This window comes from Kitasatospora nipponensis (genome assembly GCF_039528135.1).
Classification (GTDB): domain Bacteria; phylum Actinomycetota; class Actinomycetes; order Streptomycetales; family Streptomycetaceae; genus Kitasatospora; species Kitasatospora nipponensis.
Window position 1 is genome coordinate 57,672 of sequence record NZ_BAAALF010000008.1, and the last position, 44,073, is coordinate 101,744.

Annotated in this window: 41 protein-coding genes and 3 pseudogenes (1 of these 44 cut by a window edge); 27 read left to right on the plus strand and 17 right to left on the minus strand. The window is 72.7% G+C overall.

Annotated elements, in window-relative coordinates; translation table 11 throughout:
* Positions 1-1,699 carry the 5' portion of a bifunctional acetate--CoA ligase family protein/GNAT family N-acetyltransferase gene (locus ABD323_RS04325; RefSeq protein WP_344439354.1) on the minus strand. 1,028 nt of this gene lie to the left of the window's left edge, so the window shows 1,699 of its 2,727 coding nt (coding positions 1-1,699); it begins with the start codon at positions 1,697-1,699; its stop codon lies beyond the left edge, outside the window.
* Positions 1,700-1,996: 297 nt separating this feature from the next.
* Between ABD323_RS04325 and ABD323_RS04330 the strand changes: the two genes are divergently transcribed.
* A complete protein-coding gene (locus ABD323_RS04330) occupies positions 1,997-2,872 on the plus strand; it encodes a universal stress protein (RefSeq protein WP_344439356.1) in 876 nt (291 codons plus the stop codon).
* Between the two features lie 58 nt (positions 2,873-2,930).
* Here the strand turns inward: ABD323_RS04330 and ABD323_RS04335 are convergent, their stop codons facing one another.
* Both ABD323_RS04335 and ABD323_RS04340 read right to left on the minus strand, forming a co-directional pair.
* The gene (locus ABD323_RS04335) at positions 2,931-3,296 is read right to left on the minus strand and encodes an iron chaperone (protein WP_344439359.1); all 366 of its coding nucleotides are present in this window, start codon (positions 3,294-3,296) and stop codon (positions 2,931-2,933) included.
* A 137-nt stretch (positions 3,297-3,433) separates the two neighbouring features.
* Complete coding sequence (locus ABD323_RS04340) at positions 3,434-3,859, minus strand: hypothetical protein (protein ID WP_344439361.1); 426 nt, start codon at positions 3,857-3,859, stop codon at positions 3,434-3,436.
* Between the two features lie 336 nt (positions 3,860-4,195).
* Between ABD323_RS04340 and ABD323_RS04345 the strand changes: the two genes are divergently transcribed.
* A complete protein-coding gene (locus ABD323_RS04345) occupies positions 4,196-4,558 on the plus strand; it encodes a hypothetical protein (protein ID WP_344439364.1) in 363 nt (120 codons plus the stop codon).
* A gap of 52 nt (positions 4,559-4,610) precedes the next feature.
* Here the strand turns inward: ABD323_RS04345 and ku are convergent, their stop codons facing one another.
* Together ku and ABD323_RS04355 are read right to left on the minus strand one after the other, a co-directional pair.
* On the minus strand, positions 4,611-5,750 hold the full coding sequence (ku, locus tag ABD323_RS04350) for a non-homologous end joining protein Ku (RefSeq protein WP_344439366.1): 1,140 nt from the start codon (positions 5,748-5,750) through the stop codon (positions 4,611-4,613).
* Positions 5,751-5,841: 91 nt separating this feature from the next.
* Complete coding sequence (locus ABD323_RS04355) at positions 5,842-6,837, minus strand: hypothetical protein (RefSeq protein WP_344439368.1); 996 nt, start codon at positions 6,835-6,837, stop codon at positions 5,842-5,844.
* Between the two features lie 149 nt (positions 6,838-6,986).
* Here ABD323_RS04355 and ligD point away from each other — a divergent pair, with 149 nt between their 5' ends.
* The 3 genes from ligD to ABD323_RS04370 all read left to right on the plus strand — a co-directional run bounded on the left by ligD (position 6,987) and on the right by ABD323_RS04370 (position 9,350).
* Positions 6,987-7,979, plus strand: coding sequence for a non-homologous end-joining DNA ligase (gene ligD, locus ABD323_RS04360; RefSeq protein ID WP_344439370.1), 993 nt, complete (start codon positions 6,987-6,989; stop codon positions 7,977-7,979).
* Positions 7,980-8,197: 218 nt separating this feature from the next.
* Positions 8,198-8,836: a hypothetical protein gene (locus tag ABD323_RS04365; protein WP_344439373.1), complete on the plus strand. Its 639-nt coding sequence runs from the start codon at positions 8,198-8,200 to the stop codon at positions 8,834-8,836.
* A gap of 169 nt (positions 8,837-9,005) precedes the next feature.
* Positions 9,006-9,350 (plus strand): hypothetical protein, encoded by a 345-nt coding sequence (locus tag ABD323_RS04370; protein ID WP_344439375.1) that lies wholly within the window; start codon positions 9,006-9,008, stop codon positions 9,348-9,350.
* A gap of 113 nt (positions 9,351-9,463) precedes the next feature.
* Here ABD323_RS04370 and ABD323_RS04375 read toward each other — a convergent pair.
* A pseudogene (locus tag ABD323_RS04375) lies at positions 9,464-9,696 on the minus strand (hypothetical protein); the annotation flags it as partial.
* A 266-nt stretch (positions 9,697-9,962) separates the two neighbouring features.
* Here ABD323_RS04375 and ABD323_RS04380 point away from each other — a divergent pair.
* Complete coding sequence (locus ABD323_RS04380; RefSeq protein ID WP_344439377.1) at positions 9,963-10,547, plus strand: class I SAM-dependent methyltransferase; 585 nt, start codon at positions 9,963-9,965, stop codon at positions 10,545-10,547.
* Complete coding sequence (locus tag ABD323_RS04385; RefSeq protein WP_344439379.1) at positions 10,544-11,068, plus strand: NUDIX domain-containing protein; 525 nt, start codon at positions 10,544-10,546, stop codon at positions 11,066-11,068. The genes ABD323_RS04380 and ABD323_RS04385 overlap by 4 nt, the downstream gene beginning before the upstream one ends.
* 69 nt (positions 11,069-11,137) lie before the next feature.
* On the opposite strand, the gene ABD323_RS04390 is transcribed toward ABD323_RS04385, so the two are convergent.
* Entirely contained in the window at positions 11,138-12,388 is a 1,251-nt protein-coding gene (locus ABD323_RS04390) for an FAD-binding protein (protein WP_344439381.1), read from the minus strand.
* A gap of 243 nt (positions 12,389-12,631) precedes the next feature.
* On the opposite strand from ABD323_RS04390, the gene ABD323_RS04395 reads away from it, so the two are divergent.
* The gene (locus tag ABD323_RS04395; protein ID WP_344439384.1) at positions 12,632-13,552 is read left to right on the plus strand and encodes an NADP-dependent oxidoreductase; all 921 of its coding nucleotides are present in this window, start codon (positions 12,632-12,634) and stop codon (positions 13,550-13,552) included.
* 54 nt (positions 13,553-13,606) lie between these two features.
* Here the strand turns inward: ABD323_RS04395 and ABD323_RS04400 are convergent, their stop codons facing one another.
* Both ABD323_RS04400 and ABD323_RS04405 read right to left on the minus strand, forming a co-directional pair.
* The gene (locus ABD323_RS04400) at positions 13,607-14,458 is read right to left on the minus strand and encodes an aldo/keto reductase (RefSeq protein ID WP_344439386.1); all 852 of its coding nucleotides are present in this window, start codon (positions 14,456-14,458) and stop codon (positions 13,607-13,609) included.
* 54 nt (positions 14,459-14,512) lie between these two features.
* The gene (locus tag ABD323_RS04405) at positions 14,513-15,247 is read right to left on the minus strand and encodes an SDR family oxidoreductase (protein ID WP_344439388.1); all 735 of its coding nucleotides are present in this window, start codon (positions 15,245-15,247) and stop codon (positions 14,513-14,515) included.
* Positions 15,248-15,440: 193 nt separating this feature from the next.
* On the opposite strand from ABD323_RS04405, the gene ABD323_RS04410 reads away from it, so the two are divergent.
* Positions 15,441-16,334 (plus strand): helix-turn-helix transcriptional regulator, encoded by an 894-nt coding sequence (locus tag ABD323_RS04410; RefSeq protein ID WP_344439390.1) that lies wholly within the window; start codon positions 15,441-15,443, stop codon positions 16,332-16,334.
* A 14-nt stretch (positions 16,335-16,348) separates the two neighbouring features.
* Here ABD323_RS04410 and ABD323_RS04415 read toward each other — a convergent pair whose 3' ends face one another.
* The 5 genes from ABD323_RS04415 to ABD323_RS04435 form a co-directional block, all read right to left on the minus strand.
* Positions 16,349-17,392: a sugar ABC transporter substrate-binding protein gene (locus ABD323_RS04415; protein WP_425555855.1), complete on the minus strand. Its 1,044-nt coding sequence runs from the start codon at positions 17,390-17,392 to the stop codon at positions 16,349-16,351.
* Positions 17,389-18,138 carry a FadR/GntR family transcriptional regulator gene (locus ABD323_RS04420; protein WP_344439392.1) on the minus strand — a complete coding sequence of 250 codons (750 nt, stop codon included), beginning with the start codon at positions 18,136-18,138 and terminating at the stop codon, positions 17,389-17,391. The genes ABD323_RS04415 and ABD323_RS04420 overlap by 4 nt, the downstream gene beginning before the upstream one ends.
* A gap of 135 nt (positions 18,139-18,273) precedes the next feature.
* Positions 18,274-19,302 carry an ABC transporter permease gene (locus ABD323_RS04425; RefSeq protein ID WP_344439394.1) on the minus strand — a complete coding sequence of 343 codons (1,029 nt, stop codon included), beginning with the start codon at positions 19,300-19,302 and terminating at the stop codon, positions 18,274-18,276.
* Complete coding sequence (locus tag ABD323_RS04430) at positions 19,289-20,842, minus strand: sugar ABC transporter ATP-binding protein (protein ID WP_344439396.1); 1,554 nt, start codon at positions 20,840-20,842, stop codon at positions 19,289-19,291. The genes ABD323_RS04425 and ABD323_RS04430 overlap by 14 nt, the downstream gene beginning before the upstream one ends.
* A gap of 96 nt (positions 20,843-20,938) precedes the next feature.
* A complete protein-coding gene (locus tag ABD323_RS04435) occupies positions 20,939-21,988 on the minus strand; it encodes a sugar ABC transporter substrate-binding protein (RefSeq protein ID WP_344439398.1) in 1,050 nt (349 codons plus the stop codon).
* A 533-nt stretch (positions 21,989-22,521) separates the two neighbouring features.
* On the opposite strand from ABD323_RS04435, the gene ABD323_RS04440 reads away from it, so the two are divergent.
* The 14 genes and pseudogenes from ABD323_RS04440 to ABD323_RS04505 all read left to right on the plus strand — a co-directional run bounded on the left by ABD323_RS04440 (position 22,522) and on the right by ABD323_RS04505 (position 37,247).
* Positions 22,522-23,373, plus strand: a complete 852-nt coding sequence (locus ABD323_RS04440; protein ID WP_344439400.1) for a fumarylacetoacetate hydrolase family protein — start codon at positions 22,522-22,524, stop codon at positions 23,371-23,373.
* Entirely contained in the window at positions 23,370-24,752 is a 1,383-nt protein-coding gene (locus tag ABD323_RS04445) for an L-fuconate dehydratase (protein ID WP_344439402.1), read from the plus strand. The genes ABD323_RS04440 and ABD323_RS04445 overlap by 4 nt, the downstream gene beginning before the upstream one ends.
* Positions 24,749-25,531: an SDR family NAD(P)-dependent oxidoreductase gene (locus tag ABD323_RS04450; protein ID WP_344439404.1), complete on the plus strand. Its 783-nt coding sequence runs from the start codon at positions 24,749-24,751 to the stop codon at positions 25,529-25,531. Before ABD323_RS04445 ends, ABD323_RS04450 begins: the two co-directional genes overlap by 4 nt.
* Positions 25,528-26,514 carry an aldo/keto reductase gene (locus ABD323_RS04455; RefSeq protein ID WP_344439405.1) on the plus strand — a complete coding sequence of 329 codons (987 nt, stop codon included), beginning with the start codon at positions 25,528-25,530 and terminating at the stop codon, positions 26,512-26,514. Before ABD323_RS04450 ends, ABD323_RS04455 begins: the two co-directional genes overlap by 4 nt.
* The gene (locus ABD323_RS04460) at positions 26,514-27,254 is read left to right on the plus strand and encodes a (Fe-S)-binding protein (RefSeq protein ID WP_344439407.1); all 741 of its coding nucleotides are present in this window, start codon (positions 26,514-26,516) and stop codon (positions 27,252-27,254) included. The genes ABD323_RS04455 and ABD323_RS04460 overlap by 1 nt, the downstream gene beginning before the upstream one ends.
* A complete protein-coding gene (locus ABD323_RS04465) occupies positions 27,251-28,711 on the plus strand; it encodes a LutB/LldF family L-lactate oxidation iron-sulfur protein (RefSeq protein WP_344439409.1) in 1,461 nt (486 codons plus the stop codon). Before ABD323_RS04460 ends, ABD323_RS04465 begins: the two co-directional genes overlap by 4 nt.
* On the plus strand, positions 28,708-29,361 hold the full coding sequence (locus tag ABD323_RS04470) for a LutC/YkgG family protein (protein ID WP_344439411.1): 654 nt from the start codon (positions 28,708-28,710) through the stop codon (positions 29,359-29,361). Before ABD323_RS04465 ends, ABD323_RS04470 begins: the two co-directional genes overlap by 4 nt.
* Positions 29,358-29,669 (plus strand): L-rhamnose mutarotase, encoded by a 312-nt coding sequence (locus tag ABD323_RS04475; RefSeq protein ID WP_344439413.1) that lies wholly within the window; start codon positions 29,358-29,360, stop codon positions 29,667-29,669. Before ABD323_RS04470 ends, ABD323_RS04475 begins: the two co-directional genes overlap by 4 nt.
* Before the next feature lie 157 nt (positions 29,670-29,826).
* On the plus strand, positions 29,827-30,690 hold the full coding sequence (locus ABD323_RS04480; protein ID WP_344439415.1) for an amidohydrolase family protein: 864 nt from the start codon (positions 29,827-29,829) through the stop codon (positions 30,688-30,690).
* Between the two features lie 105 nt (positions 30,691-30,795).
* Positions 30,796-31,065: pseudogene (locus ABD323_RS04485) on the plus strand (hypothetical protein); the annotation flags it as partial.
* Positions 31,066-31,232: 167 nt separating this feature from the next.
* Positions 31,233-32,903 carry an FAD-binding oxidoreductase gene (locus ABD323_RS04490; protein WP_344439417.1) on the plus strand — a complete coding sequence of 557 codons (1,671 nt, stop codon included), beginning with the start codon at positions 31,233-31,235 and terminating at the stop codon, positions 32,901-32,903.
* A 135-nt stretch (positions 32,904-33,038) separates the two neighbouring features.
* Positions 33,039-33,710: a FadR/GntR family transcriptional regulator gene (locus tag ABD323_RS04495; protein ID WP_344439419.1), complete on the plus strand. Its 672-nt coding sequence runs from the start codon at positions 33,039-33,041 to the stop codon at positions 33,708-33,710.
* A gap of 526 nt (positions 33,711-34,236) precedes the next feature.
* Entirely contained in the window at positions 34,237-36,522 is a 2,286-nt protein-coding gene (locus tag ABD323_RS04500) for a hypothetical protein (RefSeq protein ID WP_344439421.1), read from the plus strand.
* A gap of 95 nt (positions 36,523-36,617) precedes the next feature.
* Positions 36,618-37,247: a hypothetical protein gene (locus ABD323_RS04505; RefSeq protein ID WP_344439423.1), complete on the plus strand. Its 630-nt coding sequence runs from the start codon at positions 36,618-36,620 to the stop codon at positions 37,245-37,247.
* 54 nt (positions 37,248-37,301) lie between these two features.
* Here the strand turns inward: ABD323_RS04505 and ABD323_RS04510 are convergent, their stop codons facing one another.
* Both ABD323_RS04510 and ABD323_RS04515 read right to left on the minus strand, forming a co-directional pair.
* Positions 37,302-37,685 carry a CBS domain-containing protein gene (locus tag ABD323_RS04510; RefSeq protein ID WP_344439425.1) on the minus strand — a complete coding sequence of 128 codons (384 nt, stop codon included), beginning with the start codon at positions 37,683-37,685 and terminating at the stop codon, positions 37,302-37,304.
* A 199-nt stretch (positions 37,686-37,884) separates the two neighbouring features.
* On the minus strand, positions 37,885-38,088 hold the full coding sequence (locus ABD323_RS04515) for a cold-shock protein (RefSeq protein WP_344439427.1): 204 nt from the start codon (positions 38,086-38,088) through the stop codon (positions 37,885-37,887).
* A 422-nt stretch (positions 38,089-38,510) separates the two neighbouring features.
* On the opposite strand from ABD323_RS04515, the gene ABD323_RS04520 reads away from it, so the two are divergent.
* Positions 38,511-38,738, plus strand: coding sequence for a hypothetical protein (locus ABD323_RS04520; RefSeq protein ID WP_344439429.1), 228 nt, complete (start codon positions 38,511-38,513; stop codon positions 38,736-38,738).
* 147 nt (positions 38,739-38,885) lie between these two features.
* Here the strand turns inward: ABD323_RS04520 and ABD323_RS04525 are convergent, their stop codons facing one another.
* Complete coding sequence (locus tag ABD323_RS04525; protein WP_344439431.1) at positions 38,886-39,686, minus strand: alpha/beta fold hydrolase; 801 nt, start codon at positions 39,684-39,686, stop codon at positions 38,886-38,888.
* Between the two features lie 171 nt (positions 39,687-39,857).
* Between ABD323_RS04525 and ABD323_RS04530 the strand changes: the two genes are divergently transcribed.
* The 3 genes and pseudogenes from ABD323_RS04530 to ABD323_RS04540 form a co-directional block, all read left to right on the plus strand.
* Positions 39,858-40,730: a helix-turn-helix domain-containing protein gene (locus ABD323_RS04530; protein ID WP_344439433.1), complete on the plus strand. Its 873-nt coding sequence runs from the start codon at positions 39,858-39,860 to the stop codon at positions 40,728-40,730.
* Positions 40,731-41,085: 355 nt separating this feature from the next.
* Positions 41,086-42,489, plus strand: a complete 1,404-nt coding sequence (locus tag ABD323_RS04535; RefSeq protein WP_344439435.1) for a putative Ig domain-containing protein — start codon at positions 41,086-41,088, stop codon at positions 42,487-42,489.
* Between the two features lie 782 nt (positions 42,490-43,271).
* Positions 43,272-44,073 (plus strand): annotated as a pseudogene (locus ABD323_RS04540) (glycosyl hydrolase); the annotation flags it as partial.

A 44,073-nucleotide genomic window follows, 5' to 3' on the forward strand; every position in this document is an offset into this window, starting at 1 on the left:
GCACGGCCTCGACGGCCCCGCTGCGCGCCAGCAGGTCCAGGCAGGCACGCAGCTCCTTGGGGCCGACCGCGGCGGTGGTGTCCACCGGATTGGTGGCCGTCGCTCCGGCGGGGAGCACCGCGAGCAGCTCGGCGACCAACGGCGCCGGCAGCGGGGGCAGTTCGAGGCCCACGTCGGCGCAGGCGTCGGCGGCGAGGACGCCGATGCCGCCGGCGTTGGAGAGGACGGCGACGGCGTTGCGCGTTCCCGGCAGGGGCTGGGCGTGCAACAGGGCGGCCGTCTCCACGAGCTCGCCGATGCCGCGGGTGGCGGTGATCCCGGCCTGGGTGAACAGCGCCTGCCGGGTGACGGTGGGCGTGGCCGCGCCCGCGGTGTGCGAGGCGGCGCCCCGGCGGCCGGCGGGGGAGCGGCCGGCGTCCACGGTCAGGACGGGCATCGTGCGCGAGACCCGGCGGGCGGTGCGGGAGAAGGCACGCGGACTGCCGAACGACTCCAGGTGCAGCAGGGCCAGATCGGTCCGACCGTCGCTCTCCCACCACTGCAGCAGGTCGTTGCCACTCACGTCGTACTTGTCGCCCAGCGAGACGAACGAGGAGACGCCGATGCCCAGCCGGTCCAGCTGCCCGAGCAGGGCGATGCCGACGCCACCGGACTGCACCGCGACCCCCGCCGTGCCCGGCCGTGGCTGCCGGGCGCCGAACTCGGCGTCGAGCCGGATGTCCGGGTCCGTCTGCGCGATGCCCAGGCAGTTCGGCCCCACCAGCCGCATGCTGTGCCGGCGGCAGCTGTCCAGCAGGTGCCGGGCCTGGTCACCGTCGAGGCCGGAGGTCAGGACGACCAGCGCGCGCACGCCCGCCAGGCCGCACTCCTCGGCGGCGCCCGCCACCGCGCCCGCCGGCACGGCGAGCACCGCCAGGTCCGGTACGTCCGGCAGCGCGGCGAGGGACGGGTAGGCGACCGAGCCGGCCACCTCCCGGGCGTGCGGGTTGACGGCCCACACCCGCCCGGCGAAGCCACCGCGGCGGATCTTGCCCAGCACGGCCTGCCCCACCGAGCCCGCCCGGCGCGAGGCGCCCACCACCGCCACCGCGCCCGGCCGCAGCAGGGGCCGCAGGCTCGCGACGTCCGCTCCACGTCCGCGGAGGTCCACGGCGCTGCGGTAGCGCTCGTCGGACTCGTCCAGTTCGACGCTCACCCGCACCTCGCCCTGGGCCAGGTGGCGCCGGACCCGCAACCCGAGATCGCTGAAGACCGTGTGGACGGAGCGGTTGCCGGCCAGGGTGTCGGCCTCCAGCGTGCGCACCCCCTGGGCGCGGGCCGCGTGCACCAGGTGCTCGATGAGCAGCGTGGCCACGCCGCGGTGCTGCCAGTCGTCGGCGACGGCCACGGCGAGCTCGGCCGCCTCGGGACGTCCCTGGACCGCGTCGCACTCCACCACGCCGATCAGCTCCCCGCCGACCAGCGCGCCGAGTGCGAGGAACCCGGGCCTCGGGGGTCCGCACAGGCGGTCGGCCGCCTGCTCGGGCGCCCGGCGGCTGGCACCGAAGAAGCGCAGCCGCCGGCTCTCCTCGGACATCCTCACCGCGTGCAGCTCCAGGGCGGCGGCCCGGTCGCCCGGGGCGAGCGGCCTGATCAGCGCGGTCGTGCCGTCGGCGAGCAGGGCCTCGACGGCGGGCGGGAGGGGCTGGCTGCTCGGCATGATCGCTCCCCGCGACACGCGGTCGCCACGGTGCGGCGGATCCGCTGCTCCCTCCACTCTGCGCGGGCCACCGGCCGGACCACAGGGCCGGACGTCCCCCTTCGGTGGGGCCGCGGGATCGCCGGGAGGTGGGCGGTCCGTGGGATCGCGGGGCGTGGGCGGTGGCGGGAGCGGTTGACGCCGGGAGCGGTTGACGGCGGGTGGCCGCGGCTCGACGATCGAAGGGGGAGGTGGTGCCGGTCGGCCGTCCTTGCCGGGCCGTCACGCCCAGCCGTCGAGTGACCTACGGAGCCTGTCATGGCACATCCCGTCATCGTCGGAGTCGACGACCCCGCCAGCGCCGGTGACGCCGTGGACTGGGCCGCCGACGAGGCCCAGCTCAGAGGGGTGCGGCTGCACCTCGTGCACGCCTGGCTCTGGGAACCGCACCAGGCGCCCGAATCGCTGGACGCGCAGGCGTTGAGGCGGGCGGGCGAGCGGGTGCTCTCCGTGATGGCGCAGCGGGCCGCCGACCGCCATCCGGGCCTGGAGATCAGTACCGGAGTGGTGGACTCGAGTGCGCGGGCCGCGCTCCTCGCCCTGAGCGGGGCGGCCGGCCCGCTCGTGATGGGTGCGCGCGGCTCGGGCGGCTTCCCCGGACTGCTCGTCGGATCGACGACCCTGCACGTCGCCGCGCACGCCGCCTCTCCCGTCGTGGTGGTCCGCGGGCTGGGAGGCGGGGCGATGGCCGTCGGCGGTGGCGGGCGGAGCGGCGTGGTGGTGGGGGTGGACGGGCGCGAACCGTCGCCGGGGCTGCTCACGTTCGCCTTCGAGACCGCGCGACGACGGAGCCTTCCGCTGACCGCCCTGCACACCTGGAGCTACCCGCTGGCCCTGGGCCCGGAACACGCGCTCCCCCCGGTCTACGAGGCGGGGAACGTCGAGGCGGAGGAGGACCGGCTGCTCGCCGGGGTCCTGTCCGACTGGCGTGAGAGGTATCCGGACGTTCCGACCAGCGGGCAACTCGTGCGCTCCGGGCCCGCCAAGCACCTGGTGGACCTGTCCCGGACCCACCGGCTCGTGGTCGTCGGTCGCCACGGCGAGCCGCACGGGCCCGTCGCCCGACTCGGCTCGGTCAGCCAGGCCGTCGTCCACCACGCGCACTGTCCGGTCGTGGTCGTCCCCGTCGGCTGACCGGCGGGTGCGTTCGCGCGAGGACGGCCGGTGCCGGCTTCCCGGCGGGCGGGCGGCGTCAGCAGATCGTGCCGGGCCGGGCCGCGGTGGCCTGGAGCAGATCCCGCAGGAGATCGAAGTCGACGCTCTCCGGTCTGCGGAACCGCAGGCAGCCCTTACCCATGTCGTGTCCGGCGAGCCGTTCCTCGAACGCCTCACGAACGTCACCGCGCATGAGGTAGAAGGAGATGTACTGCTTCTGGCCGGCGAACGCGATCTCGCAGGCGCCGTCCCGTTCGTACGCGGGCATCCCGTACCTCATGACCTCGTCGAAGCCCGCCAGCTCCTGCCGGCACAGCCGCCGCACCTCGGTCAACGCGGCCCGCTGTTCCGCAGGAAGCGCCGTCAGGTAGCCGTCGACGTCGCCGGCCTTGCTCTGCACCATTCCGCGAGGCTACGCAGGATTCCGAGCCGCTATCAACAGGTGATCCTCCGCCCGGGCGGTCGCGGTCGCGGTCGCGGGCGCTGCGGGCTGGGGAGCGCCGCGAGCGCCTACGCGACCGACGGTGCCGGCCGTGGCGGTCAGGTCGCGACGCGGCGGCCGGTCTGGGACGCGGTGAGGAAGGCGGTGACGGCGAGGGCGAGCAGGACCGCCTCCACGGCGACGCCGGCGATGCCCAGCGGTTCGGTCCAGTTGCCCCGGTCGTCGCCGTAGCCGGGCAGGCCCGGGCCGCGCGAGAGGACGAATCCCAGCAGCGGGCCGAACGCGACCCCGGCCGCGAGCAGCCAGCCGGCCACGCGTCCGCCCGCGGCGAGCAGCAGCAGGGCGGCCAGGACGCCGGCCGCCTCCAGCAGGTAGTAGCCGACCCCGACGTAGTGCGGGGTCTTGTCGCCGGGGAAGCCGCCCTGGTCCTGGACGTGGATCCAGGACACCGCCAGGCAGAGCGCCGCCGCCAGCAGCCGGGAGGTCGTCGAGGCGGCCGGAGCCGTTCGGGCACGGTTGGGCATGGGGGTCTCCAGGATCGCGGGTTTGCGGATCGCGGCCGCGCGGATCGGGGCGGCCGACTCGGAGCGGTGGCGCCGCGGAGCACGCCGACCGCGAGGCACCGGCCCGACGGCCGTGCCCCTGGCCGCACGAACGCGGTGCGGCCCTGCCATTCTTGACGTGACGTCAGGGACCGCACCAGGGCAGCCGGCTCAGAGAATGCTCTGAATGGCCACCGTCATTTCCGCCGCACGCGGGGCTCGGCCCCGGCCCGGCCCGGCATCGGCAGGAGCGCGTGCGGGTGTCCGGCATCGCGAGCCCGCCGTCGCCGGCCGTGGCCCTGGCCCTATCGTCGTCAGGTGACACCGAGACGACCGCGCAGGATTCACGTCGACGGGCTCGAGTACCGCTGGGTCATCCAGGTCCTCGATCCCGATCACGTCGCCGTACGCGCCTGGCGGGAGGGGCCGGGCCGGCGGCGCCAACTCGTCGTCTCCGTGGCGTTCAGCGACTTCTGGCTGTACTTCCGAGAGATCGCGGCCGCGGGCGAGAGGGCAGCCGAACTGTTCCCCCGCGAACCCGTCACGCCCGGCCTGACAGCGGCCCTCGTTCGCGCCGGCATCGCGGGTGGGTGGCAGCCGGAGGCGACGGGGGAGCCCGCGCGTTTCACCATGGTCGGCGACAGGACGGCGTTCGCCCTCGTCGCGCAGCCGCGTCGGTGAAGCCGGCAGCGCGACGCGGCGTCGGGCGGCCGGGACGTCACCACCCGCTCGCTCAGGCGCTGCGCAGGTGGCGGCGTCGGGTGGGGGTCGTGTGTTCGAGGGCGTCCTGGAGTTGGTCGCGGGTCATGGTGGAGCGGTGGGGGATGTCGAGGTCGGTGGCCCGTTTGTACAGCTCGGCCTTCGTGAGCGCGCCCAGGTCCTCCTTCGGGGTCCTGGCCTGGCTGGTGCTCTTGCGCGCGGCCGACGCCTTGGCCGGCTGCCGGGTGGAGGTGCTCTTCTTGGCACCGCCCTCCTTCGGGGCCCGGTGGGCGGAGGGGGTGCTGCGCGCTCGGGTAGCGCCGGCGTCCGCACGTCCTGTCGGCTGCCCTGCGGTGCCGCTCTCGGTCGCGGCGGCGGCCGGTGCGGGGGAGGTGCCGGCGCTCTGCAGGCTGCGCTCCAGGATCGACATCAGGTCGACGACGTTGCTGGCCTCCGCCGGCCCCTCGCTGACCGTGACCTCGCGCCCCTCCGCCTTGGCCTGGACGAGCTCGCGGACCCGCTCGCTGTAGGTGTCGCGCCACTGCTCGGGCTGCCAGTCGACGGCCAGCATGTCGATCAACTGCTCCGCCGCCGACAGCTCCCGCTCGGAGACCGACAGGTCGGCATCGGGCAGGTTGTCGACCTCCCGGCGCGGGTCACGCACCTCGTCCGCGAAGTGCATGGTGTGGGCGCTGAGGATCCCGCCCTCGGACTTCACCGCGGTCAGGTACTGCTTGCCGCGCATCGAGAACAGCGCCAGCCCCGCCCGGTTCGCCTTCTCCATGGCCCGCTGGAGCAGCGCGTAGACCTTGGCGTACTCCTTGCCCTTGGGGCCGATGTAGTAGGTGGTGTCGAAGTAGATCGGCTCCACCTGGTCGAGGTCGACGAAACCGGTGATCTCGATCGTCTTCGAACGCCCGGGGGAGATCTTCTCCAGTTCGTCGGGCTCGACGATGACGTACTCCCCCTCGGCCAGCTCGAAGCCCTTGACGATGTCGCCGAAGGCGACCTCCTCGCCGGTGCGCTCGTTCACCCGCTTGTTGCGGACCCGGTCCGCGGTGCCCCGCTCGATCTGCCGGAAGCTGACGCCGTGGGACTCGGTCGCCGAGTACAGGGCGATGGGTACCGTGACCAGCCCGAAGCTCAGCACGCCCGTCCAGATCGGTCTGGCCACCGCCGTCACCTCCACCATCCGGGACATCCCTTTTCACCCAATATGCACCCTCGGGCGCGGCGAGGGGCGGGCCGCTGCGGCGTTCGGGCCCCTACGGGTGCCGCACTGCCGCCCGCGTCACCCCGGTCAGGTGCGCGTCGGCCTCCTCGGCGCGGCGTCGAGCCTGCTCCGCCCGCCGGCGCAGCCCCGACAGCCCCGTACGGGCCGCCCGCTCGGCCTGCCTCGCGCCACGCTCGGCGAAGCGGGCCGCCTCCCACGCCGCCTTCGCCCGCTCGGCCTCCCGCGCCATCACCCTCACCCGTTCGGCCAGCGACTCCACCTCACCCTCGGCCTCCGCGGCGGCACGCCGAGCGAGGGCCGCCGCGGAGGCGAGCCGGTCGCGCTGTGCCCGGAGCTGCTCCAGGTGTCGCGCTCGCTGCTCGGCGGCGCCCTCGTGATCGGGCGCCGCCCCGGTCCCCGTCTCCCTCCTCGTCCTCGACCCCGTCTCCGCCCCCGTCCCCGTCTCCGTCTTCGTCTCCGGCGGGGCCGGCCGGGACGCCGACGATCCGCCGGCGGATGCGGGCCCGGGGCCGGGGACGGCGTGCAGCAGCGGGGCGAGGTCGGGCAAGGCGGTGGGTGGGGTCAACGCGTTGGCGAGTCGGCCCGTACCGACCTGGTCGGCGGCGTCCTGGGTGGCCAGGGCGGCCACCAGCGTCTGCTCGACGTCCTGGAGGCCCTGGTCGCTCAGGCGCCGGCCGACCTGTTCGGCCGCGCCGGCGGCCAGGTCGAGGAGCGAGGCGATCGCGGCCTGTCGTCGTCCGGTCAGGCGCCGCAGGGCCTCGGCGTCCGCGCGGTCCTGGGCACGACGCAGATCGGCCCCGAGGTCGAGCAGTTCCTGGAGCCGGCCGCGGTGGCGGTGGGCGAGCTGGTTGACGGCCCAGGCCGCGGCGGTCGGCCGGCGGAGCGCGGCGATCCGGCGGCCGAGCTCGGGCTGCCGGCCGGCCTTCGCGCGGCGGGCCGCCGCGTCGCGGGCGAGCTTGAACCCCGCTGCCGGCAGGGCGTAGAGCTCGTCGGCGACCAGGTCGAAGCCGTCGTCCGCACCGGCCATCCGACCTCCTCCCAGCAACCCCTTCCTCCCAGCATCGTGCCGGTGGGGGCCCGGCCGCACGTGCACCCGCGGCGTGCCATCGTGGAGGTCCGGGGGCAGTCGGAACCACGGCCGGCACACGGTGCGCCGGCCACTTCGAGGGAGGCCGGATGGCCCCGCGGCACGCACCTTCGCAGTCGGCCGACCAGGCGCTCGTCGCCGTCGAGCCGATGCTCGCGACCCCCGGACCGCTGCCCCGCGGGGCGGGGTGGGCGTTCGAGGTCAAGTGGGACGGGGCCAGGGCCATCGCCCGCTCCCACCCCGACACGGGGGTCGTGTTGACGGGCCGCAGCGGGGCCGACCTCACCGCGGCGTTCCCCGAGGTCGTCGAGGCCCTGCGCGAGCAACTCCCCGAGGGCCCCCTGGTCCTCGACGGGGAGCTCGTCTGCTTCGACCCGGAGGGCCGGCCTTCCTTCGCGCTGCTGCAGCGCCGTCTCCACCTGACGCGCACGGCGGCGATCCGCAGCGCCGCCCGCACCCTGCCCGCGACCTACCTGCCCTTCGACCTCCTCCTCCACGGTGACGGGTCGCTCCTTCAGCGCCCCTATCGCGAGCGCCGCGCGGCGCTGCGCGCCCTGGGCCTGGGCGGCGGGCGCGTGCGGGTCCCGCCGCACTGGGAGAACGGTGGCGGTGACGCCGCGCTCGCCTTCACGCGTGAGCACCATCTGGAGGGCATCGTCGCCAAACGGCTGGAATCCCGCTATGCGCCCGGCATCCGCTCCACCGACTGGGTCAAGACCAAGAGTCTGCGCACCGTCGACATCGTCATCGGCGGCTGGATCGCCGGCGGTCCGGCCGGCACCGCGGTCAAGGCCGTCCTGAGCGGCCTGCCCACCCCGGAAGGCCTGCGCTACGTCGGTCGCGTCGGCACCGGCTTCTCCACCGCCGAACGCCGCGCGCTGGCCGCCCTGCTGCGCCGCCTGCAGAGCCCGACGTCACCCTTCAGTACGCCGGTCACCGACATCCCCCGCGGCGACGTCCTGGCCTTCACCCGCCCGGTGCTGACCGCGGAGGTCGAACACCTGGAGTGGACGAGCGCGGGGCGGCTGCGGCAGCCGGTGTGGCGGGGGCTGCGCGGCCCGTACCAGGACCGGCCGCTGTGACGTGATCGGTCGAGACATCTGTCAGGCGGGCCCGGACGTCATGCGCGGTACTTGATGAGCCGAGTGTCCTGTCTCGCTGCGGCCGGCCGAATCTCATCCGGTCTCGGTCCGCCGGACTCGTTCTCACTGGAGCAGGTGCCCAGAGTGGACAGGGACCCCGCCGACCAGTAGTTCCCAGCATGCGCGATCATGAGGACCCACAGACTCGGAGGGGAATCATGGGCCACGTCTTCGCCCGGCTGACCGGCTTTGGGATGACGCTGATTCCGATCTGGCCCTACACCTTCGAGCGCCTGGAACACGCGCCGGGCACGGTGAGCGTGACCCGCTGGGAGGGCCAGACCGCCCGCACCGCCCTTGTCACCGGGCCCGCGGAAACGCCGGCCGTCAAGCTGACCAACGCGCAGTCGGCCGACGAGGTCGTCGAGGTGCTCGCCGGACCCGCCGAGCACGTCTGGCGGATCGAGACGTCCCCCTTCTCCGTCGAGTGGCCCGAAGGCTTCGCGATCGACTCCCCACCCGCAGGCGACAACTCCACCCCGTTCGTCCTTTTCGGCCCGGACGGCTCCGTGATCTACCTGCAGGGCCCGCGCGGCCATGACCGGATCCCCCCACTCACCCAGCTGATCGCCCCGGGTCAGACTCTCGTCGACCACCGACTCGAGGCCGCGTTCGAAGTCGTCGAACTCGCCTACCAGCACGACGGCACCGCCTGGCGGCAGACTCACCATCTGGTCCCCCTCTCCGATGCCCACGGACTCGTCATCACCGCCCAGTCACCCGTCATCCACGCGACGCAGCTCCGCCAGGCTGCCGAACTCATGGCCCGGTCCGCCACAACGCGAACCAGAGCCTGACCAGCCCAGTTCGGCCACCCAACCCGCAATTCCGCAGAAGCCAATGGTCTATTGGTCGATGACGACGCTCATGACCCGACGCCTGGCCCGGCCACGCCCGTCGCGAGCGTGAACCGGCCGGCGCCGGGGCGCCGACCTCAGTCGAGTGGACACCTGCGATCATTCGCACGTGAGCTACGACCTGGCCGTATGGGACGGCGAGCAGCCGAGCAACGACGAGGCCGGTGCGGTCTTCGACGAGCTCTACGAGCGCTATCTCGAATCGGAAGATCTGATCGTCGAGCCGTCGCCGCGCATTGAGGCGTACATCAAGGCTCTCGTCGATCGGTATCCGGACCATCTACCTGGCAGCCCCTGGGCCTCACCACCCGTCATCGACGAGGCCTCAGGCCCGATGGTCTATCTGCTCATGTCCTACAGCAGGGCGGAGGAAGTTTCCGAGTACGCGGCTGCCTTGGCTCGCGAGCACGGGCTCGTCTGCTACGACCCACAGGGAGAAACTCTGCGGGACTGAGCCGCTCGGCCGGCGGACCCCGCGGGAGGACCGGGATTCAGCCTGGAAGATGGCAATGGCCTTCCCACACCCGATGAACAGGCCGGGACCGACGGTTCGCCGCTCGTCGCTGCCTACGATCCGCCGCCCTGCCCAGCCACGCCTCCCGCAAGCGTGAACGGGCCTGGTGCAGGCTCGGCCAGCCAGCCCCTGGCCACCAGCGCTTCGCCTTCGACCGCAGAGCCTCCACCTTCCCGGGCACCGGATCCATACCGAAGCAGGCGGCCATCTCCTGGCAGGTCAGCGGACCTTGACCGAGCCGGTTCCGGTCCGCGAGATCCTCCAGGATCCGCTCCTCGTCCCGGCTTTGAAGGTCTTTCGGGAGGTCTCAGCGGCCTCGTTGTCACGGGCTCGCGAGTTGGTTGGGGAGCTGAGCCACGATGGCCTGGGTGGGGACCTGGTCGGAGATGGAGTTCCTCAAGGCCCGGCTGCGACTGCGCGGGGTTCACGTCGACATCGATCGGTAGTACAGGACTGCGGCTGAGATCTTGATCTTCATGGCTGCTGCACGGCTTGGCGTTACCGATTGGCCGGCAGGAAGATCCAGCGGGCCCTCTGCCAGGATGACCGGCCATGACCGCAGCACGAGCCACCGCCCTCTTCGACCGAGTGGCCTCGGTGTACGACGAGGTGCTGCCGTTCTTCGCCGGGTTCGGCCGGCAGCACGTGGAGTGGCTCGCCCCGGCGCCGGGCACCCGGGTCCTCGACCTGGGCGCCGGGCGCGGCGCCCTGACCGCCGCCGCGCTCGCCCGTGGGTGCCAGGTGACGGCGGTGGACTGCGCCCCGGGCATGGTCGAGCGGATCCCGACCCGGTATCCGCTGGTTCACGAGGCGCGGGTGATGGACGCTCACCGGCTGGACTTCCCCGACGGCTCGTTCGACCTGGTCTGTGCCGGATTCGTCGTCCACCGGCTCGACGATCCGGCCGCGGCAGCCCGGGAGATCCGTCGCGTCCTCACCCCCGGCGGGGTGTTCTCCTGCTCCGTCCCCGGAATGGTCGAGGAAGCGCCGGAGTGGGAGTTCTACGGTGCCCTCTTCCGCGAGTTCCTGCCCTCTGGCGCGGCACGTCACCCGTCTGACCTCGCACTGTCGCCGGACCGCAAGGGCGCTGCCATCGGCCCGGTGGTGTCAGTGGCGGCTCGTAGCCTGTCGTCATGATCCGTAGCGTGTTCGAGCAGCGACCGCTTGACGCTGCCGTCGCTGACGCCGGGAGCGCGGTGCTGGAGTTCGACCGGGCCAGGGCCTGGCTGCGCTCTGCGCTGGTCGGCGCCGTGGAGCCGTTGGGCGCCGAGGTGTGGGTCCTGGACGCGGCCCTGGAGCAGATCGTGCTGGTCGGGCATCCGTGGCGCGGGCTGGTCCCGCCCGGTGGCAGGGTCGAGCCCGGAGAGTGTCCGCGGGAGGGCGCGGCCCGGGAACTGCTCGAGGAGACCGGGCTGCGGCCACGGTTGGTGGAGCGGCCCGCCGCGGTGGCGGTGCGGTCGTTCGGCCCGGGCTGGCCGGAGACGCTGTCCCTCTCCTACGCGGCGATCGGCGACCCGGCACAGCCGCTGATCGCGGAGGAGGGACAGCCCGCGGCCTGGATGCGGCTGGACCAGGGCTGGGACAGCTGCTTCCCCGATGACGTGCTGCGCATCCGACGGTACGTGAAGCTTCTGAGGTCGGGTTCCTCCGCCTGGTGAGGGTGGCCGAGCGTGGACGGAGGTGCGGGCGAGCCCCGAAGCCGGGCGCGCCGGACGGGGCGCCCGGAGCTACCCGGCGTGGAAGTGCCGGGCGAGGAAGGCGTTGCGGAACGTGCCGGCCGGATCGAACTCGCCCAGCAGCCTGCGGAAGTCGTCCCAGCGTGGGTAGGAGGCCCGGATCGTCTCGGGCGCCAGGGCGAAGACCTTGCCCCAGTGCGGCCGGGCGGCGAACGGCGACAGTGCCTCCTCGACCGTCTCGACCGCCTCGGCCACGGCCAGGTCGTCGGGATGCCAGGTGAAGTGGAAGGCGACGGAGTCGCGTTCGTAGGCGGGGCTGAGCCACAGCGCGTCGGCCGCCACCGTGCGGATCTCGCCGATCTGCAGGGCCGGTGCGATCCGCTCCCTGACGGCGTCCAGCGCGTCGAACGCGCGGACGGCGTCAGTGCGGGCGACGAAGTACTCGGACTGCAGCTCGTCACCGCTGCTCGGCGTGAAGTCCATTCGGAAGTGGGGGAGTCGGGCGTGCCACCGGCCCGGAACGCCCAACTGCGGCGTGCAGGGCTCGGGCGGACAGCCGGGCACGGGATGGCGCGGGCCGTCGGCGAGCACCGCACCGAACCAGGCCCTGGGAGCGTCGGGGCCGCCTCGCCGTTTGAGCCAGACCTGATCGATCCGGTCCGTCCGCCAGCGGGTGAAGAGGCTGACGCTGTACGCCGCCGCCATGATCTCCTCGAACCGTTCGCGCAGGACGGCCGTCGGCAGGTCCTCGTAGACCCACTGCCGGACCTCGAACGCCGGCACCGTCGCCAGGGTCAGCCGGGTGACCACACCGAGGGCGCCCAGGGCCACCACCGATCCGGGGAACTCCGCCGCGTCCTGGTCGATCGTCACCAGGGCGCCGTCCGCCGTGACCAACTCGACGGCTCGCACCGCCGTGGCCAGGGAGCCGTTGCCGATCCCCGAGCCGTGCGTCCCGGTGGCGCACGCCCCCGCGACCGAGATGTGCGGCAGCGACCCGAGGTTGTGCAGCGCCCGCCCCGCCCGGTCGAGCACCTCGGCGACCTCGCCGTAGCGCATGCCGGCGCTCACCGTCACCGTGCCGGCCCGCTCGTCCGGTTCGACGGTCCGGGGCAGGGCGGCGACGGACACTAGGTCGCCCGTGGTGTCGGCGATCGCGTTGAACGAGTGCCCGGTCCCGAGGACCCGCAGCGACCGGCCGTCCGCGACGATCCGCCGCAACTCGGCGGTGGTGCGGGGTTCGTGGAGTCGCTCGGCGCCGAACCTGATGTTCCCCGCCCAGTTGGTCGCTGCCACGGTCACGGTGTCGCCTCCTCGGTCCGGGGAACGCGCGGTGCCCTCGGGTGCGGGCCGCTCGCCACCGCGAGGCTGTCACGGGTGGGGAGCGGTGTCGAGCGGATCGCCGACCACCCGCTCGCGGATCGGGGTGCACCGACGGAGCGTCGCGGGGGCAGCGCTTCCGTGCCGGGATAGCGTGGCCGCCGGTGTCCGACCGCCCGGCGGAGGCACGGGCGGCGCCGACGGCGGTCCCCTGGAGGTTGGTTCATGCGCGCGGTGACCTACGACTCGTTCGCCCCGGACAACGCACGGCTCCGCTGCGGCGAGGTGGCCGACCCCAAGGTGGGCCCCGGCCAGGTGCTGATCCAGGTCCGTGCGGCGGCCGTCAACCCGGTCGACTGGAAGGTGATGGCGGGCGGCCTGGACGGCATGATGGACACGGTCTTCCCGGTGATCCCGGGCTGGGACGTGGCCGGGGTGGTGACCGCGACGGGCCCCGACACGCCCGAGTTCGCGCCCGGGGACGAGGTGATGGCGTACGCCCGCAAGGACGTGGTGCAGGCCGGCACCTTCGCCGAGTACGTCGCGGTCGCCGCGCCCGCGGTGGCCCGTAAGCCCGCCACGCTGGACTGGGCGCAGGCGGCCGGGCTGCCGTTGGCCGGCCTGACCGCGCTGCGCAGCCTGGACCGGCTCGCGGTCGGCCCCGACGACGTGCTGCTGGTGCACGGCGCGGCCGGCGGGGTGGGGAGCCTGGCGGTGCAGCTGGGCCGCGACCGCGGGGCCCGGGTGATCGGCACCGCCTCGGAGGGCAACCACGCGTTCGTGCGAGGGCTCGGTGGCGAGCCGGTGAGCTACGGGGAGGGCCTGGTGCAGCGGTTGCGGGCGCTGGCGCCTGACGGCGTGTCGGCGGTGGCGGACTTCGTCGGCGGTCAGCTGGAGACGACGCAGGCCGTGCTCGCCGAGGGCGGGCGGCACGTGTCGGTGGCCGACCCGCGCGTCGAGCAGCACGGTGGTCACTGGATCTGGGTCCGTCCGGACGGCGCCGAGCTGGCCGTGCTGGCCGCCGCCGCCGAGCGCGGCGCGCTGACCGTCGAGGTCGCGCGGACCTTCCCGCTGGAGCGGACCGGCGAGGCCTTCGACGCCAGCCGCACCGGACACACCCGCGGCAAGCTCGTCGTCACGCCCTGAGACCGGACCGCGGGGGCGCCACTCGCCGGCCGGTCGAGGGTGGTGTTCCGGTGCTCAGCCGTCCAGACGGCGCCTGCTGAGCCAGGCGACCATCTCGGGGTCGTGGTGGTCGAAGAAGAGGGTCGTGCCGGTGTCGAGGGCGGCGATGGCGGCCATCTCGTCGTCGGTGAGTCGGAAGTCGAAGACGTCGATGTTCTGTGCCATCCGGTCCGGGTTGACGGACTTGGGGATGGTGACGATGTCGCGCTGGATCAGCCAGCGGAGCACGACCTGGGCCACGGACCTGCTGTGCGCCGCACCGATCCCGGCGAGGACGGGATGGGTGAACAGGTCGTTCCTGCCTTCGGCGAAGCCGCCCCACGCCTGGTGCCGCACATCGTGCTTGCGCATGAGGGCGTGGTCGGCGGTGCGCTGGAAGAAGGGGTGGGTCTCGATCTGGTTGACCGCCGGGGTGATCTCGTTGTTGACGATCAGGTCCAGGAGGCGGTCGGGATAGAAGTTGGCGACGCCGATCGCCCTGGCCAGGCCCTCGCGGTGGGCGGCCTCCATGGCGCGCCACTGGCCGTACACGTCACCGAAGGGCTGGTGCATCAGGTAGAGGTCGACGTGGTCCAGGCCCAGCTTGGTCAGGGAGGTCTCGACGGCGCGGCGGGTACGGTGCTCGGCGGGGGCGTCCTGGATCCAGAGCTTGGTGGTGACGAACAGCTCCTCGCGGGGGATGCCGCTGTTCTTGATTGCGAGGCCGACGGCTTCCTCGTTGCCGTAGGCGGCGGCGGTGTCCAGCAGCCGGTAGCCGGCGGCGAGGGCGTCGGAGACGGCCTGCTCGGTCCCCTCGGCGGGGATCTGGTAGACGCCGAAGCCGAGGATCGGCATCTCGACGCCGTTGTTCAGGGTGACGTGCTGCACGGGACTCTCCTGGAGGGACGGACGGTCGGCGGGTTCAGCCGGTGGGTCCCGGGGTCAGGCCGCCTGGGCTGCGGGGCGCAGCAGGACCTCGTGGATGGCCAGGTGGCGGGGGCGCTGGAGGACGAAGGTGATGACCTCGGCGACGTCCTGGGCGGTGACCTCGGCGACGCCGTAGAGCTGCTGGGCGCCCTGGCGGGTCGCTGCGTGGGTGATGTGGGTGGGCAGCTCGGTGGCGACGACGCCGGGCTCGATCACGGTGACGCGCACGTCGGGCAACAGTTCCTTGCGCAGTGACTCCGACCAGCCGTTGAGGCCGAACTTGGTGGCCGCGTACACGCCGCTGCCGACGTTGGCGACCCGGCCGGCGACGGAGGAGATGTTCACCAGGTCGCCGCCGCCGTCCTTGAGCTGGTCGAGGAACACCTCGGTGGCCGTGATCGCGCCCAGCAGGTTGACCTCGATCATCCTGCGGTAGTCGTCGCGCTGCTCGGCGGAGAACGGGCCGAGCAGCATGACCCCGGCGTTGTTGACCAGCACGTCCGTGCCGCCGAACTCCCGCCTCACCCGGTCGGCCGCCGCGAGGAGCGCCTCGCGGTCGGTGACGTCGGCGGGGACGGCGATCGCACCGCGACCGAGCTCGTCGGCCAGGGCCTCGATGCGGTCGGTGCGGCGGGCGAGCAGCGCCACCCGGTAGCCCGCGGCGTGCAGCGACCGGGCGGTCGCGGCGCCGATGCCGGACGAGGCGCCGGTGATGACGGCGACGCGCCCCTGCTGCTGGTGCTGGCTCATGGTGGTCCCTGTTCCCTCGCGGTGACGTCGGGTGGCCGGCCGCCCGGTGGCGGTCGGCGCCCGGCGGTCCGAAAGGCCCGGATCGCCCCGACGTAGCCATTGCAGCACCGGCCCCTCCAGGGCGCGAGGGACGGCTGATCCGTGTACTGGCAGTCACTCCTTCGGACGGCGCGCGGGCCGTACCGTGGACGACATGGACCACCAGGCCGAGGTGCGGGACTTCCTGCGCACACGACGCGACCGGATCACCCCCGCGCAGGCGGGGATCGTCGCCGGCGGCCGTCGCCGCCTGCCGGGCCTGCGCCGCGAGGAGGTCGCCCTGCTCGCGGGGATGAGCAGCGACTACTACGCCAAGATGGAACGCGGGAACCTCGCCGGCGTCTCGCCCGAGGTGCTCGACGCCCTCGCCCGGGCCCTTCGGCTGGACGAGGCGGAGACCGAGCACCTGCACGATCTCGCCCGGGCCGCGAACCCCTCACCGAGTCGGCGCCGCTCGCGCCCCGCGCCGTCGACGATCCGCCCCTCGCTCCAGCGCCTGCTCGACGCGATCACCGGAGCACCCGCCTGGATCGTCACCCAGCGGGCCGACATCCTCGCCACCAACGCGCTGGCCCGGGCCCTGCTCGCCCCGCTGCTCGAGGACCCCGAGGTGAGGAACAACAGCGCGCGGTTCGTCTTCCTCAGCCCCGCCGCCCGCACCTTCTACCCCCGGTGGGAGCACGCCGCGGACGCCTCCGCCGCGAACCTGCGCACGGCCGCGGGACGGAACCCGCGCGACCGGGCGCTGACCGACCTCATCGGGGAGCTCGCGGCCCGCAGTGACGCCTTCAGCAGCCGCTGGGCCGCCCACGCCGTCCGCCTGCACCGCACCGGCACCAAGCACATCCACCACCCCGAGGTCGGCGACCTCGAATTCGTCTACGAGGGTGTCCAACTGCCCGATCACCCCGGATGGATGCTGTACGTCTACACGAGCGCGGCGGGATCCCCGACCGAGGAGCGGGTCGGGCTCCTCGGCAGCCTCGCCGCCACCCACGCCGACCCGCGGGCCACCGCACCCGCCGCTGGGCCGGGCCCCGCGGGGTGACGGGGGACGGGCCGTCAGGTGCCCGGCTGGTTGGCCCACAGGGTGGGGTCGTTCACGTTGTCCCTGGTGACCAGGGGAGCGGGGAGCTGGTCCTCGAGGCCGCCCGGCAGCAGCACGATGGTGGAGTCGTGGTCGGTGGGGCCCACCTGGAAGGTCCTGCCCTCGGCGGCGGCCTGGGCGTAGGAGAGCGCGTACTTGGCGTAGAGGTCGGCCGGCTGGCTGACGGTGGCGTCGATGTCGCCCCTGCGGATCGCGTCGTACTCCTGGGAGATCCCGTCGTTGGAGACGATGCTGATGTGGCCGCTCTGGCCGGCCGGCTTGAGCAGGCCCTTCTCCCGCAGCAGGGCGAGGGTGGGCTGCAGGAAGACGCCGCCGGCCTGCAGGTAGATGCCGTTGAGGTCGGGGTCGGTGGCCAGCGTGGACCGGAGCCTGGTGGCGGCCACGTCGCCCTTCCAGTCGGTGGGCAGTTCGATCACCTGGATGCCGGGGAACTCGGTGCGCATGCAGTACGAGAAGCCCTGGGAGCGCTCGTAGCCGTTGATGGACTCGAGGGCGCCCTGGAGTTCGGCCACCTTGCCCCGGCCGTGCAGCTGCCTGCCGAGGAACTCGCAGGCCTTGGTGCCGTAGGACCGGTTGTCGGTGCGCACCACCATGTACGTGCTGCCGCTCTCCGGCGCGGTGTCCACGCTCACGGTGCTGATGTGCTTGGCGAGGAGCTCGTCCAGCAGTCCGATGGTGGCGGTGGTGTCCTGCGGGGCCATCACGACCGCCCTGGGACGCTGGGCGGCGAGCGCCCTGATGTTGGCGGTGAACTTCGTGGTGTCACCGTCGGAGTGGGTGAGCGGCAGCACGTTCAGGTGCTGGGCGGCGATGTCCTGCTCCAGGTAGCGGGCGTAGGCCTTCCAGAAGTCGGAGTCGGCGCGCGGGACGTCGATCCCGATGGCGGACGAGGGGGCCAGGGGCGAGGCGGCCGGGGAGGCGCCGCAACCGGTGAGGGTCCCGGACAGCAGCAGGATGGTCCCGCCGACCGCGGCCGGGGGTGCGATGGATCTCTTCAAGGCTCGGACCGTCCTGGGGTGATCGTGTCGAGGGGGGCGGAGTCGATCGGGGTGCCGTCGGCGAGCCAGTCCTCCACCGCGGCCACGTGCACCGCGGCGGCGCCGGCGGCCAGGTGGGCGTCGCGGGCGAGCAGGGCGCGCCAGATGGCTTCGTGCTCCCGGTGCGCCTGCTCGCGGGGGGTCGTCGTGCGGGCGTCCCCGGCCGGGGGCGGGGGGATGGCGCCGCGGACGATGCGCAGGCGCTGGGTGTGGGTGGAGAGGATGCCGAGCAGGGTGGAGAGGACCGGGTTGCCGACGGAGTCGGCGATGGTGCGGTGGAACTCGATGTCGAGGTCGATGAACTCCTCGATGGTGGCGGCCGTCGCGCACCGGTCGAGGACGCCACGCAGCTCGGCGAGCTGACGGTCGGTGAGCCGGCCGGCCGCAAGGGCCACCGCGGGCGGCTCCAGCAGGCGTCGTACCTGGAGGAGTTGGCGAGCGGTGTGCCCGTGGGAGACGTCGGCGGCGAAGGTCATGGCTTCGAGCAGCAGGTGTGGCTCCAGGCCCGAGACGAAGGTGCCGTCGCCCTGCTTGGTGACCAGGATCCGCATCGCGGTCAGCGCGCGGACGGCTTCGCGCAGCGAACTGCGGGACAGGCCCAGCTGGTCGGCGAGTTCGGCCTCGGCGGCCAGCCGGGAGCCTGGCTGCAGGGTGCCGCGGACGATCATTTCCTTGATCTTCTCGATGGCCTGGTCGGTGACCGTCATGTCGCTGCTCCCTTGGCGGCGCTGCTGGAAGACGAGTGCCGCAGTGGCGCGGTCCGAGCACCCCGATGTGCCGGTTCGCGCCACTGCGGCGGCTCGGGCGACGGGACCGGAGCCCCTGGGGGCGTGCGGAAGGCCCTAGTCCTGCTTCTCGCCGGAGGCGAAGCGGGAGATGATCAGCGCGACGATGATGATCGCGCCGTTGAGGAACTGGTTCCACAGGGGCGGCACGCCGGCCAGGGTCATGACGTTGACGACCAGCTGCAGGGTGAGCACGCCGGTGAGGGCGCCGAACAGGGTGCCGCGGCCGCCGTTGAGGCTCACTCCGCCGATGACGGTGGCGGCGAAGACCTGGAAGATCCAGCCGTTGCCCTGGTCGGCGGAGACGGAGCCGTAGTGGCCGGTGTAGAGGACGCCGGCGAAGGCGGCCAGCACGCTGCCGAGGATCAGCACGGCCCAGGTGATCCGGTCGACGCGGATGCCGGCCGCCCGGGCCGCCTCCGCGTTGCCGCCGATCGCGTAGAGCGCGCGGCCGTGGCGCAGCCAGGCGAGGGCGAAGCCGCCGAGCAGGAAGAGCAGGGCGCAGAGCCAGATCGCCGCGGGCGCTCCCAGCCAGCTGGTGCTGCCGAGGTAGCGGAAGGAGTCGGGGACGTTGACGATGGACTGGCCCTGGGAGATGGCGACCTGGAGGCCGCGCAGCAGGGTCAGGGCGCCGAGGGTGACGATGAAGCCGTTGAGGCGCAGCTTCAGGATCAGGAAGCCGTTGACCGCGCCGATCAGCGCGCCGACGGCCAGGCAGAGCGGGATGGCGCTCCAGCCCGGGAAGAGGCCGATGCCGTTGAAGCGTCCGCCGTGGTCGGGCAGGACCAGCCACATCGCGATGACGGGGGCGACGCCGATGGTGGACTCCAGCGAGAGGTCCATCCGGCCGGCGATCAGGATCAGGGCTTCGCCGAGCACCAGGAGGCTGAGCTCGGTGGCCTGCTGGCCCACTCCCAGCAGGTTGTCGCTGGTGAGGAAGGCCGGTGAGACGGCGAAGCCGATGACGCCGAGGACCAGCAGCACGGGGACCAGCGAGAGGTCGCGGTAGCGGGCCAGGTCGAAGCGGCGGCCGCCGGTGGCCGGGGCGAGCGTGGCCGGGCGCCGGCCGAGGTCAGTGGGTGTCATGACGGTCCTTCGATTCGATGGGGTCGGCCATGCCCTCCACGGCGGCGACCAGCTGTTCGTCGCGCCAGCCGGCCGGGAACTCGGCGACGATCCGGCCGTGGAACATCGCCAGCACCCGGTCGCAGGCGCGCAGGTCGTCGAGCTCGTCGGAGACGATGAGGGCGGTCCTGCCGGCCTCGGCGACCTGGCGGATCGTGCCGAGCAGGGCTTCCTTGGACTTGACGTCCACGCCGTTGGTGGGACGGATGGCGACCAGGACGTGCGGCTCGGTGGCCAGCGCGCGGGCGATCACCACCTTCTGCTGGTTGCCGCCGGAGAGCGCGGCGACGGGGGTGGCGGGGCCGGGGGTCTTGATGTCCAGGTCGGTGATCATCCGCTCGGCGAAGGCCCGGGTGCGCGAGGGGAGCACGGTGCCGAAGGGGCCGAGCTGGTCGGTCACTGTGAGGGTGGCGTTCTCCGCCACGCTGCGCTGCGGGACCAAGCCCTGGATGTGCCGGTCCTCGGGGACCAGACCGATGCCGGCGGCGAGCGCGGCCGGGACCCGGCCGGTGCGCACCGGGCGCCCCGCGACGGTGACCGTGCCACCGTGCGGACGGTGCAACCCGGCCAGCGTCTCGCCCAGTTGGACGTTCCCACTGGCGGCCGAGCCGGCCAGGCCCAGCACCTCACCGGCGCGCGCGGTCAGCGAGCAGTCCTGGTAACTGCCGGGCAGGGCCAGGTCCGTCACCTCCAGCAGCGCGCTGCCGGCCGGCGCCGTGCGCCCGCCCACCGACCACAGGGGCTCGGCGTCCGCCGCCCGCTCGCCGGTCATCGCCTCCACCAGCGCCTGCCGGTCGAGTTCCGCGACCGGGGCGGTCACGATGTGCCGGGCGTCGCGGTAGACGGTGACCGTGTCGCAGAGCTCGTAGACCTCCTGGAGGTGGTGCGAGATGAAGAGGAAGGCCACGCCCTGCCGCTGGAGTTCGCGCAGCTTGGTGAAGAGGCGTTCGATGCCCCGGGCGTCCAGCTTGGCGGTCGGCTCGTCCAGGATGATGAACCGGGCACCGAACGACAGGGCGCGCGCGATCTCGACGAACTGGCGCTGCTCCACGGTGAGCTGCTCGGCCCGGGCGGTGGGGTCGACGTCCACGCCGTACTCGGCGAGCAGCTGGGAGGCCTGGGCCCGCAGGTGCTTCCAGCTGATGGGACGGAGCGTGCCGCCGCTCTGCCGGTCTAGGAAGAGGTTCTCGGCGACGGTGAGTGCGGGGATGACGGTGGAGCGCTGGTAGACGCAGGCCACCCGGGCGCGCCAGGCCGCCGTGTCGCCCGGTGCCGGCGCGGGTTCGCCGTTGAAGCGCAGGGTCCCGGTGTCGGGGGGCTGGAGGCCCGTCAGGATCGAGACGAGGGTGGACTTGCCCGCGCCGTTGCGGCCCACCAGGGCGTGCGACTCGCCGGGGGCGACGGTGATCCGGGCGTCGCTGAGGGCGACGGTGGCGCCGAAGCGCTTGCCGATCCCGTCGGCCTGGACGACGGGGGCCTGGCTGGGGCTGGGATCCGCCATGGCGGCTGGGGTCCTTTCCGCGGAGGTGACCGCGAGGGGCGAGCCCCCTTCGGGGCAGGGGGTGAGGGCTCGCCGCTCGGGGGAGATCGGTGCGTGTCAGTGACCGACGTTGTTGCCCCACAGCGTCTTGTCGTCCACGTTGTCCTTGGTGACCAGCGGGGCGGGGAGCTGGTCCTCGAGGCCGTTGGGCAGGGTGATGACGGTGGACTGGTGGTCGGTGGGGCCGGCCTGGAAGGTCTTGCCCTCGGCGGCGGCCTCGGCGTAGAAGAGCGCGTACTTGGCGTACAGGTCGGCCGGCTGGGAGATGGTGGCGTCGATGTCGCCCTTGCGGATCGCGTCGAACTCGGCGGGGATGCCGTCGTTGGAGACGATCGCGATGTGGCCGCTCTGGCCGACCGGCTTGAGCACGCCCTTCTGCTGCAGCAGGGCGAGGGTGGGCTGCAGGAAGACGCCGCCGGCCTGCATGTAGATGCCGTTCAGATCCGGGTTGGCGGCCAGCGTGCTCTGCAGCTTGGCGGAGGCCACGTCGCCCTTCCAGTCGGTGGCCAGCTCGATCACCTGGATCCCGGGGAACTCGCTCTTCATGCAGGAGGCGAAGGCCTCCGAGCGGTCGCGCCCGTTGATCGAGTCCAGCGCGCCCTGGAACTCGGCGACCTTGCCCTTGCCGTCGAGCTGCTTGCCGAGGAACTCGCAGGCCTTGGTGCCGTACGCCTTGTTGTCCGCGCGCACCACCATGAAGACGTTGCCCTTGTCGGGGCGGGTGTCGACGCTGACCACCGGGATCTTCTTCGCGGCCAGCGCATCGAGGGTGGAGGCGATGGCGCCGGTGTCCTGCGGGGCCATGACGACGGCCTTGGCGCCGGTGTTCTCGAACACCTGGACGTTGGCGACCAGCTTGGTCACGTCGTTGCTGGAGTTGCTCACCGGCAGGGTGTTCAGGCCCTGGGAGGAGACGTCCGACTTGACGTACTGCGCGTAGGAGTTCCAGAAGTCCGAGTCGGCGCGGGGCAGGTCGATGGCGATCTTGGGCTTCCCAGCACCGGCGGCGGTGCTCGAGTCGCTGCCGCGGTTGCAGGCCGTGGCGAGGGTCGCCAGGACGACGAGGGTGGCGGCCGTGGCAGCGATTCTGGAGGAGCGAGGCTTCATGGTGCTTGGTCTCCTTGGAAGGCATGGGGCCCGTGTGGTGGGGGAGCAGTCGTAGCCGGCCGGGGCGGCCGGTGTGGGCGCGAGAACTCGGGAGCACCGTGCCCGCCCTGCCCACACCTGCACGGCGGGCGACGGTGGCGCTGCGGCACTCGGCGACTGCGGCAGAGCGCCTCCCCCTAGTCATCGGATGGATCGCGGTAGGCAGGACCTTACGAGCCTGCAACAAACCTGACAAGGGGAGACCTCTGACGAATTCCAACCGTGACATTGGCGTCCCCGAGTCGCGCTATGCGAGCTGCCACCAGCTGCTGTTGCCGAGCCGTCAGGAGCGACAAGGGCTCGGAAAGAGACATCGGAGGACTTCTTGCGGTCGCGGGGGTACTGCTCGTATGGTCGGAGCGCGCCGATAGGTCGGATGTATCTCTCGGGCCCCCGTGCCGGTTCTCCGGAGCGCCGCACGGCGGTCACACGGTGGCGAGAGAGGTGTTCAGCGACGGAGGCGGTGGCCTTCGAAGCGGGAAGGAGACTCGCACATGAAGTTGATGCAGCTCGGTGATCCCGGTGCGGAGGTGCCGGCGGTCCTCGCCGAGGACGGGCGCACGTACGCGCTGTCAGGTCTGACGGGGCGGATCGACGGTGACTTCCTCGCCGGGGGCGGCGTCGAGCGGGCCCGCCGGGCGCTCGCGGCGGGCACGCTGGTGGAGCTGGACCCGGTCGGCCTGCGGGTGGGCCCGCCGCTGGCCCGGCCCGGCAAGGTGGTCTGCATCGGACTCAACTACCGCGACCACGCCGAGGAGACCGGCGCCGCGATCCCCCGGCGCCCGGTGGTCTTCCTGAAGGATCCGGCCACCGTGGTCGGACCGTACGACCCGGTGCTGATCCCGCGCGGCTCGGCCCGGACCGACTGGGAGGTCGAGCTCGCGGTGGTGATCGGCCGCCGGGCCCGCTACCTGGACTCGCCGCGGGACGCCGCCGGCGTGATCGCCGGATACGCGATCAGCAACGACGTCTCCGAGCGCGAGTTCCAGCTGGAGTACTCCTCGCAGTGGGACCTCGGCAAGTCCTGCGAGACCTTCAACCCGCTCGGCCCGTGGCTGGTCCCGGCCGAGGAGGTCGCCGACCCGCAGGCACTGGCCCTCGGGCTCGCGGTCAACGGTGAGGTCCGCCAGGCCGGCCACACCAAGCACATGATCTTCGCGGTCGACCACCTGGTCTGGTACCTGAGCCGGCACATGGTGCTCAACCCCGGCGACGTGATCAACACCGGTACCCCGGCCGGCGTGGCCCTGGGCCTGCCGGGCACCCCGTACCTGCGCGCGGGCGACACCGTCGAGCTGTCCATCGACGGCCTCGGCACCCAGCGCCAGACCTTCATCGACGCGTGAAAGGCACCCCGTTGTCTGCAGACCCCACCGCGCGGATCACCGCCGTCGACACCCACGACATCCGCTTCCCCACCTCCCGGGAGCTGGACGGGTCCGACGCGATGAACCCCGACCCGGACTACTCCGCCGCCTACCTGGTGCTGCGCACCTGCGAGGGCGGCCACGAGGGCCACGGCTTCACCTTCACCATCGGGCGTGGCAACGACGTCCAGGTGGCCGCCATCGAGGCGCTGCGCGGCCACGTGGTGGGCCGGTCGGTGGCCGAGCTGTGCGCCGACCCCGGGGCGCTGTACCGGGACCTGATCGGTGACAGCCAGCTGCGCTGGCTGGGCCCCGAGAAGGGCGTGATGCACATGGCCATCGGCGCCGTCGTCAACGCCGTCTGGGACCTGGCCGCCAAGCGCGAGGGCAAGCCGCTGTGGCAGCTGCTGGCCGACGCCGAGCCCGAGTGGCTGGTCTCCCAGGTCGACTTCCGCTACATCGCCGACGCGATCACCCCGCAGGCGGCGCTGGAACTGCTGCGCCGGGGCAAGGAGGGCGCCGCGGAGCGGGCCGCCGAGCTGCTGCGCAGCGGGTACCCCGCGTACACCACCTCGCCGGGCTGGCTGGGCTACTCCGACGAGAAGCTGATCCGACTGGCCAAGCAGGCGGTGGCCGACGGGTTCACCCAGATCAAGCTGAAGGTCGGCGCGGACCTGGCCGACGACGTCCGCCGCTGCCGCACCGCCCGCCAGGCGGTGGGCCCGGACATCCGGATGGCGATCGACGCCAACCAGCGCTGGAACGTGGCCGAGGCCATCGAGTGGACCCGGGCGCTGGCGGAGTTCGACCCGTACTGGGTCGAGGAGCCCACCAGTCCCGACGACGTGCTCGGCCACGCGACGATCCGCCGGGCGGTCGCCCCGGTCAAGGTGGCCACCGGGGAGCACGTGCAGAACCGCGTCGTCTTCAAGCAGCTGCTCCAGGCGGGCGCGATCGACGTGCTGCAGCTGGACTCGGCCCGGGTGGCGGGGGTGAACGAGAACCTGGCGATCCTGCTGCTGGCGGCCACCTACGGCGTACCGGTCTGCCCGCACGCGGGCGGCGTGGGGCTGTGCGAGCTGGTCCAGCACCTGTCGATGTTCGACTACGTGGCGCTGTCCGGCACCACCGAGGACCGGGTCATCGAGTACGTCGACCACCTCCACCAGCACTTCGTGGACCCCGTGCGGGTGCAGGACGGCCACTACCGCACCCCCACGCTGCCCGGCTTCTCCGCGCAGATGCACCAGGACACCATCGACACCTTCACCTACCCCACCGGAGGGTTCTGGGCCGCCGACCTGGCCGGGGCCGATCCGGCCGGGCGCGACCTCGCCGGGACGGAGCCGACCGCATGAGCAACGGTGATCTGGAGGGGCTCAGGGCGCTCGTCACCGGCGGGGCCTCGGGCATCGGGCTGGCCACCGCCCGACTGCTGGCCGAGCGCGGCGCGGACGTCGCCGTGCTCGACCTGGACCCGAGCGGCGCGCCCGCTCCGCTGCACGCCTTCACCGCCGACGTGCGGGACGACCGCTCGGTGCGCGCGGCCGTCCAGGGCGCGGCGCAGGCCCTGGGCGGGATCGACATCCTGGTCAACAACGCCGGCATCGGCGCCGCCGGAACGGTGGAGGACAACCCCGACGAGCAGTGGCACCTGGTGCTGGACGTGAACCTGCTCGGCATCGTGCGCACCACCAGGGCCGCACTGCCGCACCTGCGGCGCTCCGTGACGTCCCGTCCGGGACGCACCGCCGCGGTCGTCAACACCTGCTCGATCGCCGCCACCGCGGGCCTGCCGCAGCGCGCGCTCTACTCGGCGAGCAAGGGCGCGGTACTCTCGCTCACGCTGGCCATGGCCGCCGACCACGTACGGGAGGGAATCCGGGTGAACTGCGTGAACCCGGGAACGGTGGACACCCCGTGGGTCGGCCGGCTGCTCGACGCCGCCGCCGACCCGCGGGCGGAGCGTGCCGCGCTGAGCGCCCGTCAGCCCACCGGACGCCTGGTCAGCGCCGAGGAGGTGCCCGCCGCCATCGCCTACCTCGCCTCGCCGGCCGCCGCCAGCACCACCGGCACCGCCCTGGCCGTGGACGGCGGGATGGCGGGCCTGCGCCTGCGACCGGAGCCCGCGCCGTGAGCACGCTCGGCCGCGGCGCGGTGGGCGTGAGCCGGCTGGCCTTCGGCGCGGCGGGCATCGGCAACCTGTTCACCCCGGTCACCGACGACCGGGCCCGGGCGGCCGTGGCGGCGGCCCGGGCAGCCGGGGTGCGCTACTTCGACACCGCCCCGCACTACGGGCTCGGCCTGTCCGAGCGCCGGCTGGGCGGCGCCCTGTCCTCGGTCCCCCGGGACGAGTTCGTCGTCTCGACCAAGGTCGGGCGCCTGCTGGAACCGTCCCCCGCAGCCCGCGGTGACGACCTGGCCAACGGCTTCGCCGTGCCCGCCACCCACCGCCGCGTCTGGGACTTCAGCGCCGACGGTGTGCGCCGCTCGATCGAGGAGAGCCTGCGGCGGCTGGGCCTGGACCGGATCGACATCGCCTACCTGCACGATCCGGACGACCACGCCGAGCAGGCGCTGACCGAGGCCTACCCGGAGCTGGCCCGGATGCGCGACGAGGGGATCCTCGGCGCGATCGGGGTCGGCATGAACCAGGCCGAGCTGCCCGCGCGCTTCGTGCGCGAGACCGACCTGGACTTGGTCCTGCTGGCCGGCCGCTACAGCCTGCTCGACCAGCGCGGCCTGACCGAACTGCTGCCACTGGCCGCCGAGCGCCGGGTGAGCGTGGTCGTCGGCGGTGTCTTCAACTCGGGTCTGCTCGCCGACCCGAAGCCCGGTGCCACGTTCGACTACGCCGCCGCGCCCCCCGAACTGCTGGCCCGCGCGCTCGAGCTCAAGGCCGTCTGCGAACGCCACGGTGTGCCGCTGCGGGCCGCCGCCCTGCGCTTCCCCTTCGGACACCCGGCCGTGGCGAGCGTCCTGGTCGGCGCCCGCAGCGCCGCGGAGGTCCAGGACGCGGCCGCGATGCTGGACCGCCCCGTCCCGGCGGCGCTGTGGGCGGAGCTCCGGGAGCTCGGGCTGCTCCCCGCCGAGGTCCCCACTCCCGAGGAGGTCGCCTGATGCGCGTCGCGCTGTTCATCACGTGTTTCAACGACACGATGTTCCCCGGTACCGGCCGCGCGGTGGTCGAGGTGCTGGAACGCCTGGGCCACACGGTGGACTTCCCGCAGGAGCAGACCTGCTGCGGGCAGATGCACTTCAACACCGGCTACCGCCCCGACGCCGTCCCGCTGGTCGCCCGCTTCGCGCGCACCTTCGCGGACTACGACGCGGTCGTCACGCCGTCGGCCTCCTGCGCCGGCATGGTGCGCGAGAGCCACCCGGTGCTGGCCGCGCGGTACGCACCCGCCGCACTCCAGCGCCAGGTCGAAGAACTCGTGCCCAGGGTCCACGAGTTCACCGAGTTCCTGACCGACGTGCTGGGCGTCACCGAGGTCGGGGCGTGCTTCCCGCACACGGTCGCCTACCACCCCACCTGCCACTCGCTGCGTGGCCTGCGCCTGGGCGATCGCCCGCACCGACTGCTGCGCGCGGTCAAGGACATCGAATTGGTCGACGTGGCCGCGGCCGACTCCTGCTGCGGCTTCGGCGGCACCTTCGCCCTCAAGAACGCCGACACCTCCGCCGCCATGCTCGCCGACAAGACCGACGCCGTGCGGGCCAGCGGCGCCGAGGTGCTGTGCGCCGCCGACAACTCCTGCCTGCTGCACATCGGCGGCGGACTGTCCCGGCAGGGCAGCGCGGTGCGCACCCTGCACCTGGCCGAGATCCTCGCCGCGACCGAGGGAGCCACCCGATGAGCGCCGACGCCGCCGACCGCGGCGTGGTCTGGCTCGGCTCCCCGGCCTTCCCCGAGGCCGCCCGCGAGGCGCTGAAGGACACCCGGCTGCGGGCCAACCTCAAGCGCGCCACCACCACGATCCGCGACAAGCGCCTGGCGGTCACCGCCGAGCTCGACGACTGGGAGCAACTGCGCGAGGCCGGCGAGGCGATCAAGGAGCGCACTGCCCGTCACCTCGACCGCCACCTGCTGCGGCTGGAGGAGTCGGTCACCGCGGCCGGTGGCACCGTGCACTGGGCGGGCGACGCGGCCGAGGCCAACCGGATCGTCACCGACCTCGTGCGCGCCACCGGTGAGTCGCAGGTGGTGAAGGTCAAGTCGATGGCCACCCAGGAGATCGGCCTCAACGAGCACCTCCTGGAACAGGGCATCACCGCCTACGAGACGGACCTGGCCGAACTCATCGTCCAGCTCGGCGAGGACCGCCCCTCGCACATCCTGGTCCCGGCGATCCACAGGAACCGCACCGAGATCCGGGACCTGTTCGCCGCCGAGATGGGCCGCTGGGGTCAGCCCGCCCCCGAGGGCCTCACGGACGACCCGCGCGACCTCGCCGAAGCCGCCCGCCGCCACCTGCGGCAGAAGTTCCTCACCGCCAAGGTCGCCGTCTCCGGCGCCAACTTCGCCTGCGCCGACACGGGCACCGTGCTGGTGGTGGAGTCCGAGGGCAACGGACGGATGTGCCTGACGCTGCCCGAGACGCTGATCACGGTGATGGGGATCGAGAAGGTCCTGCCCACCTGGGCCGACCTGGAGGTCTTCCTGCAGCTGCTGCCCCGCTCCTCCACGGGCGAGCGGATGAACCCGTACACCTCGGCGTGGACCGGCACCACCGAGGGGGACGGCCCCTCGCAGTTCCACCTGGTGCTGCTCGACAACGGGCGCACCGACACCCTGGCCGACCCGGTCGGCCGCCAGGCCCTGGCCTGCATCCGCTGCTCCGCCTGCCTCAACGTCTGCCCGGTCTTCGAGCGCACCGGCGGCCACGCCTACGGCTCCGTCTACCCCGGCCCGATCGGCGCCGTCCTCACCCCGCAGCTGGTCGGGATCGAGAACGCCGCCTCGCTCCCGTTCGCCTCCACCCTGTGCGGGGCCTGCTACGACGCCTGCCCCGTCAAGATCGACATCCCGGAGGTCCTCGTCCACCTGCGCGCCAAGGCCGTCGAGGCGAAGGGCGGACACACCGCGGAGGCACTGGCGATGAAGGCCGCCGGCAAGGTGCTCGACTCCCCGCGCCTGCTGGGCGCCGCCCAGAAGGCCGCCGCGCTCGGCGGCAGGGCGGTGGCCCGCGACGGACGGATCGGGCGCCTGCCCGGACCACTGCGCGGGTGGACCGACAGCCGCGACACCCCCGCCCCACCGGCCGAGTCGTTCCGTAGCTGGTGGCGCAAGAACCGCGAAGGAGGCAGCAGTTGAGCAGCCGTGAAGCCATCCTGAAGCGGATCCGGCTGGCCCTGGCCGACCAGGGTGATCAGGGGGATCAGGCGGCTCCCGACGAGGACCCGATCCCGCGCGCCTACCGTCGCAGCCACCTGCCTCCCGGCGAGGACGCGGTGGACCTGTTCGCCGAACGCGTCGCCGACTACCGCGCCACCGTCACCCGCACCGACCCCGCCGGTGTCCCCGCCGCCATCGCCGCGGCCCTCGCCGCACGCGGCGCCCACCACTTGGCGGTGCCGGCCGGCTTCCCGCGGGAGCTGCTGCCGCCCGGCGACCGGCAGTGGCACCACGAGCCGCTCACGGTCGCCGAGTTGGACCGGCTCGACGGTGCCGTGACCCTCGCGGCGCTCGGCATCGCCGTCACCGGCACCATCGTCCTGGACAGCGGGCCCGGCCAGGGCCGGCGCGCCCTGACCCTCATCCCCGACTACCACCTGTGCGTGATCCGCGCCGAGCAGATCGCCCCCGACGTGCCCGACGCGCTGGCCCGGCTCGACCCGACCCGTCCGCTGACCTTCGTCTCCGGCCCGTCCGCCACCAGCGACATCGAACTCGACCGGGTGGAGGGCGTGCACGGACCCCGCACCCTGCACGTCATCGTCGTCGAACCGGGGGAGCAGCCATGAGGGTCGCCCTGCACACCACCGTCCGCCCCGACCGGATCGCCGACTACGAGGCCGCGCACCGCGAGGTCCCCGCCGAACTCACCGCCGCCATCCGCGCCGCGGGAGTCAGCGAGTGGACCATCTGGCGCAGCGGCACCGAGCTGTTCCACCTGCTCGACTGCGCCGACTACGCCCGCCTGCTGGCCGAGTTGGAGCACCTGCCGGTCAACCTCGCCTGGCAGACCCGGATGGCCGAGCTGCTCGACGTGGCGCACGACTACTCCGCCGGCGGCGCGCACGCCGGACTGCCCGTGGTGTGGCAGCTGTGATCCCCGATCCCGCGCAACGCCTGGTGGCTGTTGACGATGCACGTCACTGCCACCGAGTGCCGGCTGCGCGAACACCTGCCCGAGTGGGGGGCACCGCAGTCCTGTCGGCCCGCCCGGACGGGCGGAGCCGTCCGAGTCGACCGAGGAGTGATCGCGCTTGAGAATCGACGCGCACCACCATGTCTGGGACCTGGCCAGACGCCCTCAACCGTGGCTCGACGCACCGGAGTCGACCGTCATCCGGCGCGGCTTCGGCCTGGCCGACCTGGCTCCCCTCGCCCGGGCGGCGGGCATCGAGCGCACGGTGCTGGTGCAGGTGCTGCCCGACCTGACGGAGACCCGGGAGTTCCTCGCGCTGGCCGCCGCCGACGACCTGGTCGCGGGAGTCGTCGGCTGGGTGGACCTGACCGCGCCGGGGATCGCCGACACGCTTGCCGACCTGCGGCAGGGGACGGGCGGCGCGTCGCTCGTCGGCGTACGCCACCTGGTCCAGGGTGAGGCCGACCCGGCCTGGCTGGTCCGCCCCGACGTCCGGCGCGGACTGCGCGCGGTCGCCGACGCCGGCCTCTGTTACGACCTGCTCACCCTGCCGCACCAACTCCCCGCCGCCATCGAGACCGTGCAGGCCCTTCCGGAGGTGTCGTTCGTGCTGGACCACCTCTCCAAGCCGCCGATCGCGCGGGGCGGTCCGCAGCCCTGGGCCGGCCGGCTGCGCGAGCTGGCCCGCGAGCCCAACGTCTCCTGCAAGCTCTCCGGCCTGGTGACCGAAGCCGACCGGGAGCGGTGGACCGTGGCCGACCTGCGACCGTACGCCGAGGCCGCGCTGGACGCCTTCGGCCCCGGGCGCCTGATGTTCGGCTCCGACTGGCCGGTCTGCCTGCTGGCCGCCTCGTACGAGCAAGTGGTTTCCTGCGCAAAGGAGTTGACGGATCATCTGGAGCCTCACGAGCGGGCACAGGTCTTCGGCGACACGGCGGCCCGGGTCTACGGGCTCCTCGGTGCGGGGCAGCGGCCGGCATGAGGATCCGCCTCGCCCATGGTGAGACCCTCGCGGCTCTCCACCAGTCCGTCGGCGTGGAGGGCGAGCAGGCTGCCCGCAGGCCGTCGACCACTTCCAGGCGACGCCCTCACCGTTCCCGCCGACCTGGCCTCGTTCACCGGCCGTGACGGGCACCGCATCGTGGAACCGGGCGAGTTGGAACTCCGTTCGGCCACCTCCAGCACGGATCCGCGGCACGTGGCACGCGTGCTCCCGACCGGCCGGGTGCGGCTGGTGGACCACCACCGTCGGCTGCATGCGGCGATCGCAAGGGAGGGAGCCGGACTCGACGGTGTCTGCCTTCGGCGGTCCTGCGGTGCGGGTGGAGGACTGCCCCGAACGTGTCGCATCCGGTGACCTCACGGTCGGCCTCCGTGCCCGGGTGTACCCGGTGGCATAGAAACGGATCGGCGTTGCCATCGTCGGACCCCGCGGTTGCGAGGTGTCGGCCGAGCATGAGCGCTTGCCCCGAGCCGCCGTAGCGCCGGCAGCCACCACGTCAGTAGCCACCACGGGAGCACACGATGGGCCGATCGGACCGTAACGCACTGAGCCGCCGCGGCCTGCTCGCCGCGGCGGGCGCAGCGGTGGGGTTGCCGGGCACCCTGGGTGCCGCGCGCGCCGCCTCGGCGACCACTGGCGCCCAGGTCGGCGCTGGTGATCGCCGAGGTGCACCCGCGGCCGAGTCCGAGGCTTTCGGCCCGGTGGTGGTGGATCCGGCTGACTCCCGGTACGAGAGCCTGCTGCGCGGCAACAACTTCCGCTTCGTGGGAGCGCCCGAGGAGATCCGGGTGCTGGGGTCCACTGCCCAGGTGGTGCGCGCCGTGTCGGATGCCGTGCGCTCCGGGCGGCGGGTGGCGGTGCGCAGCGGCGGGCACTGCTTCGAGGGGTTCACCGCGGATCCTGGGGTTCGTCTGCTGCTGGACCTGTCGCCGATGGACGCGGTCGGCTTCGACGCCGAGCGCGGGGCCTTCGCGGTGCAGCCGGGGGCCGTGCTCGGGCGGGTGTACCGACGGCTGTTCACCGGTTGGGGCGTGACCATCCCGGCGGGCGGCTGCCCGGACGTGGGGGCCGGTGGGCACCTGTCCGGCGGCGGGTACGGACCGCTGTCGCGCCGGTACGGCTCGGTGGTGGACCACCTGTACGGTGTCGAGGTGGTCGTGGTCGACCTGGACGGCACCGTCCGCCCGGTGGTGGCCACCCGCGAACCGGACGATCCGAACCGAGACCTGTGGTGGGCGCACACCGGCGGTGGCGGCGGGAACTTCGGCGTGGTCACCCGGTACTGGCTGCGCTCACCCTCCGCCACCGGCACCGACCCGGCCCACCTGTTGCCGCAGGCGCCGCGCGAACTACTCGCCCGCCTGGTCACCTGGGCCTGGGACGAGCGCATGACCGAGCAGGCGTTCAGCACCCTGCTGCGCAACTTCGGCACCTGGCACGAAAGCAACAGCGCGCCCGGGTCGCCGAACGCCGGCCTGTACGCGATCTTCGAGCCGGCGCACCGCAGTGCCGGCTCGTTCCGGCTGACCGTGCGGATCGACGGGGACCTGCCGGGTGCGGACCGCCTGGTGAGCGGCTTCGTCGACGCGGTCACCGCCGGCTCCGGCGTCACACCCACACTCGATGTCCGGGAACGGATGCCCTGGCTGCACCCCACGACCTGGCCGGGCACCGGAGAGTCCGGTGACCTGGTAACCCGTCGCTACAAGGGCAAGGCCGGCTACCTGCGCCGCTCCTTCACCGACCGCCAACTCGCCTCGATCTACCGGCACCTGACGAACTCCACCGGCGGCCCGACCGGGGGCATGCTGATCGTCGGCTACGGCGGCCAGGTCAACGCGGTGGACCCGTCGGCCACCGCAGTCGCCCAGCGCGACGCGGTGATGAAGGCGGTGTACCACACGGTCTGGGCGGACGAGGGTGACGACGAGGCCAACCTGTCCTGGATCCGCGCCTTCTACCGCGAGGTGTACGCGGACACCGGTGGCGTTCCGGTACCCGGCGAGGTCAGTGACGGCTCCTACATCAACTATCCGGACACCGACTTGGCCGACCCGGCGTGGAACACCTCCGGCGTACCCTGGCACCAGCTCTACTACCGGCAGAACTACCCGCGCCTGCAGCAGGTGAAGGCCCGCTGGGACCCGCGCGACGTCTTCCGCCACGCACTGTCGATCGAGCCGCCGGCCTGACCGGCACCGCGCCCGTGCGGCCGCGTCGGCCGGCCGCCGGGTCGGCCCGGAGCCGGCGTCCGCCCTGGCCCTGCGCCCCGCTCCGGCGGAGTGCATAATGGCCGGTCAGACATCGGAGCGCTGGGAGGCACTGACGTGGCCGTGACGGACGAGGCCATCGAGAAGATCAAGTTGATGATCCTCTCCGGCCGGCTCAAGCCCGGTGACCGGCTGCCCAAGGAGCCCGACCTGGCCGCGCAGCTGGGGCTCTCGCGCAACTCGCTGCGGGAGGCCGTGAAGGCGCTGTCGCTGCTCAACGTGCTGGACGTGCGGCAGGGCGACGGCACCTACGTGACCAGCCTGGAGCCGGCGCTGCTGCTGGAGGCCCTCACCTTCATCCTGGACCTGCACCGGGACGAGTCGGTGGTGGAGCTCTTCCAGGTGCGGGCGGTGCTGGACTCCGCGGCCTCCGGACTGGCCGCCCAGTGGGCGACCGACGAGCAACTGGCCGAGCTGGCCGAGCTGCTCGACGGGCTCGGGACGGACCCCACGGTCGAGGAGCTGGTGGCCAACGACCTGGAGTTCCACCGGCTGATCGCCCGGGCGAGCGGCAACGCCGTGCTCGCCTCGCTGCTGGACTCGCTGGCGCACCGCACCGCCCGGGCGCGGATCTGGCGGGGCGTGACGCAGGCGGAGGCCGTGGAGCGCACCATGGCCGAGCACCGCGGGCTGCTCGACGCCCTGCGGGCGCGCGACGTGGAGGTGGCCAAGACGCGGGCGGCGGTGCACGTCGGCGGCGTGGTGGAGTGGCTGCGCAAGGCGCTCTGAGGCGGCGGCTGCCGCTAGGCCCTGGCGTGGCCGGCTGCCAGGGCGCAGCCGGCCGGTGGGAGCCGCGCGGGAACGCCGCGCCGGCCCCCGCGCGTGGTGGCGGTGTCCATCCGGGGGCGTGAGCAGTCAGGCAGGCAAGAGATCGGATGACTCCTGGGCAGGATGGCCCAGGGAGTCATCCGCTGCCTCGATGCGCCTCCATGCGCCTCGGGGCGAGGCGGGTGGCCTGCGATCGGCGGCCTCCGTGAGCACTCCCTCGTGGCCGAAACCGCCTTTCCGGACTCCTGCCCCTTGCCCGGGGTAGGGGCGGCGCCGTACGCTCCCCGCAGAGCGATACATCCGATGAATGACCCCGGGAGGGGTGCTCCATAGGCCCTCTGGCCTGCGGTTTCCATCGGTGTCCGCGGATTCATCGGATCCCATCCTCCCCGTCCATGGACGGTGGAGTGGCGGGCAGGCGGTCATCGTCCCCAGAACGGGCGGAGCGCGTCCGCCAGGTGTCCCGGCCATCCCCGAAGGAGCACCCATGTCGCTGTTTCGTCGCAGAGCCACCCGAATCCACGGCGCGCTGGGGGTCGTGGGCGCGCTGCTGTGCGCCGCGATCTCCGTGGCCGGCCCGGCGTCCGCCGCCGCGCCGACCGTGCTGTACGCCTCGCCCGCCGGGTCCGGCAGCACCTGTACGCTCAGCGCGCCGTGCAGTCTCGACGGCGCCAGGAGCAAGGTGGAGAGCCTGACCCCCGCCATGGCCGCCGACATCGACGTGTACCTGCGCGGCGGCACCTACCGGCTCTCCCGGGCCTTCGCCCTCGGGCCGGCCGACTCCGGGCAGAACGGCAACAGGGTCGTCTGGGCGGGGTACCCCGGTGAAGTCCCCGTGCTCAGTGGGGCGGAGCGGGTCACCGGGTTCTCGCTCTTCGACGGTGCGAAGAACATCTACCGTGCCGCCGTGCCCGCCGGCACCCAGAGCCGGCAACTGTTCGTCAACGGGGTGCGGGCCCAGCGCGCACGTGGCCCGCTGAACCCCTCCGGCTTCACCCTCTCCGGGTCCGGCTTCACCACCGCCGACCCCTCCTACGCCTCGTTCACCAACGCCTCCTCGGTGGAGGTCGTGACCGACAATGCCTGGAAGCAACTGCGGTGCCCGCTGGCCGGCATCACCGTGCCCGCCGGGGGCGGGTCCAGTCTCGACGTCGATCCGACCTGCTTCGCGAACAACAACACCTCGGTGTCCAACCGGGGCTTTCCCTTCAACGGGGCCGGACTGCCGACCCTGAAGGCGATCAGCTACCTCGAGAACGCCTACCAACTGCTGGACGCTCCCGGCGAGTTCTACCTCGACAGCTCGGCGGGACTCGTCTACTACGAGCCGCGCACCGGTGAGGACCTCAGCACCGCGGACGTGGAACTGCCCACCCAGCAGACGCTGTTGAACGTGAGCGGCACACCCGGTCACCTCGCGCCGGTCAACGACACCGATCCGGCGATCACGTACACCGGCTCCGGCTGGGGCTACGGCGGCGGACGCGGCCTCGGTGACCTGCTCGACGACGTGCACGCCACCCCGGCCGACGGCGACTCGGTGAGCTACACCTTCACCGGTACCGGGATCGACCTGCTGTCGGAGACCAACAGCGACGAGGGCGGCATCGACGTCTACGTCGACGGTGCCCGGGTGCGGAGCGTGACCGCGTCCGCTTCCTCCCGGCTCGCCCAGCAGGTCGTCGCCTCGGTCGGCGGCCTCGCCAAGGGCCGGCACACCGTCAAGCTGGTCAAGACCTCCGGTACCTATCTGGTCGTCGACGGCTTCACCGTGGTGCCGGACGCCGTCACGCCCGCGCACGACATCACCTTCCAGGGCCTGACCTTCGGGTACACCACCTGGACGCTGCCCTCCACGGTCGGCTACGTCGACAACCAGGCCGGCGTGCTGTGGGACGCCGCCTCCCACGCCCCCATCCGCATCCCCGCCGCCGTCCAGGTCCACCGCGGCGCGCGGATCACCTTCACCGGTGACGAGATCGCCCACACCGGCGGCACCGGCATCGACCTCGCCGACGGCACCCAGAACTCCACGATCACGGGCAGTTTCCTCCACGACACCTCCGGCGGCGGTGTCTCGGTCGGCGAGGCGGACGACTACTACCTCACCGACGCCGGCCGGATGACCACCGGTGACACGGTCTCCCAGAACTGGATCGACCACGTCGGCCAGGACTACGCCGACGCGGTCGGCGTCTGGGCCGGCTACACCCGCAACCTCACGATCTCGCACAACGACATCGGCCACACCCCCTACTCGGGCATCTCGCTCGGCTGGGGCTGGGGCTACGCCTCACCGTGCTCCATGCAGCCCGCCCAGGGCCGGACCACCTGCGCCCACGGCACCAGCTACGCGGGCGCCAACCAGATCCTCGACAACCACGTGCACGACGTGATGAACGTCCTCCACGACGGCGGCCCCATCTACACCAACGGCGGCCAGGGCAACGGTGACGGCTCCACCACCTCCGTGCTCGCGGGCAACCTCACCGACGTCGTCAACAACACCAACAACCAGCTCTACCAGGACGAGGGCAGCTCGTACTGGAACACCCACGACAACGTCGCCCGCGGCGGTCTCGGCGACTGGATCGGCATGTGGACGCCGACCGTCCACGACATCGACGTCCACGACAACTACGCCGACACCACCCACTACCTCAACAAGGGCACCGGCATCACCTTCACCCAGGCCACGGTCGTCCAGGGCGGCGACTGGCCCCCCGCGGCCCGGGCCGTCATCGCCGCCGCCGGCCCCGACGCCGCCCACTGACCGGCAGGATCGACGACGACGACACCGCCATCGCGTACAGCGGCGGTGGCTGGACGGGGAACGGCGACCGCGGCTACGGCGACTACGACGACAACGTGCACGCCACGCAGACCAACGGCGACAGCGCCTCGCTGACGTTCACCGGCACCGGCGTCCGCGTCATCGGCGAGAGGAACAGCGACCAGGGCCAGGTCGAGGTCTTCCTGGACGGCGCCTCCCAGGGGCTGTACGACACCGGCTCCGCCACCCGTCGGGCCCAGAGCGCGATCTACGACATCAGCGGGCTGAGCGTGGGCGTCCACACCGTCCGGATCGTCAAGCGCAGCGGCAACTGGGCCACCCTGGACGCCTTCGAGGTGACCGGCGTGGTCAACGACACCGACCCCTCCATCGCCTACACCGGCACCTCCTGGACGTACTCCGCCGGCCGCGGCCTCGGTGACCGGCAGGACGATGTCCACGCCAGCACGGCGAACGGCGACTCGGCCACCGTCACCTTCACCGGGACCGGAATCAGCCTCGTCACCGAGACCGACTCCGACGAGGGCACCATCGCGGTCTCGCTGGACGGCACCTCCCAGGGCACCGTCGACGCGGCCTCCGCGAGCCGTCAGGCCCAGCAGAGCGTCTACACCGTGAACAACCTGCCGGTGGGGCGGCACATCCTCACCCTGACGAAGGCGGGAGGACGTTGGCTGGTCGTCGACCGGATCGACGTGCGCTGAGACCCCGCCGCCGCCCGTCCCCGACGGTGCGCACCGCTCGTGGACCTGGAGGGGTCACCGGAGGCTGAACAGGCCGATGACGTGGCCGTCGTGGTCCACCACCGGCCAGGCGTCCAGGCCACGGGCGTGCATGGCGGTGGCCGCGTCGCCGGCGGGCATGTCCGGGGTGGCGAAGGGGGCGCGGTCGAGGACGATGTCGCGCACGGCGGTGCGTTCGGTGTACCAGGAGCGGGCCTGGAACGGCGCGAGGTGCAGGCGGGTGAGCAGCCCGGCGCAGCGCCCGTCGTCGGTGCGGACCAGGAGGTGTTCGGCGCCGGAGCTGTGCAGGATGTCCATCGCCGTGTCGGCCGTGACGTCGTCGCTGATCTGCAGGTCCGGGGTGGTCATGAGGTCGCCGACCGTGGTGGTGGTCGCGGGACGTTCGAGGGTGCTGGTCATGGCGGACTCCTTTGAGTTCTCACGGCAGGTCGTCGATCCTGGACGCGGCGCCGGGCGTCTCGCGTGGGGATGGCCGCCAGTGGCGAGGCCAGGGGCCCGAACGGCGGGGGGCGTGTCGTGACGCAATGCCGAGGGGCCCGCACCGGGCGTGTACGCGGTGCGGGCCCCTCGCTGCTGGGCGGGTGCCAAGCGGTAAGAACTACAGCGGACGGATGTTCTCGGCCTGCGGGCCCTTCTGGCCCTGCGTGACGTCGAACTCGACCTTCTGGCCCTCGAGCAGCTCACGGAAGCCGTTGGCGTTGATGTTCGAGTAGTGGGCGAAGACGTCGGCGCCGCCACCGTCCTGCTCGATGAAGCCGAAGCCCTTTTCCGCGTTGAACCACTTCACAGTGCCATGAGCCATAAAAAGATCTCCTTCAAGGGGCTGTCCGAAGTCCGCACCGTGCGGACTTCGAGTGCCGCGATGATGACCCGCCCGGGGTAGGAGCCGGGAAACAAAAATGCACCTGCGAGACATCGGCAGGCGCACACAGAGTTCATGGGAACCACTACTGCAACGAAAACGACTTTAGCAGGCCCCGGCCTTCCGTGGTGGATTATTTCACCGCCGGTTTCATGTGAGCCTCCCCCCGTGGGGCCGCCGCCGGGCCGCCAGGAGCATCAACACGTCGCGGGAGCAGGCCAGTTGACCGTCTCAGGTCTCGTCCGGAGTGACGGCGTCACCGGCCGTCCGACCAGGAAACGCCCGACGTGCGCCACGTGGACCCGCATTTCCGGCCCCCCGAAGGGCACCGCTCCCGCGATTTTCGGCGCATACTGCGGAGAATGACGAAATCAGCAGCAGACCGCCGGCCCCTGCCCACCAGCCCCTTCAAGGCCCGGGTCCCGGCGCCGCTCAAGCGGTTCGCCGTGGGCGACCGTGTCACCCACGACCGCTACGGCCTCGGCCGGGCCATCGCCGTCGAAGGCGACAGCGACATCGCCGTCCTCGTCGACTTCGGATCACGACAGGAACGCATCACCCAGCCGTACGCCAGGATGTTCAAACTCTGACCCCGGGCGCCCCGCGCCCCTCGGCCGAGGGGCGCGCACCCGGGGCCATTGATCCCCACCGCCCGGCCGCGGTCGGCAGCGGCCCAGTCGGTGAGCACGCCACGGACCACGCGCCGAGATCGAACTCAGCGCACGGGAGGGGAGCCGTCAGCTGCCCAGACGGGCGGTCAGGCTCCGGAGCTCGGCCGCGAGCGCGTCGGGTGCTTCCAGGGGCAGCAGGTGGCCGGCACCGGGGACCGTGGTCAGCCGGGCGTGCGGGATGTGCGGCAGCAGGTGCTCCCGGAGCACGTGCGGCGGTTCCACGACGTCGTGCTCGCCCACCAGGACCGTCACCGGGACCTCGATCGCCCGGGCGGCGTCGGTGATGTCCCTCGCCATCCCCCGCAGCGGCCACTCTCGGCGGGCCTCGGGGTGGGCGGCGAGGCTGTCGCGGATCACGGCGTCCCGCAGCGACTGCGACAGTGGGACGGCGGTCAGGACGTGGGTGAGCGCCTGTCCGACGGACTCCGGCGAGTCGTACGCGTGGGAGAGCCCCTCCTGGTAGGCGGGGGTCACGACGGCGGACGGCTGCGGCGGCGCGGGGGCCACCAGGACCATGCCCACCAGTCCGGCCGGGCGGCGGGCCGCCAGGAGCTGACTCACCTTTCCGCCCATCGAGTGGCCGACCAGGACGAACGGCCCGAGGTCCAGGGTCTCGACCACGTACGCGAGGTCGTCGGCGAGTTGGTCCAGGGTGTAGGGGCCGGGCAGGGCCCGTGACGTGCCCCAGCCGCGCTGATCGAAGCGGACCGTGCGCCGGTCGGCCGGAAGCCGCTCGACGACCCCGTCCCAGGTGGCGGCGGAGCCGCCCCAGTAGTGGACGAACACCAGGGCCGGCCCGGCCTGCCCCTTGGAGCGCACCGCGAAGGTGCCGTCGGTGACCCGTACCGTGCTTGTCGTTTCCGTCATGTCCGCGCCCGTCCTCGGCTTCGGCAGGCGGCGGGGCGCCTGCGCATCCGCCGCTGCTGTGCAAGTGACACCCGCTCTGATCGGCAGGTGACGCTCCCGAAGCTACAGTCGTCCTACGGGAGCTCCCCGGTGGAAAGAGGCGCGGTTCTTGTGGAAAACGGACACCAGGCTGTGCGGCAACTGCGGTACCTGCCCGCCTTCGGCGCGGCGTACGGCGTCGAGGTCCTGAGCTTCGCGCGGCTGCGCGCGATGGACGGTGCGGGCGCCCGCAGCCGCCTGCAGCGGCCGGACTTCCACGTCCTCGCCCTGGTCGCCTCCGGACGGGGGGAGCACGTGGCGGACTTCGCGTCGCATCCCCTGGGGGAGGGGAGCGTGGTGTGGATCCGGCCGGGCATGGTGCACCGCTGGAGCGACGTCGAGGGCGTGGACGGTCCGCTGATCCTCTTCCGGGCCGGCTTCCTGCCGGACCTGGGCCCGACGCGGGCGCTGGACACCGGCGCGTCCGCCACCTGGCAGCTGGACCCACAGGTGCGGCCGCTCGCCCTGCTGGCCGCCGATCATCTGCGGGGCGAGCACGATCTGGCCGTGCGGGCACCGCAGTTGGCCTCCCCGGCGCTGCTCTCCCACCTGCTGGCGGCACTGGTCCTGCGGGTGCTGCCGGCCGGGGGCGCGGCGTCCGCGGTCGGCGGCGGGCGGGAGGGGGACGTCTTCCTCCGCTACCGGGCAGCGGTTGAGGAGCACTTCGCGACCTGGCACCAGGTCGCCGACTACACCCGGGTGACGGGCTACGACCGGCGGACGCTGACCCGGGCCACCCGCGCCGTCACCGGCGTCGGCGCCAAGGAGTTCCTGGACCAGCGCATCGTGCTGGAGGCCAAGCGGCTGCTGGCCCACACCGACCTGCCGGTGAGCAGGTGCGCGCGACGTCTCGGCTTCCGGGACGCCGCGAACTTCACCACCTTCTTCCAGCGCGGTACGGGGCAGCCGCCGAGCACCTGGCGCGCCGCCGACGCCCGCGCCGCCGACGCCCGCGCCCGGGCCTGAACGGGCGGCGCGTCGGGATCAGTTGCCCGCCGTGGCCGCGGCCGAGCCGGCCCTCGCGGCCTCATCGAGGCGGACCTCGGCCCCCGCCGGATCCGCGGCCAACCCGGTCCTCCCCGACGCGCCGGCGCCTGCACAAGGCAGGCGCGTTGAACGGCCCCGTGACCCTGAGGGTGACGCAAGGTGGTCTGCCGGACGAGGAATCACCAACAGTTCACGTGCCGGATCTATGCGCGTCGACTCTTCAGCGGCACACTGCGGGACAGTTCCCCCCGCACAGCACGGCCAGTCCCGGCCGGTGACCGCCAGTTCGTGGCCCGTGTGTCGCCGGCCCCGTCCCCTCGCTTGGGAGGCGCTCGTGCACAAGAAGTGGTGGAAGATCCTGGCTGCCGTCGCGGCAGCGGTCGCAGCCGTCCTGGTGACCGTGACCGCGGTGAGTGCCGGGCCACGGCACAGCGAACAGCCCGACGCCGAAGAGCATGAAGACGTCATCGCCAACCACTACTCCACGACCGGCAGTTGCGGCGTGGAGAGATGGTCGGTCAAGACCGGCACCGACACGGACGCCGCACTGATCAACCTCCAGTCCACCACCGCGACGACGATCCCCGCCCTGACCTCGCTCACCGCCCCGGGCACCCTGCCGGCCAACAACCGGGTGCAGCCCACCGAGACCACGGTCTTCAAGCTCAGCGCCACCCTCGACCAGTACAAGCTGGAGGCCGACTCCGACTACCACCTGGTACTGGACGACAAGGCCGGCCACACGATGATCGCCGAGATCCCCGACCCGGCCTGCGTCGGCGCCGGCAGCGTGCTCACCTCCGCCATCAAGGGCTCCCGCGCCGAGTTCGACGCCAAGTACACGCCCACCGGCAGCTTCCAGACCGCGAACGTTCCCGTCACCGTCACCGGCGTCGGCTTCTTCGACTTCCTGCACGGTCAGACCGGGGTCGCCCCCAACGGCATCGAGCTCCACGCCGTCCTGGACATCCAGTTCGGCACCGCAGGCGGCGGCAGCGTCACCGTCACCAACCCCGGCAGCCAGACCAGCACCGTCGGCCAGGCGGTCACCCTGCAGACCAGCGCCACCGACACCGCCGGCGGCACCCTCTCCTACAGCGCCACCGGCCTGCCCGCCGGACTCTCCCTCAACAGCACCACCGGGCTGATCAGCGGCACCCCGACCACCGCCGCCACCGGCACGGTGAGCGTCACCGCCACCGACTCCACCGGCCCGTCCGGCAACACCTCCTTCAACTGGACCGTCAACCCCGCCAGCACCTGCACACCCGCCCAACTCCTCGGCAACCCGGGCTTCGAGACCGGCGCGGCCGCCCCGTGGACCGCCAGCTCCGGCGTGCTCAACACCAGCTCGAGCGAGCCGCCGCACTCCGGCTCCTGGGACGCCTGGCTGGACGGCTACGGCACCGCCACCACCGACACCCTCTCCCAGCCCGTCACGCTGCCGGCCGGCTGCAGCACCTACGCGCTGGGCTTCTGGTTGCACGTCGACACCGCCGAGACCACGACCACCACCGCCTACGACACCCTCAAGGTCCAGGTCCTCAACAGCTCCGGCACCGTCCTGGCCACCCTCGCGACCTACTCCAACCTCAACCACGCCACCGGCTACACCCAGCACAGCTTCGACCTCTCCGCCTACAAGGGCCAGGCGATCACCCTGAAGTTCACCGGTACCGAGGACTCGCAGAAGCAGACCTCCTTCGTCATCGACGACACCGCCCTCAACGTCTCCTGACGGAACCCGACTTCGGCGTCGATGCCCGCCCACCCGCGCATCGACGCCGAGGCCCCTGACGTAGCCCCGGATCCGGGTACGGTCCCGCCCGCAATGCCGGCGCGACACTCCTCGGTGGGATGCCGTCGTGGCGTCAGCTCCTCGGGTGGCTGCTCGGTGTCATGCCACCGTGCACCGGGTCGACGGGGTTCTCGATGTCCCTGGGTGTGGCAGTCGCGGGTGGCACGGTCGAGGTCGCTGCGGGCGTCGGCGTCGGCGTCGGCGTCGGCGCGCGTGCCGTTGCCGACGGTGCCGTCGCGGCGGGCTGCGGTGCGGCGGAACTCGACGCGGTCGCCGACGCCGCGGTGGGGGAGCCGGAGGCCGTCGACGGTGTGGCCGTGCCCGTACCGGCCGGGGCACCCACGCTCGGGGAGACGCGTGCGAGGTCCGAGGAGATGGACGGGGGTTGCGTATCGGAGGTGTGCGGTGTGCCGGCTGACGAGCTGCAGCCCGCGAGGGAGAGGGCGGTTGCCGTGATCGCGGCCAGCGCTGCCGTTCGCTTGTTCATCCGTCGATGCTCCGCACTCGGTCCGGCCCCGGAACGGAGCATGGCGCGCTTTGGACGACGCCCACCGTTCGGTGGTTCCGTTCCCCGCCGTCACATCGTCACCAGCGGGCTATATTTTGCTAGTTCGTTATGCGCTCTCCCTTCACCCGCGCCTGTACCACCCGCCAGGCTTCGGGAAGATCCGCCAGGTCGCGCGACCCCGTGCCCTGGCCCTTCCGGGGAGGACCACCGCATCGTGCCCACCAGGCAACGACGACGGCTGCTGCTGAGCGCCGTCACACTCACCGCACTCGGCCTGACCACCACCCAGGCACTGGCCGCACCGGCCTCCGCACCGCGCCCGTGGAACGTGCGCCACCTGGCGGACGTCGCCGCCCAGCGCGCGGCCCACCAGGCCGCCGCCGGCCACCGCACCAACGCACTGGCGACCGCGAACTCCACGGCTGCGGGCATCGACCGCGGTGGGGACGACGACGCCCTCGGCTCGGCCGAGTCGACCGCGCAGTTCACCGAGGCCCGCACCGCGCCCGGCGTGGTGGCGCCCGGCGCCTACGGTGCCGCGTGGTCCCAACTGCAGTCCATGGACCACGCGTCGGGCTCCTGGGACCAGGTCACCGACAAGCCGTACAACTCGGACGACCCGCGCTACCGCGACGTCAACTCCAACTCCAGCGGCGGCTCCGGCAACGTCACCGGCCGTATCACCGGCGTCGCCGCCGACAACGACGGCTACGTCTACGCGGGCGGTGCCAACGGCGGCGTGTTCCGCTCGCGCACCGGCGGCGGCCACTGGGAGTCGATCTCCGACAAGCTGCCCTCGCTGTCCACCGGCGCGCTCGGCCTGGACGGCTCCGGCCGCCTCTGGTACGCGACCGGCGAGGCCAACACCGGCGCCACCTCCTACGTCGGCACCGGCGTGTACGTCCTGGCCGACCCCCAGCACGGCAAGTTCCAGCCCGGCGGCCGGGTCGGCGGCGCGGAGCTCGAGTCCACCACCATCCACGCGCTGCGCTTCGCGGGCGACAAGGTGTGGGCCG

Coding starts and splice junctions, on each gene's coding strand:
- ABD323_RS04330 (WP_344439356.1), top strand. CDS start 1,997: ATGGCACATCCCGTCATCGTCGGAGTCGACGACCCCGCCAGCGCCGGT.
- ABD323_RS04335 (WP_344439359.1), bottom strand. CDS start 3,296: ATGGTGCAGAGCAAGGCCGGCGACGTCGACGGCTACCTGACGGCGCTT.
- ABD323_RS04340 (WP_344439361.1), bottom strand. CDS start 3,859: ATGCCCAACCGTGCCCGAACGGCTCCGGCCGCCTCGACGACCTCCCGG.
- ABD323_RS04355 (WP_344439368.1), bottom strand. CDS start 6,837: ATGGCCGGTGCGGACGACGGCTTCGACCTGGTCGCCGACGAGCTCTAC.
- ligD (WP_344439370.1), top strand. CDS start 6,987: ATGGCCCCGCGGCACGCACCTTCGCAGTCGGCCGACCAGGCGCTCGTC.
- ABD323_RS04365 (WP_344439373.1), top strand. CDS start 8,198: ATGGGCCACGTCTTCGCCCGGCTGACCGGCTTTGGGATGACGCTGATT.
- ABD323_RS04380 (WP_344439377.1), top strand. CDS start 9,963: ATGACCGCAGCACGAGCCACCGCCCTCTTCGACCGAGTGGCCTCGGTG.
- ABD323_RS04385 (WP_344439379.1), top strand. CDS start 10,544: ATGATCCGTAGCGTGTTCGAGCAGCGACCGCTTGACGCTGCCGTCGCT.
- ABD323_RS04395 (WP_344439384.1), top strand. CDS start 12,632: ATGCGCGCGGTGACCTACGACTCGTTCGCCCCGGACAACGCACGGCTC.
- ABD323_RS04405 (WP_344439388.1), bottom strand. CDS start 15,247: ATGAGCCAGCACCAGCAGCAGGGGCGCGTCGCCGTCATCACCGGCGCC.
- ABD323_RS04410 (WP_344439390.1), top strand. CDS start 15,441: ATGGACCACCAGGCCGAGGTGCGGGACTTCCTGCGCACACGACGCGAC.
- ABD323_RS04420 (WP_344439392.1), bottom strand. CDS start 18,138: ATGACGGTCACCGACCAGGCCATCGAGAAGATCAAGGAAATGATCGTC.
- ABD323_RS04425 (WP_344439394.1), bottom strand. CDS start 19,302: ATGACACCCACTGACCTCGGCCGGCGCCCGGCCACGCTCGCCCCGGCC.
- ABD323_RS04430 (WP_344439396.1), bottom strand. CDS start 20,842: ATGGCGGATCCCAGCCCCAGCCAGGCCCCCGTCGTCCAGGCCGACGGG.
- ABD323_RS04435 (WP_344439398.1), bottom strand. CDS start 21,988: ATGAAGCCTCGCTCCTCCAGAATCGCTGCCACGGCCGCCACCCTCGTC.
- ABD323_RS04440 (WP_344439400.1), top strand. CDS start 22,522: ATGAAGTTGATGCAGCTCGGTGATCCCGGTGCGGAGGTGCCGGCGGTC.
- ABD323_RS04450 (WP_344439404.1), top strand. CDS start 24,749: ATGAGCAACGGTGATCTGGAGGGGCTCAGGGCGCTCGTCACCGGCGGG.
- ABD323_RS04460 (WP_344439407.1), top strand. CDS start 26,514: ATGCGCGTCGCGCTGTTCATCACGTGTTTCAACGACACGATGTTCCCC.
- ABD323_RS04465 (WP_344439409.1), top strand. CDS start 27,251: ATGAGCGCCGACGCCGCCGACCGCGGCGTGGTCTGGCTCGGCTCCCCG.
- ABD323_RS04475 (WP_344439413.1), top strand. CDS start 29,358: ATGAGGGTCGCCCTGCACACCACCGTCCGCCCCGACCGGATCGCCGAC.
- ABD323_RS04490 (WP_344439417.1), top strand. CDS start 31,233: ATGGGCCGATCGGACCGTAACGCACTGAGCCGCCGCGGCCTGCTCGCC.
- ABD323_RS04500 (WP_344439421.1), top strand. CDS start 34,237: ATGTCGCTGTTTCGTCGCAGAGCCACCCGAATCCACGGCGCGCTGGGG.
- ABD323_RS04510 (WP_344439425.1), bottom strand. CDS start 37,685: ATGACCAGCACCCTCGAACGTCCCGCGACCACCACCACGGTCGGCGAC.
- ABD323_RS04515 (WP_344439427.1), bottom strand. CDS start 38,088: ATGGCTCATGGCACTGTGAAGTGGTTCAACGCGGAAAAGGGCTTCGGC.
- ABD323_RS04520 (WP_344439429.1), top strand. CDS start 38,511: ATGACGAAATCAGCAGCAGACCGCCGGCCCCTGCCCACCAGCCCCTTC.
- ABD323_RS04525 (WP_344439431.1), bottom strand. CDS start 39,686: ATGACGGAAACGACAAGCACGGTACGGGTCACCGACGGCACCTTCGCG.